The 57,671-nt window shown below is 40.5% G+C and carries 45 protein-coding genes and 1 pseudogene (1 of these 46 only partly in view); 12 read left to right on the top strand and 34 right to left on the bottom strand.

Annotated elements, in window-relative coordinates; translation table 11 throughout:
• From FC85_RS09295 to xylA, 7 genes are all read right to left on the bottom strand, one after another.
• Window positions 1-121, bottom strand: the beginning of a protein-coding gene (locus FC85_RS09295) for a hypothetical protein (protein ID WP_057865253.1). It extends 344 nt beyond the left edge of the window; only the first 121 of its 465 coding nucleotides appear in the window; its start codon is at window positions 119-121; the stop codon falls past the left edge of the window.
• Window positions 122-258: 137 nt separating this feature from the next.
• Window positions 259-1,296 carry an acyltransferase family protein gene (locus FC85_RS09290; protein WP_225427600.1) on the bottom strand — a complete coding sequence of 346 codons (1,038 nt, stop codon included), beginning with the start codon at window positions 1,294-1,296 and terminating at the stop codon, window positions 259-261.
• Window positions 1,283-2,104 (bottom strand): COG4705 family protein, encoded by an 822-nt coding sequence (locus FC85_RS09285; RefSeq protein ID WP_225427599.1) that lies wholly within the window; start codon window positions 2,102-2,104, stop codon window positions 1,283-1,285. The genes FC85_RS09290 and FC85_RS09285 overlap by 14 nt, the downstream gene beginning before the upstream one ends.
• 225 nt (window positions 2,105-2,329) lie before the next feature.
• Complete coding sequence (locus FC85_RS09280; RefSeq protein WP_057865250.1) at window positions 2,330-2,788, bottom strand: hypothetical protein; 459 nt, start codon at window positions 2,786-2,788, stop codon at window positions 2,330-2,332.
• A gap of 245 nt (window positions 2,789-3,033) precedes the next feature.
• The gene (locus tag FC85_RS09275; RefSeq protein WP_057865249.1) at window positions 3,034-4,251 is read right to left on the bottom strand and encodes an MFS transporter; all 1,218 of its coding nucleotides are present in this window, start codon (window positions 4,249-4,251) and stop codon (window positions 3,034-3,036) included.
• Window positions 4,252-4,745: 494 nt separating this feature from the next.
• On the bottom strand, window positions 4,746-6,272 hold the full coding sequence (xylB, locus tag FC85_RS09270) for a xylulokinase (protein WP_057865248.1): 1,527 nt from the start codon (window positions 6,270-6,272) through the stop codon (window positions 4,746-4,748).
• Window positions 6,273-6,396: 124 nt separating this feature from the next.
• Entirely contained in the window at window positions 6,397-7,734 is a 1,338-nt protein-coding gene (xylA, locus tag FC85_RS09265) for a xylose isomerase (RefSeq protein ID WP_057865247.1), read from the bottom strand.
• Window positions 7,735-7,988: 254 nt separating this feature from the next.
• On the opposite strand from xylA, the gene FC85_RS09260 reads away from it, so the two are divergent.
• The 4 genes from FC85_RS09260 (at window position 7,989) to FC85_RS09245 (ending at window position 12,732) form a co-directional block, all read left to right on the top strand.
• The gene (locus FC85_RS09260) at window positions 7,989-8,429 is read left to right on the top strand and encodes an Lrp/AsnC family transcriptional regulator (protein ID WP_057865246.1); all 441 of its coding nucleotides are present in this window, start codon (window positions 7,989-7,991) and stop codon (window positions 8,427-8,429) included.
• 548 nt (window positions 8,430-8,977) lie between these two features.
• Window positions 8,978-10,375 (top strand): amino acid permease, encoded by a 1,398-nt coding sequence (locus tag FC85_RS09255; RefSeq protein ID WP_057865245.1) that lies wholly within the window; start codon window positions 8,978-8,980, stop codon window positions 10,373-10,375.
• Window positions 10,376-10,569: 194 nt separating this feature from the next.
• On the top strand, window positions 10,570-11,766 hold the full coding sequence (locus tag FC85_RS09250) for an MFS transporter (RefSeq protein ID WP_057865244.1): 1,197 nt from the start codon (window positions 10,570-10,572) through the stop codon (window positions 11,764-11,766).
• 186 nt (window positions 11,767-11,952) lie between these two features.
• Window positions 11,953-12,732, top strand: coding sequence for a sulfite exporter TauE/SafE family protein (locus tag FC85_RS09245; RefSeq protein WP_057865243.1), 780 nt, complete (start codon window positions 11,953-11,955; stop codon window positions 12,730-12,732).
• Between the two features lie 220 nt (window positions 12,733-12,952).
• Here FC85_RS09245 and FC85_RS09240 read toward each other — a convergent pair whose 3' ends face one another.
• The 6 genes from FC85_RS09240 to FC85_RS09215 all read right to left on the bottom strand — a co-directional run bounded on the left by FC85_RS09240 (window position 12,953) and on the right by FC85_RS09215 (window position 21,501).
• Window positions 12,953-13,294 (bottom strand): hypothetical protein, encoded by a 342-nt coding sequence (locus tag FC85_RS09240; protein WP_057865242.1) that lies wholly within the window; start codon window positions 13,292-13,294, stop codon window positions 12,953-12,955.
• A 410-nt stretch (window positions 13,295-13,704) separates the two neighbouring features.
• On the bottom strand, window positions 13,705-15,627 hold the full coding sequence (locus tag FC85_RS09235) for a right-handed parallel beta-helix repeat-containing protein (protein WP_057865241.1): 1,923 nt from the start codon (window positions 15,625-15,627) through the stop codon (window positions 13,705-13,707).
• Between the two features lie 291 nt (window positions 15,628-15,918).
• A complete protein-coding gene (locus FC85_RS09230) occupies window positions 15,919-16,149 on the bottom strand; it encodes a hypothetical protein (protein ID WP_057865240.1) in 231 nt (76 codons plus the stop codon).
• 243 nt (window positions 16,150-16,392) lie between these two features.
• Entirely contained in the window at window positions 16,393-18,405 is a 2,013-nt protein-coding gene (locus FC85_RS09225; RefSeq protein WP_083485077.1) for a DUF5776 domain-containing protein, read from the bottom strand.
• Window positions 18,406-18,757: 352 nt separating this feature from the next.
• Window positions 18,758-20,086, bottom strand: coding sequence for a glycoside hydrolase family 30 protein (locus FC85_RS09220; protein ID WP_057865238.1), 1,329 nt, complete (start codon window positions 20,084-20,086; stop codon window positions 18,758-18,760).
• Window positions 20,087-20,196: 110 nt separating this feature from the next.
• Window positions 20,197-21,501 carry an MFS transporter gene (locus FC85_RS09215; protein WP_057865237.1) on the bottom strand — a complete coding sequence of 435 codons (1,305 nt, stop codon included), beginning with the start codon at window positions 21,499-21,501 and terminating at the stop codon, window positions 20,197-20,199.
• Between the two features lie 653 nt (window positions 21,502-22,154).
• On the opposite strand from FC85_RS09215, the gene FC85_RS09210 reads away from it, so the two are divergent.
• Entirely contained in the window at window positions 22,155-22,502 is a 348-nt protein-coding gene (locus FC85_RS09210; RefSeq protein ID WP_057865236.1) for a hypothetical protein, read from the top strand.
• 144 nt (window positions 22,503-22,646) lie between these two features.
• Here the strand turns inward: FC85_RS09210 and FC85_RS09205 are convergent, their stop codons facing one another.
• Together FC85_RS09205 and FC85_RS09200 are read right to left on the bottom strand one after the other, a co-directional pair.
• Complete coding sequence (locus FC85_RS09205; RefSeq protein ID WP_057865235.1) at window positions 22,647-23,201, bottom strand: TetR/AcrR family transcriptional regulator; 555 nt, start codon at window positions 23,199-23,201, stop codon at window positions 22,647-22,649.
• Between the two features lie 19 nt (window positions 23,202-23,220).
• Window positions 23,221-25,155, bottom strand: coding sequence for a right-handed parallel beta-helix repeat-containing protein (locus FC85_RS09200; protein WP_057865234.1), 1,935 nt, complete (start codon window positions 25,153-25,155; stop codon window positions 23,221-23,223).
• A 293-nt stretch (window positions 25,156-25,448) separates the two neighbouring features.
• Here FC85_RS09200 and FC85_RS09195 point away from each other — a divergent pair, with 293 nt between their 5' ends.
• A complete protein-coding gene (locus FC85_RS09195; RefSeq protein WP_057865233.1) occupies window positions 25,449-26,252 on the top strand; it encodes an AraC family transcriptional regulator in 804 nt (267 codons plus the stop codon).
• A 97-nt stretch (window positions 26,253-26,349) separates the two neighbouring features.
• Here the strand turns inward: FC85_RS09195 and FC85_RS09190 are convergent, their stop codons facing one another.
• Complete coding sequence (locus FC85_RS09190; protein WP_057865232.1) at window positions 26,350-27,519, bottom strand: ROK family transcriptional regulator; 1,170 nt, start codon at window positions 27,517-27,519, stop codon at window positions 26,350-26,352.
• Window positions 27,520-27,805: 286 nt separating this feature from the next.
• A complete protein-coding gene (locus FC85_RS09185; protein ID WP_057865231.1) occupies window positions 27,806-28,267 on the bottom strand; it encodes a MarR family winged helix-turn-helix transcriptional regulator in 462 nt (153 codons plus the stop codon).
• A gap of 132 nt (window positions 28,268-28,399) precedes the next feature.
• On the opposite strand from FC85_RS09185, the gene FC85_RS09180 reads away from it, so the two are divergent.
• Window positions 28,400-29,815, top strand: a complete 1,416-nt coding sequence (locus FC85_RS09180) for an MFS transporter (RefSeq protein WP_057865230.1) — start codon at window positions 28,400-28,402, stop codon at window positions 29,813-29,815.
• 85 nt (window positions 29,816-29,900) lie between these two features.
• Here the strand turns inward: FC85_RS09180 and FC85_RS09175 are convergent, their stop codons facing one another.
• The 3 genes from FC85_RS09175 to FC85_RS09165 all read right to left on the bottom strand — a co-directional run bounded on the left by FC85_RS09175 (window position 29,901) and on the right by FC85_RS09165 (window position 35,102).
• On the bottom strand, window positions 29,901-31,088 hold the full coding sequence (locus tag FC85_RS09175) for an ROK family protein (RefSeq protein ID WP_057865229.1): 1,188 nt from the start codon (window positions 31,086-31,088) through the stop codon (window positions 29,901-29,903).
• Window positions 31,089-31,602: 514 nt separating this feature from the next.
• On the bottom strand, window positions 31,603-32,559 hold the full coding sequence (manA, locus tag FC85_RS09170) for a mannose-6-phosphate isomerase, class I (RefSeq protein ID WP_147008615.1): 957 nt from the start codon (window positions 32,557-32,559) through the stop codon (window positions 31,603-31,605).
• A gap of 17 nt (window positions 32,560-32,576) precedes the next feature.
• The gene (locus FC85_RS09165; RefSeq protein ID WP_057865228.1) at window positions 32,577-35,102 is read right to left on the bottom strand and encodes an excinuclease ABC subunit UvrA; all 2,526 of its coding nucleotides are present in this window, start codon (window positions 35,100-35,102) and stop codon (window positions 32,577-32,579) included.
• Between the two features lie 335 nt (window positions 35,103-35,437).
• On the opposite strand from FC85_RS09165, the gene FC85_RS15740 reads away from it, so the two are divergent.
• Entirely contained in the window at window positions 35,438-35,590 is a 153-nt protein-coding gene (locus FC85_RS15740) for a hypothetical protein (protein WP_157051287.1), read from the top strand.
• Window positions 35,591-35,709: 119 nt separating this feature from the next.
• A complete protein-coding gene (locus tag FC85_RS09160; RefSeq protein ID WP_057865227.1) occupies window positions 35,710-36,645 on the top strand; it encodes an L-lactate dehydrogenase in 936 nt (311 codons plus the stop codon).
• Window positions 36,646-36,832: 187 nt separating this feature from the next.
• Here FC85_RS09160 and FC85_RS09155 read toward each other — a convergent pair whose 3' ends face one another.
• From FC85_RS09155 to pyrF, 3 genes are read right to left on the bottom strand one after another with little or no spacing between them, the layout of a single operon-like run.
• Window positions 36,833-37,777, bottom strand: coding sequence for a dihydroorotate oxidase (locus tag FC85_RS09155; RefSeq protein WP_057865226.1), 945 nt, complete (start codon window positions 37,775-37,777; stop codon window positions 36,833-36,835).
• On the bottom strand, window positions 37,767-38,414 hold the full coding sequence (gene pyrE, locus FC85_RS09150; protein ID WP_057865225.1) for an orotate phosphoribosyltransferase: 648 nt from the start codon (window positions 38,412-38,414) through the stop codon (window positions 37,767-37,769). The genes FC85_RS09155 and pyrE overlap by 11 nt, the downstream gene beginning before the upstream one ends.
• Window positions 38,404-39,123, bottom strand: a complete 720-nt coding sequence (gene pyrF, locus FC85_RS09145; RefSeq protein ID WP_057865224.1) for an orotidine-5'-phosphate decarboxylase — start codon at window positions 39,121-39,123, stop codon at window positions 38,404-38,406. The genes pyrE and pyrF overlap by 11 nt, the downstream gene beginning before the upstream one ends.
• A gap of 332 nt (window positions 39,124-39,455) precedes the next feature.
• Here pyrF and FC85_RS09140 point away from each other — a divergent pair, with 332 nt between their 5' ends.
• Both FC85_RS09140 and FC85_RS09135 read left to right on the top strand, forming a co-directional pair.
• A complete protein-coding gene (locus tag FC85_RS09140) occupies window positions 39,456-40,640 on the top strand; it encodes an MFS transporter (protein ID WP_057865223.1) in 1,185 nt (394 codons plus the stop codon).
• A 152-nt stretch (window positions 40,641-40,792) separates the two neighbouring features.
• On the top strand, window positions 40,793-42,034 hold the full coding sequence (locus tag FC85_RS09135; RefSeq protein ID WP_057865222.1) for an MFS transporter: 1,242 nt from the start codon (window positions 40,793-40,795) through the stop codon (window positions 42,032-42,034).
• A 564-nt stretch (window positions 42,035-42,598) separates the two neighbouring features.
• On the opposite strand, the gene FC85_RS09125 is transcribed toward FC85_RS09135, so the two are convergent.
• The 3 genes from FC85_RS09125 to FC85_RS09115 all read right to left on the bottom strand — a co-directional run bounded on the left by FC85_RS09125 (window position 42,599) and on the right by FC85_RS09115 (window position 46,874).
• Window positions 42,599-43,462 carry an NAD(P)-dependent oxidoreductase gene (locus FC85_RS09125; RefSeq protein ID WP_057865220.1) on the bottom strand — a complete coding sequence of 288 codons (864 nt, stop codon included), beginning with the start codon at window positions 43,460-43,462 and terminating at the stop codon, window positions 42,599-42,601.
• A 624-nt stretch (window positions 43,463-44,086) separates the two neighbouring features.
• Window positions 44,087-45,244 carry a tRNA epoxyqueuosine(34) reductase QueG gene (gene queG / locus FC85_RS09120; protein WP_057865219.1) on the bottom strand — a complete coding sequence of 386 codons (1,158 nt, stop codon included), beginning with the start codon at window positions 45,242-45,244 and terminating at the stop codon, window positions 44,087-44,089.
• A gap of 238 nt (window positions 45,245-45,482) precedes the next feature.
• Window positions 45,483-46,874, bottom strand: a complete 1,392-nt coding sequence (locus FC85_RS09115) for an amino acid permease (RefSeq protein WP_057865218.1) — start codon at window positions 46,872-46,874, stop codon at window positions 45,483-45,485.
• 647 nt (window positions 46,875-47,521) lie between these two features.
• On the opposite strand from FC85_RS09115, the gene nhaC reads away from it, so the two are divergent.
• Window positions 47,522-48,937 carry a Na+/H+ antiporter NhaC gene (nhaC, locus tag FC85_RS09110; protein WP_057865217.1) on the top strand — a complete coding sequence of 472 codons (1,416 nt, stop codon included), beginning with the start codon at window positions 47,522-47,524 and terminating at the stop codon, window positions 48,935-48,937.
• Between the two features lie 601 nt (window positions 48,938-49,538).
• On the opposite strand, the gene FC85_RS09105 is transcribed toward nhaC, so the two are convergent.
• The 8 genes and pseudogenes from FC85_RS09105 to purD form a co-directional block, all read right to left on the bottom strand.
• A complete protein-coding gene (locus tag FC85_RS09105; protein WP_225427609.1) occupies window positions 49,539-50,441 on the bottom strand; it encodes a metallophosphoesterase in 903 nt (300 codons plus the stop codon).
• A gap of 218 nt (window positions 50,442-50,659) precedes the next feature.
• Window positions 50,660-51,406 (bottom strand): annotated as a pseudogene (locus FC85_RS09100) (MFS transporter); the annotation flags it as partial.
• Window positions 51,407-51,441: 35 nt separating this feature from the next.
• Entirely contained in the window at window positions 51,442-51,714 is a 273-nt protein-coding gene (locus FC85_RS15735) for a hypothetical protein (RefSeq protein ID WP_157051286.1), read from the bottom strand.
• A gap of 516 nt (window positions 51,715-52,230) precedes the next feature.
• The gene (locus tag FC85_RS09090; protein WP_057865213.1) at window positions 52,231-52,998 is read right to left on the bottom strand and encodes an ABC transporter permease; all 768 of its coding nucleotides are present in this window, start codon (window positions 52,996-52,998) and stop codon (window positions 52,231-52,233) included.
• Complete coding sequence (locus tag FC85_RS09085; protein WP_057865212.1) at window positions 52,998-53,681, bottom strand: ABC transporter ATP-binding protein; 684 nt, start codon at window positions 53,679-53,681, stop codon at window positions 52,998-53,000. Before FC85_RS09085 ends, FC85_RS09090 begins: the two co-directional genes overlap by 1 nt.
• Before the next feature lie 79 nt (window positions 53,682-53,760).
• Window positions 53,761-53,979, bottom strand: coding sequence for a thiazolylpeptide-type bacteriocin (locus FC85_RS15535; RefSeq protein WP_083485069.1), 219 nt, complete (start codon window positions 53,977-53,979; stop codon window positions 53,761-53,763).
• 110 nt (window positions 53,980-54,089) lie between these two features.
• On the bottom strand, window positions 54,090-55,565 hold the full coding sequence (gtfA, locus tag FC85_RS09080; protein WP_057865211.1) for a sucrose phosphorylase: 1,476 nt from the start codon (window positions 55,563-55,565) through the stop codon (window positions 54,090-54,092).
• Window positions 55,566-56,289: 724 nt separating this feature from the next.
• Entirely contained in the window at window positions 56,290-57,552 is a 1,263-nt protein-coding gene (gene purD, locus FC85_RS09075; RefSeq protein ID WP_057865210.1) for a phosphoribosylamine--glycine ligase, read from the bottom strand.
• Window positions 57,553-57,671: the final 119 nt, after the last annotated feature.

Here is a 57,671-nt window from a genome sequence, read left to right as displayed (position 1 = left end):
GAAGTACCGCAACGGGTGATGACTTCCGTCCCTGGTATCGGATTAGCATCCAGTCAACGAACCAAATGCCAATCATGAAAAACTGCATTAAGCAGTCCGTTATTTGCAGAAATGCTTTCATACGTGAATGCCTCCAATCAATTTTCTCTCTTGACAGTTGATTTTATAACGCTTCGCCAACTATTTCAAGAGGGTTATATAAAGTAAAGGTTTTCATTATGAAATGATAACGCTACCTTTGTCGATTGATAAAGCAATCTAGTAAGTTGGAACAAAAATTAATCTTTGGACCCTCTGCCCGACAAGCACAATAATTACAGGAAAAATCACTCCAACCGCTAATTTGACCAATGGATTATCGATGCCAATTAGCCGACAGCAGTCTAAAAGTATTTTATGACCATACATAATCGCTAAGGTATGCCTGCCAATAAGTGACAGCCCAAATTTAATTGGTAGATGTGACGTCACGTATGCACAAACCATTATTGCCAGCGTCAAGATAACCGGAACTGTTGCTAGTGCGACCCATCGAGGTAATGAACTTTGAATCAAATGCGATTTTAATGATAACCGAAAATTGAACTCACCCTCTAAATGGATAAAAATAATAATCGCCGCAGTCATTACAATTGGAATAGCGGCTTTGGCTCTTTCAATCCATCGTGGATTCACATGAAACAACAGGTATCCTAAATAGGTATAAAAAGCCGTTATCAAAACCGTATCCATACTCCACGGCATCATTGCAAAGCCATTGATATGCATCCAAGTCACCTGCTGATAACTAGCTCCCAATAGTAACCCGCTTACGACAACTGCTAATTGGATGATTCGATTCTTAGTTAATGAAATCAATATCGTAACCACACCAATTGTCAATAAGTAGGCATTTACAAACCAAAAGGTACTTGTATAAAAATTTAATGTCCGCCCACCGATAATTAAGTCTGGTAAATGGGTCATCAAAAACTGAGTCCCCTTATGATGGATGACTGTATACAAACAAATCAGCAGTATCCCTAAACTCACGTATGAAAAAAGATCCTTTTTAATCCGTCGCTCATAAAAACGATGCCAGTCGTCAACATTTGTCAGTGGTTCTAAAAAAATACCGGCAATTATGAAAAACAATGGGATATGCCACCAATATAAGAAATGAGCAACTGAGCTCCCCGGTAAAACATGCCCCAGCACAATCGCAATAATCCCATACGCCTTAGCAATATCGATCCATTCAATTCGAGGCCGGTTTAAAATGGCCACAGTCTTTTCAAGGTGTTTATTTATGAGCAATTTGTAAATCCCCTTGATTTCTTTTGCTAAGAGTAATTACCGCAATAGTAAACAACCCCAAACCAATAACTGTCATCCACTGATTCCCTAAGATTCCCTTATCAAAATTATAACCAAAGTAATCGGCAAAGCTTGCACCAACTGGGCGAGTCAAAATATAAGCAAACCAGAAAGTTGCAATTTCGATAAAACTATTTTCTTTAGGACGGAAATAAGCCCGATAAGCAAGAATCGCAAGGAAAACGGCTCCCAGTATGAGCCCGGTATTTAGAAATCCCCACCCTAGGCCAGTAGGATCAACATTATAACCACCTGTTCGAGCGGTCGCAAACCAATCTCCTGCAGCTGTTCCAAGCATAAAAGTCGCAGCAACTGTTAACCAATAAAAGGCTTCTTTTATCCTAGAAGTAATATGATGAATAGATAGGTCTTTTGTTGTCACATACCAAGCTATAAAGAAACCTAGCATTAAAACGAATAAAATCAACGTTGTTTCGGCGTAGTGTAACCCGGTTAATGATTTTAAAGTATCAGCCGAAAAAGTACCAAATACTGCTAATAATCCAACTGAATTCCAATAGAAAATTGGTTGATACTTATCAGCCCGCATTTGGAGATACAAAAATATTAAGAAAAGTGACAGAGACCACCCAACAGTAAAAAGTTCGCCTAGGCTTTGATTTTGCTGGCCAAATATCTGACTCGAAAAATCAGAAGCTGACTCACCTAACATCGTTGAGATTAACTTTGAAACCCAAAAAAGCGCTGTAATTTCAGGGACTTTATTTTCTAAAACTCGATGTTTCACTCCGATCGCCTCATTTCATTTTCAGTGATTAGAGATTATCATCTGATTCAAACGACTACACTCTGATCCACGTGAGAAAAAAATGTGAGATTCTCAGAAAAATTGATTAGTGACAAAAGCTTCAACAAAAAATCCAGTTAGAAATTTGACAGTAATCAATTTCCAGCTGGATAAATTCTTAATTTGATTAATCTTAATAGTCATCAAAAACCTGACAAACATAGCTTAAGCCTTTGTATACTCAAACCACAAACGATCTTCATACTTTTTTAACTCAACTTCAATCTCAACTCTGGCCTTATCTGTTCGCCAGCTGGCAATCATGATCAGCGTTACCACAACCAACAAGGCCGCCTCAACAATAATTAAGCCGGCATTCTGTTTCGCAAAGACAACTAAACACTCTTGCAATAACAGCATCCAAACTAAAGTGGCTTTCTTTTGCGACAACCAGTACCAGCGCTGAATCGCCTTTAATCGCTTAAGAACCATCTGCCGAGTCTCTTCTGTAATTGAGAGATCCGGACTTAAAGCTTTCTTTAAACCCGAACCATCCTTCTGCAAAATCTTGGCCAAGTAGGCCGATTCAGAACCAAACCGCTTTGTATAGCCCCGATCTGTACACCAAACGGCAGCTCCGAAAATAAGTAACATGATATCAAATACCCTGAACAATAACAGCATCTTTGTCGCCCCCTCTAATCCACACTTCCTTTTCTAGCGGTTAACATTTTTATTCTCTGATTTGAACAAATTCTATTATATTTCCTTGCCTAATACAAATAATTTGCCGAGAAATTTATATCAGGCATTAGCGACGTCCCTGGTAAATTACGGGAAAAACTTACAAACGATAACTATAAAAAAGACTCGGACCAATTTCGTCCAAGTCCACCAACATCATTCAGTTAATAGTGATCCAAACAGCACTAGCTTCCCTTTAGCTTAACGCCATCTTTTCGATAAGCAATCACAACCACTATTAAATTGATAAGCACCAAAATAGTGGTCATTAAGAAAACATACCGATAATCCAGTGCCCCCGCAACTACGGAAGCCAACATCGGCCCAATAACGGCGCCGATTGCCTGAAATGACTGGTTATAACTAAAAATCCGACTAACCGACCGAGCGGGTGCCTCCAAAGTCATTACAGTTTGCGTAATTGGTAGTAAAGCTGCATTAGCAATCCCAATCAAAAATCTTAGAACTCCCAAAATACCAACCGTTGTCACAAAAAACATCGGAAAATAAACGACTCCGGAAACAATTAGGCCCGCAAGTAAAATCTTCTCAGGACCAATATGATCCCCTAATCGCCCTAATCGTGGTGCCGTGAGTAACGTTGCAATTCCAGGAAGTGCGGCAATGACACCACTGACAAATGCAATGTTACCGTGATTATGCATTAATTCCTTTACGAATAAACTGATAATCGGGTTGATCGAAGTCGTAGCAGCCATAATCAGCATTGATGAAATAATCATGGCAACAACGACATGCTTATGAGCAATTCCAGAAAAAGCATCTTTAATACCTGTTTTGGCGGCTCTTTTGATGGGTTTAAAGTCTTCCTTAACAAAAAGCCAAGTCGATAATGAAGCTAGAAACATCATGAATCCAAAAATATAAAACGGTAACCGGAACCCAAAAATTCCAGATAGATAACCACCAATAATTGGCCCAATGAGTTGACCACCCACATTTCCAGTTGTTAATGTTCCCATTGTTCGGCCACTTTGACCTGCTGGAACCTCACTGGCAATCAAAGCATAAGCATTATTGATATAACCAGAAAACATTCCCTGGATAAAACGAATTGAAATCAGCATCCAAACATTGGTGGACAAGCCCGTCAATGTCGCACTAACGGTCATCCCAATGGCCGCACGCAACAGCATTGGTTTTCGGCCAGTTCGATCGGCCAAATTTCCCCATAATGGTGAGACAACTGCCTGACTAAGAAAAACGCTGGCAAACGCCAGACCTGAATAAAGGGTTAATTGCCATTTTGGAAAATTCCCCATTTCAGAAATAAATAATGGTAAAAAGGGCAATGACATACTTGCGCCGGCGCCAGTGGCAAAATTGCCAAACCACAACGCCCACATGTTCTTCTGCCATTGTGGTGTCTTTGATTTTGTCATGATAACATCCTTACTAATTTTTAAAGAGTCGAATCGATACAAAAATTATTATAGGCGTTATGTCAAGTGACGTCAAAAAAGGCCGAAAGGAGCTGTTTTCAAGCTATTTTATTTAGTAAATATCACAAAAATCATTATCAACAATTTTCTAACAATTAAGAATGGTTATAAACTAGCTTTTTTCTAAAGTCAAAATGGACGTATTTTTTTCTGATTCGTACCGTACACTTTCAAGGCTGTAACCCCCATCTATGATTGGTGTTACGATTTGCTTGTCAATATCTGTGAATCACCACTGCTATCTAGATTAAACGTGTAAAAGAGCGATGGCCCCCGGCCATATAAGCAAACACACCTTGCAGGTTTATATCTGCGAATCATCACTGATACCTAGATTAAACGTGCAAAAGAGCGACAGCCCCCGGCCATATAAGCAAACAATCCCAGCATTCCAAAACATGGAATGCTGGGATTGTTTGCTTATATTCTGGGAGCTAACCGTCGCTTTTTGCACTCTGCTCCTCGCGCCGATACCCCACCAAATCATGGGTAATTTCCTTTGTACTTGGATAAATCTTCTGATAAATATCATGCAGCTTTTGATACTTCGACACATTTTCCGGTTCCGGTAAAAAGACATCCTTAAATTGAACGAACACTTTTGTACATTCTGAAATATCTTTATACCATCCCATCCCAACAGCCGCTAACATTGCTGCTCCTAATCCTGGACCTTGTTCATTCTTTAATGAAACGACCTTAACATTAAAAATGTTGGCTTGAATTTGTTGCCACAGCGGACTTTTTGCACCGCCGCCAATTGAGACCACCGTATCAAATTGACTGCCCTTTTCTTCGTATTTATCCATGATATCGCGGAAAGAGAAAATGATACCTTCCAAAACCGCCCGAACAAAGTCATGGCGCTTATGAATACCATCAATTCCAATGAAGCTTCCCCGGATATCGGCATCCGCATACGGTGCCCGTTCACCAACGATATATGGGGCAAACAATAAGCCATTGGCACCCACTGTCGATTCAGCCGCGCTTTCGACCACTTCCGTAAAATCTTCATCAGCCGCAAATGTTCGTTTAAACCAGCTCAATGAAAAGCCGGCTGCTAATGTGACCCCCATTGAGTAAAAAGCATCTGGGATCGCGTGATCTTCATATTGGAGGACACCTTCATAGTTGGTTTCCTTCTGTGGCTCATACTTCAAAATAACGCCCGAAGTCCCAATACTTGAAAGCACCTTGGTTGGACTATCAATTCCGGCTCCCACAGCACCGCAGGCATTATCAGCCCCGCCACCAAAAGTAACCGTGTCAGTTGATAAGCCAGAATATTCAGAATACCACTTCGTAATATGACCCGTGTTATCAATAGAGCGAACCAACGGTGGACAAATTGTTTCCGGAATATCAAAGGCATCCAAGATTTCCTTGCTCCACTGTTGTTTCTCAACATCCAACATGACCGTTCCGGTCGCATCAGAATAATCCATCACCAATTTACCAGTCATTCTAAAACGTAAATAATCTTTAGGTAACAGCATGGTCGTTGCTTTAGCAAAAATATCCGGCTGATTCTCTTTAACCCAAAGTAATTTAGGTAATGTAAATCCTTCAAGTGGTTTATTATGGGTAATCTCAATAAATCGATGGCCCATTTTAGCCATAATTTCTTCCCGCTGCTTCGTCGAACGGGTATCATTCCAAAGCATTGCCGGTCGTAAAATATTATTATCCTTATCAAGCAAAACCAATCCATGCATTTGACCGGAATAGCTGACTCCCTTAATTTGTTCCGGCTTTAATTTATCCTTCAAAATCAATCGAACAATTGCGACCGTGGTTGCATTCACCCAATCGTTGGGATCCTGCTCAGCGTAACCGGGTTGGGGTTGGCGGAGTGGAAAGTCCATCCCCTCTTGGGCGATAATTTCACCAGATCGCGTCACTGCGGAAACTTTTACAGAACTGGTCCCCAGGTCAACGCCTAATACACATTCAGTCATCGAGGTACCTCCCTTTCGTCACAAGTTTAACTTAATAAACATTGTAATTAGCAAACGAGGCCAAGACAAGATGTTCATTTGCCCTGACCTCGTTTAATCATCTATCATCCGTTTACTTCATTCTTTATTTCAAAGTCTGAATAATATAATGGTTGATTGTGTCCTTGATTTCCTCAAGATGATCTGAATGAGTTGCATCACGCAATTCCTTCTGAGTCTTATCCAATGAGTAATCTTCAAGTTCTTTCATGGTTGCTTTACCAGCTTCGATTTCAGCACCAATACCTGAATCGTATGAGCTGTAACGGTCCTTAACAAGGTTGTCAAGCACACCGTCTTGCTTCATGGCAACGGCAACTCGCAAACCAGCGGCGAAACTGTCCATACCAACAATATGGCCGTAGAATAAGTCATCTGGTTCAAATGAAGAACGACGTGGTTTCGCATCAAAGTTCAAACCACCGCGAGGACCGATACTTCCGTTTTCAACAACTTCAGTCATAGCAGCAGTTGTTTCGTAAAGGTTTGATGGATATTCATCAATATCCCAACCGATTAACTTATCACCTTGGTTGGCATCAAGTGAACCAAGTAAACCAGCTTCACGAGCAACCCGGATTTCATGTTGGTAAGTATGACCAGCTAAGTTAGCATGGTTACCTTCCAAGTTAAGCTTGAAGTCTTTGTCCAAACCATATTCCTTCATAAAGGCAATGGTTGTTGCAGCATCGAAATCGTATTGATGAGTGGTTGGTTCCTTTGGCTTTGGTTCAAGAAGCATTTGAGCATCAAAGCCAATTTCATTAGCGTAATCTTTAGCCATATGGAATAACTTGGCAGCATGTTCTTGTTCACGCTTCATGTCAGTATTCCAGAGTGATTCGTAACCTTCACGGCCGCCCCAGAAGACATAGTTTTCAGAACCAACCCGCTTACCAATTTCCAAACTATGCTTTAATTGAGCTGCTGAGTAAGCAAAAATATCAGCATATGGAGATGTGCCGGCACCGGCAACAAAACGAGGATTAGTGAATAAGTTCGACGTATTCCAGAGAACCTTCATGCCAGAAGTCTTTTGATTTTCAACAATCTTATCAACGACTTTGTCTAAGTTCTTGTTGGTTTCACGTAATGTGTCACCTTCAGGAGCAAGGTCACGATCGTGGAAGCAAAGGAAGTCAACACCTAATTTGTCATAAAATTCAAATGCGGCATCAACCTTGGCTAAGGCTTGATCCATTGGGTCAGTGTATTTATCATAAGGCCGAATAGCAGTCCCATCACCAAATGGGTCAACTAGTCGTTGATCAAATGTGTGCCAGTATGCAACAGCAAATCGCAACCAATCACGCATTTTCTTGCCACCGATCATTTCATCGGCATTGTAGTATTGAAATCCTAAACCAGACTTTTTGTTCCCTGTACCAACGTACTTGATTTTATCTACGTCCCAGTAACTCATAAAAAGAGCCTCCAATTTTGTTTTTAGATTAGTTCGTTCACACAACCAACTTACAAGACCTATTATAAAAAGAGATCATCAAAAATGCAAGCCCTTTCAGTGATTTATTTAAATAAAGTTGTCAAAAAAGGCTGAGCCAACTCGATAATGGTTATGTTGCTGATTTAATGCGTCATTCGTCCGGTTTTAAAAAATTGTTGAGATCATAGTATAATGAAGATTAACGATTCATAATTAGAAAGAAGCGATACCTAATGGATAAACTTGATCGAAAAATCCTTAACATTATTCAACAGGACGGCCGAATTTCCATTAAAAAGATTGCTGAAAAATGTTTTATTTCAGCGCCATCGGCTTCAGTCCGCCTACAGAATTTAGAAAATCATGGCTTTATTAATAGTTACACCGCGAATGTTAATTACGAAAAATTAGGTTATCTAATCAAAGCGTTTGTCCGACTTGACGTAAGCTACAAGGAAATGCCTAAATTTGTAAAATTTATTGCAAAAGTACCTAACGTAGTGGAATGCAACTATATTACGGGAGATGCGGCGGTACAGCTCAAGGTCTTTTATAAAACGATGACTGAGCTAAACGAATTTAACGCGTCACTAAAGGACTTTGGCAATACCCATACCAACGTGGCCTTCACGACAAATATAGGCCCAAGACCGTTGAGGCTGCCGGAAAAGTAATAGAGTGTGAAAAACCGCGGTTAGCTTCCAGAATATAACCCCTTCCAGCCAATATTCCTGGTTTGGGGATATTGGCTGGAAGGGGTTATATGGCCGGAAGCTGCTTTTCTCTCGCACGTTTCAGCTAAATAACAACATCCCTGAACCCGGAACATTGGGTTAAGCACCTTATATAACCGGAGACTACTTTCCTCTCGCACATTTCAATTTTAAAAAAATACTTACTGGTCTCCAACAAACATGACACCCATAAATTTACCAATGCCAACCTGCTAAAGCCACCAAATAATAGTCACTTCATCTGCCTTTTAGCACCAAACTCGTGCCAAATTTATAAAAACACCTTTTTGAAACAACTATTTTGTTTTCATAGGCTGATCACAACTTTTGCCTTATTTTCATTAAAAATAGTTCTAAAATGCAAAATCATGTAAAAATATCTGCTCCAAATACCTGATTTTCAACACCGTCATGTTAGGATAATGTCAATTAATTAGAGGGCCTCTAATTTTTCCATAAATCATTAATACTAACAAGGAGGAGTTTGGATGCAAAAGACAAAAGTAACTGAAAACGCAGATGGGACGATGCGCTCTCTAAGCAACCGAAATGTTCAAATGATTGCGATTGGTGGAACCATCGGAACGGGGCTGTTTCTGGGATCGGGAACAACAATTAGTAAAACCGGTCCTTCCATTCTATTGGTTTATTTAGTATTAGGAATCTTTTTCTTCTTGATGATGCGGGCAATTGGCGAAATGCTATATTCGGACCCATCGCAACATACCTTTGTTTCATTTATCACGCGCTATTTAGGCCCCACGGTTGGTCATTTTACGGGTTGGACCTATTGGCTGGGATTAACCTTCTGTGGCATGGCGGAACTCTCGGCAATTTCAACTTATGTTCAGTTCTGGCTGCCAAATGTGCCGGCTTGGCTGATTCAAGTCGTCTTTTTAGGAATTTTGGCGTCGATTAACTTGATTGCTGCTAAGATGTTTGGTGAAGCTGAATTTTGGTTCGCGTTAATCAAAATTGTCGCAATCGTGGCATTAATTGTAACTGGTATTTTTATGATGACCAGCCACTCAGTAACCCCACTTGGTCACGCTTCCGTTCAAAATCTGTTCCACAACTTCAGCATGTTCCCACACGGTGGGTTGAGTTTTATTTCTGCATTTCCAATGGCTTTCTTCGCCTTTCAGGGAATCGAATTTGTCAGCATTACCATTGGTGAGGCCAAGACACCCCATCGAATCATTAAGAAAGCCGTTAACGAAACCTTACTTAAGATTTTGGTCTTCTATTTCGGTGCCATGATCGTCATTATGGGCATCATTCCTTGGACTCATTTAACACCAACAAGCAGCCCATTTGTTCAAGTATTCAAGCTTGCCGGATTACCGGCTGCCGCTGCATTCATCAACTTTGTTGTGTTAACTTCTGCTTCATCGTCACTGAACAGTTTTATCTTTTCGGCGGGTCGTCATTTCTATCAATTAGCGGATGAATTACCCGAAGACGCTTGGATGCACCAACATTTCGCCAAGATTTCCAAGAGTGGGGTTCCAGCTGCTGCCATTAAGATCTCAGCGCTGCTGCTCCTCATTACGCCACTCATGAGTTTGACCAACGCAACTGGTGCCGTCTTTACAATTGTTGCCGGCTCATCAAATGATATGTACATCATCGTTTATGCACTTGTCATGATTGCTCACCGTAAGTATCGGGAATCCAGCGATTTTCTACCAGACGGATTTAAAATGCCTTGGTATCATTTCACCAGTCCGTTGACAATTGCTTTCTTTGCGATTATCTTCGTCACTCTCTTCTTTATTCCCCAAGATATTATTGGTGCGGTTGGCGCTATTGCTTGGACCGTTATCTTTGGAGGTCTAACTTATCTGCATCAACGCAGTATGGTTTCAGAACGGTATCCATCATAATAAAGAATGGTTCACTTGATTTTCCAATATATATAATGAAATAAAAAGCTCACGAATCAGCCTGCTGGCAGCAGCTGTAATCCGTGAGCTTTTTTCAGCTATCTCAAATTTATCTTTCTATTCTTAATGCTTTTGTGATAATCTGTAAAAGGTCCGCTTTAGACCAACGATTAAATAACGAGGGGGAAAATCACGTGAGCAAGTTCAAATTACAATCGCTCATTTTTATTCTTGTTGCCTTTATGCTGGGCTGCAATGAATTTATTGTTGTCGGGATCCTGTCAGATTTATCTAAACAATTTCAGGTTCCAATCTCGATAATGGGCTACCTGGTTACCATTTTTGCGACAGTCTACGCGGTAAGTACCCCATTTGTAACGGTTCTTACCAGCCGTTACAACCGTTACAAAACATTATTATCATTAATGTTGGTCTTTTTAATCGGTAACACCCTCAGTGGGTTAGCGACCAACTACATTTTTATGGTCATTTCTCGAATTATCACAGCCACAACCGCCGGCTCCATCATTTCACTTGTCATGACATTTGCCAGCACAATTGCGCCAAGGGATAAACGTGCCAGCCTGGTCTCTTGGATCTTTGCCGGTTTCAGTATTGCATCTGTGTTTGGGGTGCCCATTGGCGTTGCGATTAGTACCAGTTATAACTGGCGCTATACGTTCTTTGACATCTCAGTCATCAGCATCGTGACATTTATTCTATTAGTATTTCTACTCCCTAAAAAGGTGAAACAAACTCAGAGTTCAATTAAAAATCAACTTACTTTATTGCTTGACCCACGAATTTATTATGGCATTGTCCTTGTCTTGTTCACGGCCGCAACCATGTATGCTTACTACACTTATATCCGACCACTGCTAACCACGACAATGGGCTTTAGCACCACTAGTCTGAATTGGCTGCTGTTTATCATTGGTATCATGAGTATTTTAAGTAACCGATTATCGGGTGCGATCGCCGAACGTCCTAACGGTTTAAATGCGATGCCAAAATTCTATGTTGCCGATATTATCTTGTTATTGATGATGCCTTTGGGATTAACCAACAAAATTTCCGGTATGGCGATTCTACTGATTCTAACGCTAATTGTCACGGTCCTAAACTCGCCGATCCAGCTTCATTTTCTTAACATTGCCGAATCTGATTACCCACAGTCACTGGTCTTGGCTTCATCCCTAAGCTCCATCTTCTTTAATTTTGGGATTTCACTCGGCTCGGCAACCGCCTCCGTAATGGTCGGAATTGTGGGCCTTGATAAGATTAGTATCGGTTCAGCTGTTTACGCAATGATTTCATTAGCATTCCTGTATCTCCTCAATAAAGCGATCAAACGTCATCAAACTGAACCAGCAACCCATATTTCGGCATAAAATAATTTATCACCAAATTACCAACATTTAAAATAGCAATTTCGACTTCCATGAGCAGCTGGGCCTAATTCCCTTTAGTGGGAATATTCGGTTCAGCTGCTTGTATTTTGCTCATAAGCCGCTTTTTGAACAACTCCAGTTGTAGTATATTAGAAGTATCTTAATTTTTGAAAGGGTGGCAAATATATGGTTTTGATATTTATTTTTCTAATGATTGCCGGATTTGCCGCTGGCTTATTGGCTTCGATCGCCGGCTTAGCATCTCTGGTCTCCTACCCAGCCCTTTTAGCAATTGGTGTCCCGCCAGTTATCGCAAATGTGACCAACACGACGGCACTAATCTTTTCCGGAATTGGTGCAACTGCTTCTTCATTAAAGGAACTTCGAGGGCACTGGAAAAAATTACTGGTTTTTGTGGCCCTCTCACTTGTAGGAAGTGTCGGCGGTAGCATTTTATTGCTGGTCGCCCCGGCCTCTTCATTTGAAAAGGTTGTGCCATTCTTTATCTTAGCTGCCGGAATTCTCCTATTCTTATCCGGTCGAAAAAAGGATGTCCATACGACAAAGCTTAAGTCAGCCCACGCAACCCCTCAACACAGATGGTGGGTCTCGTTAATCAGTTTAACCGGGATTGTGTTGGTGGGCGCCTACACCGGCTACTTTGGTGCTGCGGGTGGCGTCATCTTCCTAGCGATTCTTTCAGTCATTACCGATGATAAATTTACGGTTGTTAACGCAATGAAGAACGTGATTGCCTTTGCTGGGAATTTGATTGCGACAATTATCTTTATCTTTAAATCCCACATTGACTGGCTATACGTGGTACCACTCGGATTTGGCTTGCTGTTGGGTGGTTATACTGGCCCAATTATTGTTCGTCACGTTAATATCCATTTATTGCGCGCCTTGATTTCTTTGGCAGCGTTTGGACTGGCGGGTTATTTATTTGTCACAGCTTACTTTTAATTGAATTTTTTGCTACATAATTAAAGGGGACTGTTTCTGAATCAGCATTAATCAATGTTGACGGAAACAGTCCCCCTTTATGAGTAATTGGAACTGGTAAAATAAGTTTCACTTCAATGACTATTTTTTCTTAAGAACATAACCTAAAATGCCATTTTCGGTTATTTGAACGAATTATTAGCGTATGTAATTCTCTAAACCAAAGATTACGCCTACCACTTTACTCTTGTTCAATCCATCTAATCGACACTGGAAGTGAACTAACGTGTGGTAATTCGTTAAAATCACGAAGATCAACAAAAATAACCGCCGAGGATGTTTGTTCCTGTGATTCGTTCACAACAATTTTTGTCAGGTTCTCCTGCCCCGCAATTTCTACGAGGCCGATATAATTGCCTCCGCACGGAATTGCTTCCATACTATCGGTCGGAATCACAATGGACAGTCCCTGAATCTGTGCTCGAATTAACCGTCCCTTTGTCTGATACTTGTAACCTAATAGTTCATTTGCTTCCGTAATTTTACCAACACCAACTAATTCCCTTACCTGATCAATAATCATATTATGATTCCTCTTTTCATTAATTTAATTTTAATGGCGTGACAGAAATTCAAAATCCTTGAATCTTTGTGCCAATAAATCGCTTAATTACCCCTCAATTCATCAAAACGAGATTCTTTTTAATTTCAATTGTATGGTTGATTGAATCACCCTCTTCAATAAAGCGCTTTCATTAGATCATAAAAGAAACGGGAAACCAGACTAAAAATAGTCGATTCCCCGTTCCCCTATTATTAATGAATTCATCTTCAGTTAGATACATGAATCTGCCTGCCATCACACTCCCGCAGTGTGATGGCATTGGCGTTTAATAATTAAACTTAAAAGTATTCTAGCAGTAACCATCCTTTTTTGCAAGGGAAAAATTATCTTAGTATGGGGTTTATCTAACTATCAAATTCATTTGACAACTACCAAATCTTGATTTGATTTTGACCGCCCTTTAATGACTGAATCGGTCCAGCAGCAATATCGTCATTACTGTTCTGATTCAGCAAATCAGTATTCACCGTTAATTTAGAACCATCCGGCTGTTCAAAATCAGCATCCACAATTCGCACGTGGGGCAAAGTAGCCGTTGTTTTAATCGGATTTTTAAAGTCGTCAAACGTTTCTGGTAGTGTCATTCTTAAATAAAGCGATTCTCCTCGTTCTTCAACGGCAAACTTTGTATCAAATGACGCTTCTGATAAATAATTTTTTTCATCCGCAAAGTTCTTGGCACCGTTAAAGTACGCATTGTTATCAATATAGACTGGCGTTTTCTTAGCCTCGTATCCTTCAAGATCAGTTGGTGCCTGCGTTTGAACATCATCAATATAAGCTTGTAACGATTGCGGATGCCCATCATACATATCAGTTCCACAATTTTTAACTGTTTTTCGGCTAATGAAAATATTATTAAAGTAACGATCATCACCACCATAGACCGCCGTCATCCCTTTAACGGTTGTACTATGTGGCAAGTGATAAGGTGTCGAGCGGTTTCGCACATCATCAACCAACATGTCGCCAGCAATAATATTATTAACATATGCACCACCATCGGAAAGATGTCTTAATGCATATTTAGAAGCAAAAATATTATTTTCAATCAAGAATGGACCGTGTGAGACTTCGACAAAGAAATCCATCCCATTTTGATAGTAAATATTCTGATGAACCCGTGTTCCTTGAGCTTGCCAATCAAGCCAGGTTCCTAATGAACAGCGATAAATTCGATTGTGTCGAATTTGGGTATCAATGGCAGCATGTAATTTAATCCCAGCAATTTCCCAGCCTTCAAATTCATGGCGGGTCGCGATATCATGAATCTCATTGTCATAGATCTGACTAAATGCACAGCCCATGTGACCGACAATTCCCGTTTGCCCACAATTGTAAATATGGTTGCGACGAATAATGTGACTGCCGATACGATCTTTATCCCAGCCGTTATGTTCACCGGCAAAAACCGTTTCAATTTGATACGTATATCCCGGTTTATCATAGCGGCGATAATAATAACTGTCACCGGTTGAAAGTTCTTTGCCCAGACTGATGCCACTACATTTTGAATCATGAATCAAATTATCTTCAATAATCCATCCCTTACTCCAATGTGGTCCGATTAGTCCCTGTTGGTTACCAGTAGGCGGTGCCCATTGCGTTGCCGTTTGAGCCATCTCAAAATTCCGAACAGTAATATAATCAATCCCGGTTCGTTCAGGAAAGAAACAACACGGTCGGACATTAATTTCAATCAATGCGTTATTAGGATCAATTCCCTGAAAATTAGCAGAGATAATTGTTTGCTGCGCTTGAGGTTCTGCGTACCAAACCAACTTCGTATCCTCTGAATAGAAATCCGGTAGCTGTTCGTGCGTGAAAAAGTTTTCAACCGTCTTTCGTTGCTCGGGATTCTTTAATGCCTCTAATGACTGTGATTCAAACATAGCCTTGCCATCAACATATACGGATCCCAAATGACTAGTATGATCAATTGAAGTTAACCAATCACCCCACACGGCTGTTGCGAATGGATTAAAATCCCCAAAAATATGATTGTCAATGGTTGCTTTCCAAATATTACCGTCAACTTGCTGCCAATGTTTGACAACTTCTGAGCCTTTAATAATCACCCGTTCATCCGGTGCCGCCTGATAGACGAGCCGTCGACGATCACTAAGTCCCGGATTAAGCGGTTTAACCCACTCGCGGTAAGTGCCTTCATGAACCGTCACCGTATCACCGGCAATAGCGGTATCTGCTGCTTTTTGAATTGTTAAAAACGGACGATTTTTACTACCATCATTCTGATCGTTACCTGTTTTAGAAACATGATATTCTGTCATGATAATTATTCCTTCCAAATTTAATTTCAGTAATTCTGTTTTTCATAAGCGTGTTAAGCGTTTACAAAAGTTTGAGTAAATAATGATATCAACCAACTTACAATAACCATTTTATTAAAAGTCTCATCATAAATATAGATGATTTACTGTCTACTAATGGACAATATTTGTTTCAAACGTTCATTATCGAATATAAAAAAAAAGGAAGGTTGATTATTACCGAGTAGAAAAAAGTGGGACGAAAGGCAACTTTCCGCAGCTTTTCGTCCCACACCCTTCCTTTTTCTTATGTTAATATTTTAAGTGGTCTTCTTTCCGAACCCAACTAATCGAAACAGGCAAAGAACTCACATGAGGTAATTCTTCGAAATGTTTAAGATCAACAAAGATAATTCTTGGCACACTTTGGTCAGCTGAATCATTAACAACAATCTTTGTCAGCTTTTCTTGCCCTGCAATTTTCACTATTCCTTTATAATTACCGCCAGTAGGAACTTGCTGCAAATCATCAGAAGGAATCACGATCGATAGGCCTTGTCTTTGAGCACAAATTAATCGCCCTTGGTTTGATACTTGGCTCCTGAAAGTTCAGTGACTTCAGTGACTTTAGTTATTTTACCAACTCCAATAAGTTTCTTCGCTTGATCAATTATCATTTTATTTCTCCTCTTTTCTGTGAATCATTATTCTATGTACAGAAAAGATTCTAAACCCTACTAATCAATTTAGAATCCTTTGAGTGCTACTTTTAATTTTTATATCAACCTAAATCTGAGCTTTAACATATTGGCGGTTGCCTGTTACATAGTGACCATTAGTTAATTGATACTTAGTCGTGGTACCAATCTTAACAATCTTTTTAACGGTTACAACGGTTCCTTTTTTCAGATGCTTAACCGCATTCTTCTTAACAGCCTTAGTCGATCGGTATTCCCAAGTTCCCTTGGCATTGATGACTTTTAACGTGTTAACTTTCTTAGTCAAATACAGTTTGGTTGTATAACCTTTTTTAGCCGTGATATAGCTACCATCACTTAATCGGTATCTTAAAGCACCATTGGTTGATTTAGTTGTACCAACTACTTTAAAGACTGGGGCCTTGGTAATGGTCTTTTGGGCATACCCTTTAATTCGATTGGCCTTGGTAAACTGCGGACTGCTGTATCGATACAAGGCTTTTTTGGCCACAACTTTAAATGGCGCTACTTTCTTGCTTGTCGATGCTTCGGTGCTAGTCGTACTGGATGATGAGCTTTCATTGGTATTTGTCGAGCTTGATGTTGTGGATGACGAAGATGAGCTCACCACTGTTGAACTGGACGAACTCGAACTACTGCTTGATGAAGACGGTGTAGTAACCGTCGAGCCACCGCCGCTTGTCACTGGATTATACGTGACGGTAACCTCAATCGGATCGGCACCGAAGTTTCCTGTTAAGCTGTTTTGACCAGCCGTCACGCCTTGAAGTGTGTAACCACTAATTGCTTTATTCGTTTTACCAGTCACATCAAAATTAGTTCCGATAACACCGGAGATCGTATCATCTGGTGCAAGCTGCTTACCATTCTGATCAACGTAATGAATGGTTACCTTACCTTGTTGTGCCGTGTCGCCAACATCAATAGTCTCAACTTGAATCTTATTATCACTATGCAGCGAGCCACCGTTAGCAATCAACAACATTCCATTAGAAAGTGTTACTAACTGGCGATTATACGCTGTCCCGGTTTTGCTCTTATAACGAGTCGCATGACTAATAGCATTATTAGTAGTAATCACAGACTTATCTTTAAATACCGCAACATCGTTGTTACCATCATTGTATGCAATTTCACCGTTATGCAAAGTAACAATATATGGATTGTTTCCAGACGCAATATTCGTTCCTTTATTATTAGCATCCCATTTTTCAATATTATCGGTAATCTTTACTCTCGCGCCTCCAGTTGATTCAAAAGTCATCGCATATTGACCATTACCAATTGACGCAACGGTTGGCATTCCAGGTCGATTTCTCGTATCGTTGTTCGTTGCACCATCAACCACCGTATTACCCCAGTTTGTACCATCAACCGTTGCTCGATGAACTAACGTTTGAGACCTAGAAATTGTATTATCCGTCTCATCTGAGTAAAAGCAAAGCAGCTTATTATTTGAAACAGTTAGAAATGGTTCCCAGATTGGGTCATCTCCTATTTGATCAGCAGGATTTTGTCCACCAGTAGCGATTGTGCTTTCATAGTTCCATGATTGACCTGCATCAGTGCTTTTATCTAATTCTAATTCTACGTTGCTTAAGTCGTTAGGGGTTGCACACCCTGCTAGAACAACAGTTCCTTTTGGCATATCTCCTACTTTTTGAGGAAGTTCATAAAGTTGAGGACAATTTGTTTTCCCCCAACCTTGCCTATGAGTTTCACTGACATTGCTTAACCATTTCCATGTTTGACCGTGATCATCACTTTCGTAGATTGGAAATACCGGATGCTTGCCGCTTTGACTCTGTTTCTTAGTAATAACTTGTTCAAAGGTTATAAGCAACTTTCCGTTATTTTTAGGATCCGTCTGGTGTTTTAATTCAATAACTCTTGGAGAGAGTACACCATAGCTTTTATCATTAAGAAAGCCGCTTCCATCGTTATTAGTCTTAGAATCCAGCACCGTTACGGGTGAAATTGGTGTAGGTTTAGTTTCTGCAGCTTTGCTAGTAACTGAGAATGTGAATAAAAGCGCCGTGGTTGCCACAGCCGTTTTTAATAGTTTAGAAAATTTAATCATCACAATATAATCCTTTCTCAAAAACAAAGTAATATCTTGATAGTGCGAATGAATAGTTTAATTCTAACGATTTATTATTTTATTAATAACTTGTTCAAATCTACTTGGAGTTGTTTTGAACCCAAGAAATTAAAAGTAGGGTCCATATGTTGGCGCCTTCATTCTTTCCAAAAAGAAAAGGGAAATAGACCATTATTGATAGTCGAATTCCCCAATTCCCCGTAAGTTAGTTATGCAATATATTCTGTTAGAATAAACGATGACACACCTTTTCACAAATGGGATCAACCAGTCAATCGAATGGGGGAGGTGTCAGAAACCTAATATTGGTTATTCCCATTTTGTTACTTGATTAGTCAAACACAAACGTATTAAATGAATGAGCCTTAACACTAGCCTTGTAAGTTTGACCCTTGGCAGTAACCGTGATGTCTCTGCCATGATTCATGCTGTTTGACATGACAACAACAACACTACCATCTGGATTTTCATAGGCAGTTGATTCACCATACAGATGACCTGTATAGTCGACCAAGTGAGCACCATGCTGAATATAGTGAGCATAATGGCGCATGACATAATATTCTGGGTTCTTAGTTGCGATTCCTTTATCAGCATCAACAGAGATCATGCTATTTTGTAACCAGCCCCAAGTACTTGAGCCGCCTTGTAAGACAGAGTTCCAGTACATATAGCCGTTCACACCATTTTCAATATAATGACGGAACAAGTTAAAGACATATTCTGCATAAGTCCAAGTATTGTCACCGTTACCACATTCACTCTCAGATTGAAGGTAGCCTAACTCTGGGAATGAGTGAACCGTCCGTTGAAGGATTGACTTACCAGCCCATTGATAGGTAACACCCTTTACATACTTGTAAGCATCTGGGTCTGAAAGAACTGTTTCAGCAATAACTGGATAATCAGTTGTTTCATCTTTAGTCATTTCAGTATCTTCAAGTGGTGAGTTGACTGTGCCAAGCCAGATTTGAGTATCCTTTAAGCCAGACTTTTCAACTGTTGGTCCGAGATAGTTCTTGATGAAATCACGTAATTCTTCACCCGTCCAGTAACATGATGGGAATTTCTGATCACGTTGTGGTTCGTTTTGTGGGAAGATCCAGCTAATGTGAACGCCTTCCTTTTCATATGCTTCACAGAACTTAACAAAGTAGTCGGCATATGCTTGTTGAACCTTTGGATCATGCTTCAAGATTCCGTAGTTATAAACCGGATGACTCTTCATCCATGTTGGTGGACTCCAAGGAGAAATTGAAAAGACAATATCAGGATTACGTTTTTGAGCTGCTTTTACATAAGGCAACAAGTATTTCTTGTCTCTTTCAATTGAGAAATCTGCTAAATCATAATCATCAGTTGTTTCATCTGCACTGTACCAATTTAAGGCATAGTCACTGGCTCCCACTGGAATTCGGCAGATATTATAATTCATACCCTTAGGTGTAAATAAATCATCTAAGATTTCGTTTCGTTTTTCTTCTGAAAGATTTTGTAATGCGACCGCGCCCAACTCATTAAATGTTTGGCCAAAGCCCCAAATTTCTTGGTGCTTTTCAGTTCCTACCTCAAGACTGTTGAAGGCCTTTTCAGTAGTTGTCGACAATTCAACTTCATGTAATTTTTGATCTTGAGTTGTCTCGATTTGCTTTGCACTCATTAAATTTTCACCTCTGCGTTATTTTTTGCCTTCACATTTTAGTTAGTTCCAATTCCTGCGGCAGTGAAAGCAATAACAGCCCTCAGGAACGGTTAGTACCCATTTGAAATTTATTTTGCTTCTTCTTGTTGCGCTTTAACATCCCGATGCTCGTTAACAAAGAGGATTAAAACACCACCGATAAGTGCAAGTGCGGCACAAACCGGGAAGATTCCAAAGTAACTACCATGAGCTGCAGTAACGATTGAAGCAGCAACAATCGGTCCAAGAATTTGTGACCCGGTATTTGCTAAGTTCAAAATCCCTAAATCTTTAGCAGCAGTTTGTGGGTTAGGCAATACTTCAAGGTTAAGCGCCTGGTCAACAGCGAAGAAGATTCCCATTCCTAAACCAGCTAACAAGCCATAAACAATCATTGACCATGATGCGTTTGTAAATGCTGGGAAGATAACCCCTACTGCAACCAGTAAAGCAGCGATAAATACTGGTACTTTACGACTATGCATCTTATCAGAAACAGGACCTGCGGAAATTGACATCACGATCGCCGTAACCATCAGGATCATTGAAATGATTGAAACATATTTTTGTTGACCGGCAGTATTTAACTTGATGTAATCACTCAAAATGTACAATTGGTAACCCATGATTGCAGTCGTAGCAGTGTTAATCATCATCTTACCAAAGAGAGCAAGATAGAAGTCCTTGGCATTGTGCAGTGGAAAAATAAAGTTTTGTAAGAACATGTTGAACGTGAAGCTCTTCTTAGGCATTCCCTTACTTGAAGGCTCACGAACAATTAATGCAGCGACTGGGCCTGATAGTAATGTTAAGAAGCCCATTACCAAGATACCAGTTCCGACATTACCCAAGAATTGGGCACCAACAACTTGACCACCATACTGACCAATCACGTAACCGAACGCGTAAATTGAAGAAATTGTCCCACGATGCTTTGGTGCAACTTGGTCTTGCAGGAAGGCAAGCAACGGTGCAACAATGGCGTTTAGAAAGATCTGATAGCAGCTCCACGATATAACCATCATTGGAACGGTTCCCGACATATTGAACCATGCCAGTGTGATTAAACTACCAACTGATCCAATTAAAATCCAAGGTGTTCGACGACCCCATTTGGAACGAGTCAAGTCTGAAAAACCACCGATAACGATGTTTGCAAGTGTTGCAACGATCATTGCAGCTGAAGCTAGTAAAGCAACAACTTGGGCTTTCTGTGAAGGAATAACCTGTTCAACCTTCGCAGGAAGTAAAACGGCATTAACACCTAGATATGGTCCTAACCAAAGTAGTGCACCAATTCCTGTAGCAATCCCGATTTTGATCGGTGCCTTTGGCTGTTGACTGTCTAAAACAGTGTCTTGCCAAGCGGGCGTATTTCCTGAATTTTGTGACATTATATTCACCTTTTCTATTTAAATTAGTAAGCAAAGCTAATTAATCCGCTTACATTTTTCAATACTGAAAACTAAAACAATAGCTAATCCATAATACAAAATGAAATTCAATAATTCGCAATCAATGTTGATTCATGATTCAATCTAGGGCCTAATTCCAAAAGCTTTGTTGAACCTAGTAACCATCTCCTCTGTTGAAACTAAGTACATCGCTAATTCATTCAACTACTTTCAATTATTAGCTAATTCTATTTGAACGGCCGAACACAACTTAGCAAAATATGTTAACTATCATGATAGTTGGTTCCCTATATCAACCAACAACAATATTGTAATCGCTTTCCATCTTTTAGAAAAGAACACATTCACTGTTTTGTGTAGCGTTTTGATTATTTAGTTAAAAATTGATCAATTATCCAGCAAACGATGAAGGTTACGGCCATCAATATAATGTGACACTTATGGCTTCCAAGATAACGGTTACATCAATAAATGTGATATTGTCAACGTTTACATCAATCTTTCCTCTTGTAATCAGTCATAAAATGATTATTATGATAGTTGATCCAGTGAAAGAACAAACTTAATTATTTTGAGTTCCCTCACCGACATCAATTGTTGACATTTTGATCGCAATAAAGGAGCGAATTAATATGACAAAAACAATTATGGATTGGAAATCATCATTGAACTCACCGGAAGCATTTAACAGCTTTATCACCAACTATTTTAACAGTCATAAAGAACTGATTGGTCATTACGAGAATTCTTCGTATTATGAGTTTTACACCGTTCACCTAGACGATCTCAACCAATTAACCGTCACGTTCACAACTGGGGTTAATCAGACCAACGCTGCTGTGACACCCAGCCCATACAAGGACATTGAAAAAATCTCAGTTGAGCAATTCAGACAATTAATTCTTAATAAAAAGTTTGCTGAAAAAAACGCATCCCTTGCTGACGCATTTAAGATTATTGCAGGTGTTCCAGCAAAATAGCCGTCATTTGTTAATTTAATTAAACAAAATATCGTACTAAACAAGTCCCAGTCACGTTAGGCTGATAAGTAGCATGTCCCTTGATATGAAATTTATCCCTATCCAACTGGGATTTGTCTTGTCCATTAAAACAATGTCTCTAAATTAAGCACTCAGTTTTCTCAACGAGCGCTCCAATTCAACTAGTGCTTCTTTGTCAAACTTAAACTGATCCGTTAGAATTCCGATAAGAAATCCCATCGTAACAGAACACAAGAATTGCGCATGAAGATAACTCGCTTGCTTTTGGCCTGCCAAAGCTGCTTTGACAATTCTTTCAACTTGCCTGGTGTAATCAGAAGAACGCTCAGTAACCAGCAACAGTTTCCAGATTCCTTGATTTGCATCTAACAAATTAGTCATTTGTTGAACGACCTGATTACTGTTGTCATTCTTAAATTCAGCAATTAGTGTCATCAACTGCCCCACCTGAGATAAGCTCAGATCAACTAATAACTCTTCAACTTGAGCCACATTATCAAAATAACGGTAAAAGGTTGTCCGGGCAATCGGAATTGACTGGCAAAGCTGCCGAATCGTGATTAATTCCAAAGGCGTTCGCGCATATAAATCAATAAATCCCTGACAAATCTTTTTCTGAGTGGTATTTACCTGCGGATAATCTTTCGAATTATCACCTGCTGTGTAAATTATCTGCATTTAAATCATCCCTCACTTTCTAAAACTCAAAGACAACCTGTTCGTTATGACCAGACTTTAATTCTGTAAATGGGCCAGCCAATCTCGTATCACCATCGATTTTCTTATTAAAAAAGTCATGATTCAATCGAATAGGTGTCCCGTCAGGATTGTCAAATTTAGCACCTGCTAGCCGAACTTCTCCAAGTGAACTCGTTTCCTGAATTGGTGTTTCAAACTGGATCAAATCAACAGGCAAGTCAATCGTTAAAATAACCTGATTTTTGACCCGTTTCAGAGCTAACTTGGTCTGCCACTTTTCTTCAATCAAATTTGTTTCTTCCATATTAAAGACTGTGGCACCACCGAAATATGCATTGTAATTAATATAGGCCGGTTGTCTAACCGTCTCAAAGAGTTCCACATCTCCTGGCAGCCGCTGCTCCACTTGCGAAACAAACTGTTTCATAGAAGTTAAACTGCCGTTATAGATATGGGTACCAACACTCGCTCCTTTGGCCTGGCGAATAAAAAGATTGTTAAAGTACCGATCATCTCCACCGTAAACACAAGCATATCCTTTGATTTGGGTACTATGTGGCACATGATAGGGAGTTGTTCGATTTAAAACACTTTGAATGGCACTGGTACCGGCAATTAAGTTGTTAACAAACGCCTCGCCTTGGGAAAATTCATTAATTGCTTCATCGGATAGCAATAAATTATCATCAACCAAGAATGGGCCGTGATTAACTTCAAACAACAAATCGCGCAAATTATCTGCTAAAACATTTTTAGTGATTCGCGTTCCCTGGGCCTGCCAATCAAGCCAAATCCCAAGGGAACAATTTTCAATCAAATTGTGTTCGATGACCGTATCAATGGGGGCGTGCAATTTTAAAGCGGCAATCTCCCAGCCACCAAATTCATAGCGGGTACCAATCCGATAGATATGATTGTTGGCAATTCGGCTAAAAATACCGCCCAGATAGCCAATGATGCCAGCCTGACCGCAGTCATGAATTTGGTTATGATCAATCACATGTGACCCAACGTGCTGTTTGTCCCACCCACTTTGAATGGCATGAAACATGGTTTCGATTTGATACTGATAGCCAGGTTTATCATGTAATCTGGCAAATTGATTTTGATCTTGTTTGGCCATTGGCACTGAGCCAAGACTGATAGCACTACACTTTGCATCATGTAGGTTATTATTTCTAATGACCCAGCCTTTCGACCAGTTAACACCAATCATGCCTTCCTGTCCTGCCGTTGGCGGCGCCCAATTTGTGGCCGCCTGAGCCATTTCAAACCCCTCAACACAGATATAGTTAATTCCGGTTTGATCAGGATAAAAACAATATTTTCGGACATTAATTTCCGTTAACCGCTGATTAGGGTTAACCTGATGAAAATTGGCAAAAATAATTGTCTCATCAGTGTTCACTTCAGCAAACCACCGATACGTTGTCCACTGGGGGTCGACATTGTGGACTTTCTTTTGCGTCACGTACTCATACCCATCATTTCTGGGATAGCCATTAGCCATCTCATCATAAGATGCCGCTTCAAACAGTGCGCGGCCATCCAAGTAAACCGCCCCTGCATGACGCCCATTAGGCTGTTCAAGCCAGTCGCCGTTTAGCTTAAAATCAAACGGATTAAAACTACCAAAAGCCGAGTTACTAACGACGTGTTTCCAAATGCCATTGCCGACAGACTCCCAATTGGTTACTTTTTCCGAACCCTTAATGATCACCCGTTCATCTTTTGCAGCCTGATAGGTAATCATTTGTTGTGGGCTTTTCCCAGCATGTTGCGGATTAACCCACTCCCGGTATGTTCCCTGATGAATAACGACTTTATCTCCTGCTTGAGCAACTTGGGCAGCTCGGTTGATTGTCAAAAACGGTGATTTGAGCTGACCACTATTACGATCGTCACCCTGCTTAGAAACGATATAGACCGTCATTAGTCACACGCTCCTTTCAAATGAATTGTTGTGTGTAAGTTGGTTGTTAATTAATCAACCAAGCAAAAATTGATAATACCGGCATCACTCGATAAATCGCTTTCATAATCTTGCATGCCAATATCCATATCTTTACTTAAATACCGTACCCACATAGTACAGCGCTTACAGTAAGTTTGATAGATTGCTATTTGTGGTCAAATGGACAATAATTGTCGTAGTAAATGAGAATCAATTAATTAGGTTTTAGTTGTCAATTTGTTTTATTGTTTTAAGAAGGGGGAACTCGTTCAATGGTTTTATTTCAGCATTTTGGCCTTGAAACAATGCCGATTTTTAAACACTTTGATCTGACCGATTTTAATTACCCACTCCATCTGCACAGAGCTTTTGAAATCCTTTATGTTCGCAGGGGCCAACTCCAAATTCAAATCGAAGATAATACGTATCACGTCAATAACCGGCAATTCGTAATCGTTTTTCCTAATCAAATCCATGGTTTTGATATGTCACCCAATACAACCATTACGATTGTCCTGTTTTCACCTGAAATCGTTGGTGCTTTTAATGAGCAATACCAAGACTCAATCCCAGAAAATCCAGTTATTTTTGATAACGACCCCTTAAATTTTGACCATACGTCCAATATCTTCGGTATCAAAAGTCTCCTTTACGGGATGTGTAATAAGGTTGTTGAACAGGCATCGTTTGTTCCCCGGAAAACGTCCGCCAGTTTAAATATTGTCCATACAATCATTGACTATATTAATAATCATTACACAAAGGAATGCACATTAAAAGAGATTGCCGAAGCAATTGGGTATGACTACGTCTACTTATCTAAACTATTCCAAAAGGTAATGGGGATTCCTTATACTAAATATTTGAACCGATTCAGAATTTCGAAAGCCCGTCAAATGCTCAAAGATACGGATAACTCAATCACTCAAATTGCCTATGGCGTTGGTTACACTAATTTACGGACATTTAACCGAAACTTTAAAGAGTTGAATAAAATCAGTCCGGCGCAATACCGAAGTTCATCAACCTCAACCCGATATGAAAAAAGTATTAAGGAGAACTATATTTCAGGTTAGCACTATTGGGAAATCACAAAAAGGCTGTCTTTAGAATATCAGTGGTTAATCATTACCACTCTATTCCAAAAACAGCCTTTTATACTCTTTTTAAAAATTATGATTCAGCAACTTGAAACGATAAATCATAATTTTCCATCTTCAACACTTGATGGGTAATCTCTGAACAGCATCCCAACAGCGTCGCATAACCCGAATGAGGCGTCAGACTAACTGGTGTCTGCATCCCCAGCAATTCATTATAATGTAAAATTGAATTTAATAAATCGGGAATTGCTTCAATCAAGGGTGAGTTCAAATAAATCTCTTCCGGAGCAAAACTAATTGCAACGTTATAAATCACCTTGGCAATTGATGAACTGAAATTATCAAGTTCCTCTTGAACAATTTGATTGCCTTTGGTATTCATTTGAACCAGGTCATCCCGGTTCAAATTAGTTCGATTGGTTCGCTGCTCAACCTGTTCAATAATCGCATCTTCTGAACAGAAATCTTCTACTTTACTATATCGCTTAGTATCAACATTATTAGTAAACATCAACGAGCGGCCAATTTCGCCCGCTTCACCATTTCGGCCACGATAGAGCTGCTTGTTCAAAATGATCCCGGCACCAATTCCTTTATGAATGCTAACAGCTAAAATATTATTTTTATCACGAGCTGAATTAAAGTCCCGCTCATAAATTGCCGAAAGGTTTGCCTCATTTTCTAAAATTACCGGCACATGGTAGACAGCCGAATACCGATCGGCTAAATCAATGTCTTTCATATCAATAAAAGGTGAATTAGTAATATGGTTATTCAGAACAATCCCGTGAATCGAAAAGCCGATTCCCAGCAAGCCATGACGGGTATCGTCATTGTGGATCGATCTTTCAATCTGCTCATCAATCATTTTAACAATCTCATGAATATCCCGATTGCCTAACTCAATTCGTTGATAAAAGAAAACTTTGCCATTAATATAATTTCCCATCACATGAAGATGACGAAAACCTAAGTCAAAACTAATCGTGTACCCATAATGCTCGTTAATTTTTACCAACACCGGCTTACGGCCGCCAACACTGGTTGATTCTCCGGAACCGACTTCTTTTAAATACCCTTTTTCATCCAGTTCGTTGTATAGGGCTGAAACCGTTGACTTATTTAAGTTAAGTTGGCGGGAAATCTCGATTCGTGAAATGGTCTGATTATTAAAGATCTGCTGCAGAACCATGTTGAGATTTTGCTGATGCAAATGCTCCCTCCCCGTGATGTTTTCCATAAAGTTATCCTCCTGTTTAATTATGATTAACTTGTGTCGTTAATCCATTGTTTAAAATGTCTATCTAGTATATTACATTCAATTATAGATCAACCCAATCAATCATGGATCATCTTTATGATTTGAATTCAAAAAGCAAAATGAAAACGTTTGCGACAAATAAAAGTATAAGCTAAACGGTCTAAAAAAGAAAGTTCATTAGAAAAACCAACCTCAAACAATTACCTCTTATCAAGCAATTACTGTTAGCTGATTAAATCATAACCGATCTTTTTAGCCGGCTAACTTAGTACTTATCATGCTGTTCCGCGTTATTAAACGTCTTCAAAAACTGCCGAATAGTTTCTAATTCAGACTCCGAAAATTGGTTTAAATGACTTTTTAGCATCTTATTTTTCATCTGCAACAGCTGATCATGGGTCTTGGCAACATCTTCACCAAGTCGGGTTAACCGATAATGTTTGCTTCTGGCATCTGCCGCGTCTTGGTAAGCAACCAACATTTTTCGGCGTTCCAAAACGGCCAATCGTTTGGATAGGGTTCCCCTTAAAATGCCTAAATCTTCAGCGATTTCCTTTGCTAGGGAATTCGGGTACCGTTCTAAATAAGATAAAATATGAAAATGAATTGTGGATAACCCCAATGCTGACGGTTGCCGAGTTTCAATCCACTGTTTTTCTTTGTCTGTATCATTATCAAGCATCAACAGATGATGATACAAACTAACAATTTCGTCTTTATTTACCAACGGCACTGCCTCCCAAACGATCAAAAGTTTGTAATCAATGAACGGCCGTGCTATGATTACAGCCGTCTAGTTTCCACGGAAACTATATTTGCTACTACAAAGTACATCAAAAAATTAAAGGGGTCAAGGGAAATGGAAGAAACCAAAGTTACATTTCAAACCAAAATAGCCATTCTCGCAACGGGTTTGCTATCTTTTCTGGGGATTTTGGTCGAAACATCGCTAAACGTGACGTTTCCAACAATGATTAAGCAATTTTCAACTTCTCTCAGTACTGTTCAGTGGTTAACGTCGGGATACTTACTGATGGTGACCATTGTCATGAGTACTACAGCTTTTCTGATTAAACGGTTTAACACGCGAACACTATTTCGAGTCGCTGTGTTATCAACATTAATCGGAACAATCTTAGCTGCTATCGCGCCAACGTTCACTATTTTAATGTTGGGCCGAGTTCTTCAAGCAGTCGCAACCGGGTTAACGACACCACTTATGTTTCACGTTATTTTATCGCTGGTCCCAGGAAGCCGGCTTGGTGTCTATGTCGGGATTGCCAGTATGATCACATCGTTTGCGCCAGCATTAGGTCCAACATATGGCGGGCTTCTTAATTATTACCTAAATTGGCGAATGATTTTCGTTATGACAATCCCATTGATTATTCTGATTTTGATTCTTGGTGAATTCAGTATTCGCTTAAAAGCTTCGAGAAAAAGCGGTGCCTTTGATATTACCGGGTTGATTCTGCTTTCATTAGTCTTTTTTGGACTCATTGAAGCCTTTGATCAGGCAGGTAATTATGGTTTTGCCAGCCTTAATTTTGTTGTCGCGCTTGTCATCACTTTGGTCCTGTTTATGGGACTAGCCTATCACATTCGCCATGGCAAACATCAAATCCTAAATTTTCGGATTCTCACTAATCCCATTATCTCATTCAGAGCCATTAATTTCTTTCTTTTGCAATTTATTAATATTGGCATTTCGTTTGTGATCCCGGTTTTTGCCCAAAATTACTTAGGTGCAGATTCCATGATCTCCGGCTTAATTTTGCTTCCGGGATCATTAGTTGGTGCGCTGGTTGCGCCAATCGCGGGGTCAATTTACGATAAGCACGGTGCACAACTACCACTCTACATTGCTAATGGCTCCATGGTCATCGGATCACTGCTTTTTTGGTGGTTTACTCATTCACTCAGCTTATTAACTGTGACACTTCTTTATACATTTCTACGATTTGGATTTAACTTCGGCTTTGGCAATATCATGTCGGATGCCAGTCTCCAAGTCGGAATGGCCGAAAAAGCAGACCTCAACTCCCTATTTAACACCCTCCAACAATATGCTGGGTCAATTGGTACAGGAATCTTATCCGCAATTATTTCGGTCAGTCAGCTGCACATGGCAACTCGCCAAACCGGCCTCGCAACTGCCAATGGTGCCCAAAACGACTTCTTACTTTTAAGTATTTTTGGCTTAATTGGTTTGATCACAACAGCAGTCGTCGTCCGCCTTGAGCGCAATCAAAAATCCATTCCAAAGAGTAATTAAAGATCAATTAAACATTTCATTACATCCATAAACAGCAGCTAACGGCTAAGAGGCGAGATATCGCCATTAGCCGCTAGCTGCTGTTTTACTTTAATTTCGAAGCACGATTTGATGAAGATCGAAACGTCAATTCATATCCATCCATCCCTAACACTTGGTGGGTAATTGCGGAACAGCATCCCAATGTGATAGCATCACGTGTCCGAATTGTGAGCAAAATCGGTGTTTGCATACCTAATTGACGAATGTCCTTAGTCACGATCTTAAATAATGACGGGCTCGCACTGAGTATCGGTGATGTTAAATAAATTTTCTCCGGTGCGACAACACTTGCGACATTGAAAACAATACTTGCCATAGAACCGGCAAACTTCCCAAGCGCGTCACAAACAATAGGATTTCCCGCCTGCCTCATCGCAGCCAGGCGATCAACATCCAGCTGATCTTTATGAAGCTGATTCTCAATGTCGGCAATTACCGCCCGCTCCGAGCAAATATCATCGACTCTAAACCGTTGATTTTTATTTAAACAATTATTGTAAATAATGGTCTGACCGATTTCACCCGCAGCACCACCATATCCCTGGTATAGCTGGTTGTTTAAAATAATTCCTGCGCCAAACCCCTTATCTACCGTGATAGCCAACAAATTACGTGACTGATTATAGCGGTTAAAATCGCGATGATAAATCGCTAGTAAATTGGCCTCATTTTCCACATGAACCGGCACCCCATATTTCTCCGCGTACCTCGAAACTAATTCAATACCTGCCATGTTCATAAAAGGCGAACTTATAATTCGGTTATCCGAAACAATCCCGTGAACCGCAAACCCGATGCCTAAAAGGCCGTGATCGGTTTGGTCACGCTTGAGGGATGATTCAACTTCCGCATCAATGATTTTGACAACTTTATAAATGTCACGATTCACCATTTTAATTTCCCTGGTAAAAAGCACATCACCATTAAGATAATTCGCCATAACGTGCAACTTTTCCAGTCCCAAAACGAAATTAAGCGTATAACCATAATGGGCATTGAAAGCTACCAGAACCGGCTTTCGACCACGGACACTGGTTGATTTGCCACGACCAAGTTCTTCAACATACCCTTTGTCGCTTAGTTCATTATATAACGTTGAAACAGTTGACTTGTACAACTTAAGATGACGTGAAATTTCAATTCTCGAGATCATTTTATGATTGAATATTTGCTGCAGGACTAATCGCAGGTTTCGTTCGTGTAACTGCTCTCGGCCTTTGTTACCTTCCATTAGAATCACGCTCCTTAGTAATACCCCAATTGCATGACCATGCTAAAAGATCGTTATAATCAGCAAATCTTCCCAATCACTTCTATATTGATCTATCTGAATCCTTGAACTTTGAAACTAAGATGAGATGTCCGCCTTAAAAATATTATATCACTATAATATTTTATATATTATTACAAATACCAAAAGATGAATCCAGCTATTCCTGTTGCATCAAAATAGTCATATTTACGATATCATTTGCGCACGAGCCACGGAATTAACGACTGATTTGGCCTGATTTATCAGAAACCAAATTTTTGGTTAAAGAGAGGCTGGGACAAAATTACTTTTGTCCCAGCCTCTCTTTGTGTAATCACGATTATTACCGAGTGGAAAACGTGCGCCAAAAGGCAACTTCCTGCCGCGTAACCGAATTATCCAAACATTCAAGCCCGGAATATTCGGATAATCCGGTTACGCTCTGGAAGTTAACCGCCTTTCGTCTCACTCTCTTAATTTCTAATACGATAATTTACTTTGCCCAACTCTCAATGAGTGTCATTTGGCCATTCAACTCATAGTCTTGAATCTGGTTCGGTAAAATATAAGACATTCCCTTAGTTAGGCGATACTGTCGCTGATTGACCGTTAGGCTGCCCTGCCCAGCAACAACCGTTTGAATCAAATATCGGTGCTCCTGAGTTAGAACAGCCGCACCGTTAACGACCACCTTTTCGACAGCAAAATAAGTTGCATTCACTAATTGCGTCATCGTCGCGTGAGCAATCCTGGTCACCTCTTGTTTAATCTGTGGATCACGATGCGGCACATTAGTTACCGCTAAGGCATCCTTAACCTGAAGTTCACGCTTTTTACCCGTTGCTGGATCCACTCGATCAAAATCATAGAATCGAAATGTCAGATCTGAGCTTTGTTGGGTTTCAAGTGCCACAATACCAGTTCCCAGTGCATGCAGCGTGCCTGATGGGACATAATAAAAGTCACCTGCTTTAACCGGCACTGTGCGGAGAATCCTATCGATATGGCCGCTTGTCACAGCGTCTCGTAATTCCTGTTCGGTTTTTGCCGTATGCCCATAATACAGCTTAGCATCCGAAGTCGCTGATAAAATATACCAGCTTTCGGTCTTACCGTATTTCTCACCATGTAGCTTGGCGTATTGATCATCCGGATGAACCTGAATCGATAAATCACGATTAGCATCCAAGATTTTGACCAACAATGGAAATGCTTCATCAACCGGATGACCGCCAAACAGCTCAGGATGATTTTGCCAAACACTCCCCAGTGTCTGACCGGCAAATTGACCATTCGTCACGGTGCTGGGGCCATGGGGATGAGCTGAAACGATCCACGCCTCACCCGTTCGTTCGCTCGGCAACTTAAAGCCATACTCCCGTAATTTAGTGCCACCCCACATTTTTTCATGTAAAGCTGCCTTTAGAAATAAAGGTGCTGCTGCCACCATTGTTAAAACCTCCATCATCATTTGTTATAAAGCAAAAATTGTTTTTGTAAGTATTTCGTTGTTAAACTCGTCGGTTGTTTAATCAGATCAGTTGGCCGTCCCTGAGCAACAATTCGGCCGCCTTGGTCACCACCACGCGGTCCCATATCGATTAAATAATCAGCGTTGGCCATTAAATCCAGGTCGTGAGTAATCATTAATACAGTTGCGCCCTGATCGATAAGTTGTGAGAAGACCTTTAATAGAACCCGGACATCAAGCGGATGCAAGCCAACCGTTGGTTCATCAAAAATAAAAAGTGCGTTATTTTGACTGCGTTTCATGTGCGACGTCAACTTTAATCGTTGTGCTTCTCCTCCGGAAAGGGTTGGTGTGGCTTCACCTAAATGCAGATACCCCAGCCCCATTTGCTGCAAAACAATTAAGGTTTGTTGAATCGACTCGTTGTCTTTAAACAAACCAATGGCGTGATCGACATCGATATCCAAAACGTCCGCAATTGATAAGCCGTGCCACTTAACTTGGAGCACCTTGTCGTTAAATCGTTTTCCCTTACATGTTGGACAGGTTTCAACCATATCCGGTAAATATTGGATATCCAGAGAAATTTCACCAGTTCCGCCGCAGGTTGGACAGCCACCCTGCTTATTATTATAAGAGAAGTAACTGGCAGTATATCCTAACTTTTTAGCTGCAGGAAGCATGGCAAACAACTTTCTCAAGTGATCCATAATATTGGTATATGTCGCAACAGTCGATCTGGCATTTTTCCCAACCGGAGTCGCATCAACACTGACAATGTGTTTTAAACGTGAAGGCTCAAAATGGGCAATATATTTAGGCATCGACAGCTTTTTGAATTTTGCCTTAAAGGCATCCAACAACCCATCCAACACCAATGTTGTTTTACCGGCACCAGAGAATCCGGTAACGGCAATTAATCGGTTAATTGGAAATTCAGCAGTTACGTCATTTAAATTAAATCGATGGTTAATCGTAAGTTGTGCACGCCCTTTAGCAAATACATCTTTACCGGCAACCTGCCGGGTTAGCAATTCACCCTTTCCCGTTAAGAACGGACTGATTAACGATTGGGGATCCTGCTTAATCTGTGTCGGCGTTCCTTGAGCGATAATTTGACCGCCATTGGTACCAGAGCCGGGACCAATTTCAATAACCCAGTCAGCCGCATTAATAATTGATGTTTCATGGTCAACCACAACCAGTGAGTTTCCCTGGGCAACCAATTGATGAAAAATTTTGATTAAGCCGGAAACATTGTCGGGATGCAACCCAACTGAAGGCTCATCCAAGACGTATAACACACCCGTTGTCTGCGTCCGCAGGGTTCGTCCTAATTGAATTCGTTGTAATTCACCAGTAGATAAAGTTGCCCCAGCTCGGTCCATCGTTAAATAATCAAGCCCTAAGTCGAGCAATGGCTGGACCTGATTTAACAATTCTGTGGTTAAATTGTTGGCCAATTTCTGCATATCTGCAGGCAGCCACTGCTTAATTGCTTCGACAAATTGTGGCAGTCGACCAATGGGCATCTGACTTGCTTCGGCGATATTTTTCCCGGCAACTAACTGGGTGAGCCGATCGGGATTAAGCCGGGTCCCATGACAAACTGGACAAGTAAAGAAGCGATAGAATCGGTTAAGCCGTTTCAACGCCACGTCACTCTTAGTTGTTTTCATACTATCCTCAACCGCGTTGTAAGCATTCTCGTACAATGCATTATCCATATGAAAAACCCGGCCATTCTTGCTTGGGATATCGATGGCGTAATGTTTTTGACCACCATGAAGGACCATATTCCGTTCCTGATCCGTCAACTGATTGTATGGCACATCAATCCGCACACCGGCCGCTTGAGCAACAATCGGCATAAAATTTCGACCGGGTGTCCGCCACGCTGCCACGGCGCCATCCCGAATTGTTTTCGTTTCATCACCAATCAGTCTATCGCCGTCAAGCTGCTTGGTAATCCCCAGACCCTGACAGTTTTTGCAGGCACCATCGGAGTTAAAGGCAAAGTCCTCAGCACTGAAAGCATAAAATTTGGCACCGCAAGTCGGACATGTGATCAATCCCATTTCATCGCCAACTTTATCCATCGCTTCGGCAATCTTAATTGTCGGTGGTACTTGGTGGCCGTTGGGACATTTTGGTGATCCCAAACGTGAATAGATTAACCGTAAAACGTTAAAAATTTCGGTCATTGTGCCGACCGTCGAACGGGCACCAGGAACCGTCGGCCGCTGACGTAGCGCCAAAGCTGAAGGAATGTGCTTAACTGATTGGACATCCGCCCTGCCAACCTGACTGATTCGGCGCCGAGTGTATGTTGCTAAAGCATCCAAATAACGTCGAGCTCCCTCAGAGTAAAGAATTCCCATTGCCAACGAAGATTTTCCAGAACCTGATAATCCCGAAATCGCGACAAATTTGTGTAACGGAATATTGACTGAGATGTTTTTCAAATTGTTGACGTTTCCGCCAATCACTTCGATATGTTCAGGTTGCGAATTTTGTCCCATGAAAAGCCTCCAAAAATTAAACATCTTTAATTAATTTACCAACATCTTTTATTATAGAACAACCCTAAATTTAGTGTGATCGAAGATGTCTTTGTGAGAATAATAGATAGATTTTTAAAGAAATTTCATTTAATGGTTCGTAAGCAACGAGTTATGAATAGCAGCTTACATGATCTTTTGTATCACCTAAATTAAAATATGTTCCAAGAATATTATTGACATTTTTTAATTAAATGAGTATATTGGTAATAATTAATCTAGAGAAAAAGCAATGCGTAGAAGAGTATTAATTAACTGATTTTACAGGAAGCCCCTTAACTGAGAATGTGGCACTAATGTTAATTAAAAAAGTAATCTACAAGCTGTTGTTACGACAATCATTGATCGAAGTAACGACTGGGAATGCGCCCATTACAGCAATGAAGTATGTCTGCCTAATTAACGGCAGTTGGTACTTTACTGAGAGTCAGTTGTTTTACGACAGCTGAAAAATAGGTGGTAACGCGTTAAGGACGTCCTAACTTGTGAAAACAAGTAGGACGTCCTTTTTCTAGATCAACCGGATTTTAGAGTTAATTATTCTTGATAACAAGGAAGGATGTTTTAAATGACACGAAAAATTGGAATTATTGGAATGGGCCATGTTGGTTCAACTGCCGCTCACTATATCGTTGCCTGCGGTTTCGCAGATGATTTAGTATTAATTGATAAGAATGAAAAAAAGGTTAATGCCGATGCGACTGACTTTGAAGATGCCATGTCAAATCTGCCTTACCACACTAATATCACAGTTAACGATTACGCGGCGTTAAAGGATGCTGACGTCATCATCTCAGCCCTTGGAAACATTAAACTTCAGGATAATAAAAATGATGACCGCTTTGCTGAACTTCCCTTTACCAGTGCAGCCGTTAAATCCGTTGGTAAAAAAATCAAAGACTCTGGTTTTAATGGAATTATCGTTGATATTTCAAATCCAGTTGACGTTATTACTTCAATTTATCAAGAGATTACCGGTCTGCCCAAAGACCATGTTTTGGGAACCGGTACCTTACTTGATTCATCACGAATGAAACGAGCAGTTGCTAAGGAGCTTAGCATCGATCCCCGTTCAGTTTATGGCTATAACTTAGGTGAACATGGTAATTCTCAATTCACAGCATGGTCAACGGTTCGAGTATTAGGCAAACCAATTACAGAAATTGCCAAACAACGCGGGCTTGACCTGAATAAACTTGATAAGGCAGCCCGTGAAGGCGGCTTCAATGTGTTCCATGGTAAAAAGTATACCAACTACGGGGTTGCAACCGCCGCAGTTCACTTAGCCAATACAATTATGACAGATGCCCGAACCGAAATGGCCGTTTCCAACTATCGTGAAGAATTAAACACTTACCTTTCCTACCCGGCAATTGTTGGTCGCGATGGGATTATTGAACGACTCAATCTTCAATTGACTGACGAAGAAAAGGAAAAGCTCCAGACCTCCGCCAACTTCATTAAGACCAAATTTAAAGAATCGATGGCCAAAGAAAACGCATAATTTTCATTTGACATTTTCTTCGATAATAATTGTGAAGACATTAGAAGAAGCAGAACAAAATGTATGTTCCAGTCTCTGCAGCTAATTTTTATCCATTATTTAATCATTAAGTTAGCAAATGTCTCAATACAATTAACGAAAGGAGCTCAGAAACGTGATTTATTCACGATTCTAAGCTCCTTTTGTTTTAAAGTGTTTTTAATTTTCCTCGGAAATCAGCAACAGATTGATAACCCTTCTTATCCATAATTTCCTTTAATTCCCTGGAAATTCGATCAAAAATCTTTGTCCCTTCAAAGCCAAACTGGGTGCCAATCTGAACTAAGTTGGCACCACACAAAATATGTTCAAAAACGTCCTGACCGGAACGAATCCCGCCGGTTCCAATAATCGAAATATCTGGTCGTAATCGTAGTCGAAGTGCACGAACGTTAGCTAAAGCAGTCGGCTTAATATATTGGCCACCAATCCCACCGAAACCACCTTTCGGCTTAATAACCGCTGACTCGGTCTCTGGATTCACAATCAATCCGTTACCGACTGAGTTAATCGCATTTACGTAGGTAATTGGAAACCCATTTAGGACTTCCGCAATTCGATCAAATTGATGCATATCAAAGTACGGTGGTAACTTAATGCCAAGTTGTTTTTTGAAAAATTTGAATGTATCAGTCAAGATCTCGCGGACAGCTTCAAAATCATAAGCGATTTGTGACTCACCCTTAATATTTGGGCAGGAAAGATTTAATTCAGTCAGGCCATCAAATGAACTGGCCTGAATTTTCTTTAACATTTCCAAGTTTTGATCAACTGATAAACCGGCAATTGATAAAATCACCTGCTTCCCCGCCTTATTTTGGTTAGCCTCAGCAAACTTCAAATAATAGTCAAAGCCATGATTAGGTAACCCCATTGAATTAATGCACCCAAGAGCTGTCGCTTTCATCCGTGGACTCTCATTGCCTTTTCGTGGCTCTGGCGTGGCACTCTTGGTGACACAACCGCCAGCTTGAGAATCTAGAATCTTGTCCAGCTCATCAGTTGTTGCACAACGAATTCCAGCAGCGTTTAACAGCACATTATCAAATTGGTAATCACCAATATTAGCTTTTAAAGAAATGTTATTTGGCATTTGCTTCCTCCCGTTTAGTCCAGTCCCATGGGGCTTTGTGCCAGGTTGACAGACGTGAATATTGTTCCTCACTAAATTTGTTTTCGCGATGACCCTGTTCAATTAGTTTCGCGTAGCTAAGCAGTGGGTGTAACGTTGTGTGGGCATCGGCAAAATTCTTGTCAGCATCAGGCAGACCGTAAGTGAAGACTGACGCAACACCAATCACGTTAACGCCTTGTTTTCGAACCGCTTTAACCGCACCAAGGACGCTACCGCCCGTGGAAATTAAATCATCAATCAAAACCACTTTGTCAGCCTTCGTAATGCGGCCTTCAATTTGTTTGCCGGCACCATGATCCTTAGGCTTGGCCCGAACATAGATTAATGGCAGGTTTAGCCGCTCTGCCACCCATGCAGCGTGAGGAATTCCGGCTGTCGCAACACCACCAATCACCGTGGCGTCTGGATAATTTTCTTTGATTAATTCTGCCAACCCATCCGCGATCATGTCTCTGAGTTCTGGAATTGATATGGTCAAACGAAAATCAGTGTAAATAGGAGATAAAATCCCACTAGCATAACGAAATGGTTTTTCAAGGTTAATACTTACAATTCGATTATCGATTAATGATTGAATAATTTTATCAGTTTTCATTGTTCCACTCCTCTAACATTTTATGATAGGCGGCAACCGGATCATCTGCTTTAATAATTGGCCGGCCAACAACCAGTGCCGAACTGCCATATTGAGCAGCTTGGCTTGGCGTTGCTGTTCGTGATTGATCATCCTTGGGAAAGTTTGCTGGTCGAATTCCCGGCGTAACGTATAAGAAATCATCGCCCACCTGCTGTTTCAATGATGTGACTTCCAACGGTGACGTGATAACGCCATCAGCTCCGGATCGTTTTGCAAGCTTAGCCAGCGACACAACCTGATCAACCATATCCAAGCGACAATTTTGCTCGTTTTTTAAAGCTTCATCTGTAATCGAGGTCAATTCTGTAACGGCTAACAATTTCGGTGTTGGAACGCCAGCCTCTTCACTGCCAAGTTCCAAGCCTTCTTTGGCAGCCGCAATCATTTCTGAACCACCCAGTGCGTGCACGGTGGTATATGTGACGCCCATCCGACCAATCTGCATCATGCCCATTTTAACGGTGTTGGGAATATCCTGTAACTTCAAGTCCAAGAAAACTTTGAATCCCTTTTCTAATAAACTGTGAACAATTTCCGGCCCTTCACCATAAAACAATTCCATGCCAATTTTAACTGTCATACCTTCATCGGTTGGAAATTGGTCGATGATCTTGAACAGTCCCTCTCGGTTTGCGACATCCAGTGATACAATTAGTGGTCCTCTCATGATTACCCTCCATTATTTTTTACATAAAAAGAGCCCGCAACAATGCAGATCAAGCCATCTCTGGACTGACTCTATCTGCAAATTCACGGACTCTTTGATTAATATGTCGTCCGCTTTTGGCCTCTCTGAACCAAATTAAAGCTTTGTTATTTGTTAATTACTTTATCACTTGATCGGCACTTGTTCAAGATAATTTTCTTGGGAACCACATTTCAACCCAATCATACTAACGAAGATCACCCATAGACACAGCCCTTCTGGTATTCCAAATTATGTTCAACTATGATAGAAGATAATCATTTTTTCAATAAGGAGGCGGCTGGCTTACGACAATTCATTCAAAACGAGCGTATTTTTCCCTTGCCCTCAGTCCATTTGCCTCCCAATTAGGTTCAGCAATTTACATTCTGGGACTCAACTGGTTAATTGTTCAAGCCCCCGGCAATACCAAACTACTGGGATGGATTGAAGGACTTGGTGGCTTTGCCTTTTTATTAGGCGACTTTTTGGTGGGTTCCCTGGTCGATCAGCATAATCGTAAAACCGTCTTGATCGGCACTGACGTTATTTCCGGATTGGCTTGTCTCATCGGGAGTTTTTTACTCAACAGTCAGCATCCCCAAGTTTGGCTGCTAATCCTGATAACTGCCATATTAAACTTGATGCTGGCCATTAATTTTCCGGCAGCCAAAGCGATCGCACCCGAAATTATCCCCGCCCAATTTCTACAAAGATTCAACGCAATTGCCAATACCCTGTTTAATTTCGCCAATGTTTTTGCGCCACTAATTGGTGGTAGCTTGTTGGCGATCAAAAGCATTGATTTTAATGAATTTCTGATCATTAACGCCTGCTCTTATCTCGCAGCAATTCTACTAAACGGACTAATTCCCTATCACTATGAAACCAAATCAAATAATCAACCTAATCAATCTGCCTTCAAGAGCACATTGCTTGGGTTGCAATATATCAAAAAACATCCCATTTTGATGATCAACATGCTGGCAATGGGTATCTTTAATTTTTGTTACGCCGGTTTTATGTTGACGGCGCCATACGTTGGTCACCATTTCTTTGGTGGTCAATCTAATCATTACAGCCTATTTTTAACGATTGCCGCGTTGGGAGGCTTATTGGGTGGTCTCTGGTTAACCCTTCAAAAACGTCAAATCACGGCCAAAACCATTTATCGTGAACAACTATTTTACGGTCTGATTTTAATGATCTGCGGTTTATTTTTATCGCTTCCCAGTTGGCTGCTGATTGCGTTAACCTTTGGGATCGTTCAAGCCAGATTTTTTGGTGGGATTACCACATTCATCCAGCAGGAAACCGACTTGCCTTATCTCGGCCGGATTTTTGGCGTAACCTTTTTGTTCTTTGACGGCGTCCAGCCACTCGGAGACTTCATCTTTGGGCCATTCATCAGTATTTGGCACCAATGGACATACGTAATCTTAGGCAGCATCATTTCACTATCGTTTTTATTACTTCTCCATTTGAATCGACGTGTCTAAACAAATTAACAATCAATTGCTACCAATAATAACAGACGCCAATTAAAATGGTTAATCCTCGAGACGGCCTTGCAAACAACATCAATTAATGCCATAATGTTCTCAGCAAAAAATAAAGGATGTCAGCGAGCATTCATTTTGGAGGATACGACATGGAAAATACAAGTTTAACGCGCAGTCATACTTTTTCGAAGAATCAGAAATGGATTATTGCTTCTACCAGTTCTGGCTTCGCTCTTGAAAATATGGATGTGCTTTTTTTATCGTTTGCAATGAGTTCAATGATTAGTCAGTTACACTTAAGCGGTGGTGCTGCCGGATTGATCGGCTCAATTACAAACTTAGGGATGTTGTTTGGCGGCATTTTATTCGGCTTAATCGGCGATCGCTTTGGTCGAGTAAAAACATTCTCATATACGATATTTATCTTCGCGTTTGCAACCGCTGCAATGGCATTTGCCAACAACATTACCTTGATTTATGGCTTACGGTTTCTAGCCGGAATTGGTGCCGGCGGTGAATATGGCGTTGGCATTTCGCTGATTGCCGAATCATTCCACAAAAACCAAATCGGTAAGATGACGTCGGTTGCTGCCATCGGTGGTCAAATTGGTGCCATTCTGGCAGCCATTGCCGCTGCTTTTATCATTCCACAACTTGGCTGGCATGCACTCTTCCTGCTTGGGTTGGTTCCAGTGGTTTTAACTTATTTCATCCGTCGGCATCTCCATGAAACAACCGAATTTGTCGAAGCCAAGAAAGAAGAAAAACGCTCTACAACCAGTGCCGTTTTCAAATTCATGTTTAGTTCACCAAAATTAGCTTATCAAAGTTTTGCTTTAATGATCATGACAACCGTTCAAATTGCCGGATACTTCGGTTTAATGAACTGGTTACCCATTATCGTGCAAAAGCAACTTGGACTCAACGTTTCAGGATCATCATTATGGATGATTTCAACAATTATCGGAATGAGCCTTGGCATGATCACATTTGGTTCAATCCTTGATTTCTTTGGCCCACGGCGGGCATTCGGTATTTTCCTACTTGCTTCAGCCGCAATGGTCTTCACCATTACCTTAGCTCATAATACAATCTCATTGTTGATCATTGGTGCGATTGTTGGTTTCTTCTCAAATGGGATGTTTGGCGGATACGGTGCCGTTATCAGTCGCCTTTATCCTACTGAAATTCGCTCAACTGCCAATAACGTCATCGTTAATATCGGTCGGGCTGTTGGTGGATTCTCATCAGTTGTTATCGGCATTCTAATGGATCACTACTCAATCACAGTGGTTATGGCATTCTTATCAATTCTCTACGTCATCAGTTTCATTACAATGATTACATTACCCGGAATGAAAAAATTGACATTACATGCTAACGAAGAATAGGTATGCGGATTGGAAATATTCCGAAGTATATAAATTTTTTCGATGTTTTTTAACTATGTAACACTGCCGCTTACGATTTTTCTCAACTGGGAAACACCGATTTTATTTTTGCTAAAACGTGCAAAAGTAAAGCAGCGCCCGGCCATATAAGTCGTTTTCCCTTATTTCTAAACTGGGAAACACCGATTTTATTCTTGCTAAAACGTGCAAAAGTAAAGCAGCCTCCAGCCATATAAGTCGTTTCCTCTTATTTCTAAACTGGGAAACACCGATTTTATTCTTGCTAAAACGTGCAAAAGTAAAGCACTCTCCGGCCATATAAGTCGTTTTCCCTTATTTCTAAACTGGGAAACACCGATGCTATTCTTTCTAAAACGCGCAAAAGCAAAGCAGCCTCCGGCCATATAAGTCGTTTTCCCTTATTTCTAAACTGGGAAACACCGATGCTATTCTTTCTAAAACGTGCAAAAGTAAAGCAGCCTCCGGCCATATAAGACACTTAACCCCCTATTCCGAAAACCGGAATAGGGGGTTAAGTGTCTTATATTCTGGAGCCTAACCGCTTTATTTTGCACTCTTATATTTTGCCAACGCCGTATTCTTATTCGTGATATCGATAAATCGGGCTTCACCCTCAACCGCATCCACGGCATCTCTCAAGCGATCACGGGAACCCTTAGCCAGTGGTAGTTTAATTAAATCTTTAGTTGCTGTAAGTAATTCCTCTTCATCAGCTACCGATCCCTTTAATGGTCTTGGATTAGTTGTATCCAGCGCCCGGTTAACCACTGCCTTCAATGGCCCCATTCGCATTAGTTCCAATACGGTATCATAATCAATGTCATACGCATCAGCCAAGTCCAAGGTCTCACGGATTCCGGCCTCAGCTGCCATGATACCAACGTTTGTGATGAGCTTTAATTTAGCACCGTTACCTAATGCACCTAAGTATTTAACGGTTCCAAACACCTTCAAGATCGGTAGTACGTTGTCAAAAGTTGCTTTGTCCCCACTACCAATTAAAACCAGTGATGCCTCGCGCGCATACCGAACACCACCAATAATCGGCACATCCAGTAAGTGCGTGTCCTTAGGAAGTGCGCGGTTAACCGCAAAGATCTTTTCAGGATCAAGCGTTGACGTAACGATTAAAGTACTTCCCGGCTGTAGGAAATTAACGATTCCGGGCTGATGATCATCACCAACATGTAACGCCAATACATCATCGGACATAACGGCCGTGATCACCACTTTTGAAGCTTTGACTGCCTCGGATAATGAAGTTGCCACATGAATGTCCGGCTGATCAATCTTTGCCAGCTTTTTGGGATCCCGATCCCAGACCGTCACATCATAACCTGCATCTGGTAAGTGGGTAATCATCTCAGAACCCATATCACCAATTCCAATAAACGTCACTTTTGTCATTGTTATCTCCCCTTTTAAATACGACCCAAGTGTGGATTCGATTATCATTCCTCATTATTATGTTAGTTTAACTATCAGATATCTCGCAATTGCGCACCAATCGGAACACACGGATCTTACATTTCCACTTCAGCATACCGAGAAAAGAGGCCTTAGGCAAACACTTTGCCCTAAGACCTCACTAACAATTATCCTAAATAACTAGGTAGTGTCTGCAGACAACAGACGTTAAATTTTTTTCACCGTGTTCGATTTGATAGGCTAAAAACAAAAGCTTGCGATCACGATAGAAAAATACCGTTATGAATTAAGTGATGAACAATGGTTTCTAATCGAGTTACTATTCCTCGCCTATTGCACTGGCCGACCACCGCGTCATGATTCTCACCATCATAAACAATGAAGGATTCCTCAATTTTGCGATGGGCAATGTCAGTAATGTTAATTACTTGTCTGATAATAGAATTTAGAATGACGGGAATTTGTTGTTCAGTAAAGCCGATGTAAAGGGTTAGTTCCACCTACCACTGGTAGATGGTAGTTGGATAAAATAGTAATTTCCCTTTCGGCTTTTATTCAAATTATTACCATTTTCTTGTTGACCAAATAGTTTGAGGACACACCCTAACTATTTTTTTGCCGCTGAACTGCATTAATTGCCACTTGGTAATCATGTAAAATCAATGCATCAGATTTTTCAGTCCGCTCTTTCTGATATGCAGATTGTAAATCCCCCAATATCTCTTCATCACCAGGCTTCGCCAATCTTCCCAGCGCATATGCGGCAGTTGCCCGAATCACCGGTCGAACATCTCCATCCATCACCTCTCGCAATTTAGGGATGGCTGAACGATCATTTAAGTTTGCTAAAGCAATGATGGCATTCCGCTGTAATGGTTTCTTGCCACGCCATGAGCCGGCCATTTGGCCAAATCCAGCCTTGAAATCGTGATTGGAAAGACTTAGTATCGGCAACAATTCCGGTCGGACCTTATCAGGATCAGGTGTCATTTCTTTGTGCAAATGAAAATCTTTTCCTTGGTTAAACGGACAAACCAACTGGCAGATATCACAGCCATAAATAACGTTTCGAGTCTTCTTACGCGCAAAGTCGCTCATTAGCCCCTTTGTTTGCGTCTGATACGACAAACACCGCTGGGCATTCATTTTACCATTGCCCAACAATGCCCGAACCGGACAAGCATCAATACAACGAGTACAATCGCCACACTGACATGGAATTGGCGTATCCGCCTCAAATTCAAGATTAGTGATCATTTCTCCCAAATAAACGAATGAGCCATATTCTTTAGTAATCAACAATCCATTCTTACCAATAAACCCGAGCCCAGCACGATTGGCTACCGCAACATCAACCAGCTCGCCAGTGTCAACCATTGGTTTGAATCTGGCAGTCTCGTCAAGGCCTTTGAGTTGTTTAATTAGGGAAGTCATTTTTTCTCGTAAAATTTGATGATAGTCAATTCCCCAAGAAGCTCTCGCAAATTGCCCCCGTTTTAAATTTGTTCGAACTGGTGATTCTTTCATTCGACTCGGGTAAGCCAGTGCAATAGCAATAATTGACTTTGGATGATCAAAAGTCAAAGCAGGATTTAGCCGCTCATCAAGATTGGGATGTTCAAAACCGCTTGTGTGTCCCGCAGCCTTTTGAGCTTCAAGGCCGGCACGCAAGTATTCAAAATTATCGGCAGTTGTAAATCCAATTTTATCAATCCCGATTTGTTGACTTAGTTCGATCACTTGTTGCTTTGAGATCGACATTTGATCATCCCCTCGAAAGTTTAGAATCGGCAAATGCTTATCAATTTGATAAACATTGATTCATTTAGTCACCATTTGTTATTCCCAATCCCATTCTTCTTGAATATTATCACAATCGTGGCTGTTGAACTAGCCAAAAAATCCTCTAAACCAACGAATAGATACTCACTCGCCAATTTAGAGGGATTATTTGAAATTAGATAAAGTTCAAGCCATTATTTTTGACTCGGGATTAACATTAACTCTGTGTGTTTGGCACCAATTTTCGCTGATGCAGATAAGTGACACCGCCAAATACCAATGTCCAAACAATTGCGCCAACGGCCCCAATGACATCTTCTGGTATGAAGAATAAGCTGACAAAGATAACCGCGAAGAACGCGATGGTTAATGGACTGGTGACGCTGTACCATGGCATCTTAAAGCCGTCTGGTAAGAAATCACTTGATGCCCGATATTTTCTGTGAGCCAGCATCGACAAGGTATAAACAATAATGTACATATCACTGGAAACCCCTGTTACAATCGTGAAGACTGACGTAATCGCAGTGGTTAAACTCATCAATGGTGTAACCAAAACCAACGCTGCTGAGAAAATAATTGCGGCTGCAGGAACGCCGTTTTTGGAAATTTTGGCGAACGTTTTGTGCATCCAACTATTTTCTGGGACTTCGGTTGCCAACTGGTAGAAATGCCGGCCGGCTGAGAAAATACAACTATTTAGTGAAGAAGCTGCCGAGGTCAATACCACAAAGTTAATTACCGCAGCCGCTGCAGGAAAACCAGCTAACTTAAACACTTGAACAAACGGGCTACTATCAGCCGTTAATGATGTCCAAGGGATAATACCCATGATGACAATCAATGCGCCAATATAGAATAGTAAGATTCGAATTAACGTTTCGTTAACCGCTTTTTTAATTACAGTGTGTGGTGATTTAGCTTCGCCAATTGTGATGCTGACAAATTCAATTCCCTGAAAGGCAAAGAAAACCATTGGGAATGCCGAGACAAAGTTAAAGACACCGTGTGGGAACAGTGTATAATTGTGAAAAACATTTGTAATCGTTGCGTGGCCCAATGGCGTAACCGAATGGCTGAACATCATGAACACACCTGTTACAATCATGGCAACGATCGCAATAATTTTAATCATTGCAAACCAGAATTCAGCTTCCCCGAACAACCGGGCAGCAATTAAATTAACACTTGCCAAGACTCCCAAAAAGATCAGTTCAACAACCCACGATGGAAAATTCGGAAACCAGAATTTAACATATGTGGCCGTCGCAGTCAATTCTGCCATACAAACAAAGACTAAGCCAATCCAATAAGTCCAGCCGCTAAAATGACCAACTGTCGGACCTAAATATCGAGAAATGAACGAAACAAACGTGTGTTGGGAAGGATCGGAATAAAACATCTCACCGATTGCCCGCATCATAAAGAAGAAGAACAAGCCCAATGTTAGGTAAACCAACATTACGGACGGGCCGGTTTTACTAATTGTACTTCCGGATCCCAAAAATAGTCCTGTTCCGATTGTGCCACCAATGGCAATCATCTGAACATGCCTGTTACTTAAGGCTCGCATGGTACCATCTTGGTTCTTGGTAATAGTTGATTTCATAAGCATCCTCCTACAAAATAAGGGCAAATAAGACAGTTACTAATTAAATTCTAATTGGAATGTCATTATTCTACCACACATTTTCAATTCGTGTTAGATATTTTTACATATGAAATCGTTTTTATATAATTTTATTTAATTATGTGAGTCTTTTATGAACGAAATGTCAGGTTTAATAACATATTCGTTTTAGAAAAATATCCTTTCCGGTTAAATGAAATCTCAGTTAATTAATTACCAACTTTACTTGCTTTTTCTCACCCATCGTTCTATACTCCTAATTAATAATTTAAAGTCGAATTACATGAAGTAGTTCCTTATCTGGGTGTCAGGAAGTTGGTGGTCGCTGCGAACCAATCAGGATAAGGGAGACGAAATACCGTAATACTCTCGACAATGGTCAATAACTAGAATCCATTATCTTCTAGTGAGCGGTGTATTTTTTGAATACACAAGTTGGGTGGTACCACGGTAAAGAGTCTAATCGTCCCTATTGCATATGAACATGCAATAGGGACGATTTTTTATTTACCAGAGAAAGGGATGTTGAACATGGAACGATCAACTAATGGGGGCTTAGCGCGATATTGATAGCCACTCTTTATGAAAACAATTAGTCACGAAAAAACAAAAAGAGGTTAATCAATATGACGAAAAGTAAATTATCTTTAAGTGAAGCAATTATTGTTCTAATTATCATCTTAGCAATTATGGGTTCTGGTGTAATCGGCCTGGGCTTGTCACCACAAGTTCCAGTTTTACTAGCCATTACCGTCACCATTTTTTGGGCAAAGCTGCGCGGATTTAACTGGCATGAAATCAATGGCGGCATTAAGGACGGTATCGATAAAGGAATCATTCCAATTGTTATTTTTATTTTAATTGGAGCAATGATCAGTACCTGGATTGCTGCCGGGACAATTCCAACTTTAATGGTCATTGGCTTTAAGGCAATCAGCGCACAATGGTTCCTACCAACAGTCTTTCTGGTTTGTTCCCTAGTTGGCGCCGCGGTTGGAAGTTGCTTCACAGTCGTTTCAACCGTCGGAATTGCTTTCTTCGGCATCGGCGTAACCATGAACTTTAACCCAGCCCTCGTTGCCGGCGCCATCATTGCCGGAGGAACTTTCGGCGATAAATTGTCACCATTATCCGAGACTAATAACTTAGCGGCCGCCGTCGTTGATACGGATCTATTTGATCATATGAAAACCATTTTATGGTCGACATTACCAGCTGCAGCCATTTCAACAGTGGCATTTGCCGTTCTGGGAATGGGTCACAATCACGCTGACATGGCAAAAATCAACACCACGGTCGCTGCATTGAATAATGACTTTCACATTTCAATTATTGCATTAATTCCGATCGCCCTGGTATTCATCTGTGCCGCCTTTAAAATGGCAGCCATCCCCACCATGCTGCTCAACATTTTTGTTTCAGCTGCCATGATGTTTATGAATAATACCGGTTTAAATATGAATAAGGCCAGCGATATCATCACAAATGGCTTCGTGGCAAAAACCAGCAATCATGAAGTCAACTTACTATTATCTCGTGGTGGCATTGTTAGTATGATGCCAACCGTTGCCCTGATTGTATTAACATTATCTCTTGGTGGTTTGCTCGTTCACTTTGGTTTAATCAGTACCGTAATGACACCAATCGCCACTAAGCTGAATAATTCAGCCAAATTGATCACGGCAGCTTTATGTGCCTGCATTGGGGTAAACATTTTCGTGGGTGAACAATTCCTATCAATTATCTTACCAGGTCGGGCTTTCAAACAAGCCTTCAATAACGGCGGCTTAGCCAGTTCAGCTCTTGGCCGGGTCCTAGAGGATGGCGGTACCGTTCTGAATTACTTGGTTCCTTGGGGTGTCGGTGGTGTCTTTATCGCCAACACGTTGGGCGTTCCAACCATGCAGTACCTGCCATTTGTCTTCTTCAGTCTTCTCTGCCCTGTCTTCTCACTCTTAAGTGGCTTTACGGGAATCGGATTACGGAAGTTAAATGCTACTGAAGATGCCAAAGGAAAAGAAACCGTGCCAGTACAAAATTAGAATGTTTCTTAATCCGGATTTGGTTTTTAAAATATAACACAACTCACCCCATATCCCTAATTAAAGTAAGGATATGGGGTGAGTTGCGTTATGGGATATTTGATTAGCTTTCCGCACCATTGCGTTTCTTGTTACTAAGATACGCAATAGGCCTCGGATTCTGACCATATTAATCCTACACATAGTATTCCACTCTAAGGAACAAATCCTGGCCACATAAAACAAGCGTGTGATAAGCAGTCCCGGCCATTTAAGCGGTCTAACCAAATATCCAAAAACAGAATATTCGTTGCTTTCGGCTACCAAGCAGAAACGTGTGACAAGCAGCAGCCCCCGGCCATATAAGCGGTCTAACCAAATATTCAAAAACAGAATATTCGTTGCTTTCGGCTACCGAGCAGAAACGTGTGACAAGCAGCAGCCCCCGGCCATATAAGCGGTCTAACCAAATATTCAAAAACAGAATATTCGGTTAGACCGCTTATATTCTGGGAGCTAACCGCTGCTTGTCACACTCTGTTTTAATAATGCCTCCTCCTATGAATTCCAGCATACCGTGCCAACACAAACGCTACATCACATAACCAGGTTTCCAGCTTTTTCATTTGTTGTCCTCCAAAATAAACATGACCCGCTTTAATTCACCCAACGCATCGCCGGCATTTTGCCATTGAAAATCATATCCCAATGAGATGTTTTGATAAGAAATCCCATGATAGCTGATTTGATTTGGCATATGAGAGTGACCACTAATCGACACACTCACATGATTCTGCTCAAAGATTTGACGATACCGTTCACTGCCTAACGGATACATAAACCGATCGTATCCGGGAATTGGCATTTGGCGGGCCAATCGCTTCGTTGGTAACATATGTGTTGCGACCAGTATCTTTTTTGAACCAATTTGCATCTGGTTAATTTGGTGCTGCCAAGCAAAAATTTGATTGGTGACCCAATTTCGATCACGTCGATAACTAATCTGGTTTCGATTAATATACATTTGATCTGGCCAAACGTGTTTAGCAATCCAGTTGGTCGCTAATTTAGGACCCAAGAATTCAGAAAAACCCTTCGCAAACGTATAATCATACCATCCATTAATCCCCGTAATAATCCAATGCGGTGTCACAATTGGATGACGCGTTAACGAGGTCGACAAATGATCCAATTGACAATAGGCTTGGCGTGATTGTCGTTGGACCTCCGCCACTGATTGCTGCCGCGGATTGGCCACATAAACATCATGATTTCCGACCAAAGTCCGGATTGGTACCGGTAACACTTTAGAAAGTGCTTGATCAAATTTCAGATTTCGAGTCAGTCCGTTTGCCGAATCGCCCATGACTACTAATTGATCAAGCTGCTGATCTTGCACCAGTTTCAGCAAAATTGCTGCAAAATCATATTTTCGATTAAAATCAGTATGAAGATCAGAGACAAACCCAACGCGCATTATGATCCTTCCTTTGATGACTAATTGTTTCCGTGCTTTTGTCTTCATATTATCTTGTCTCTTCTCATTTTACAAAAGAATCTGGCAAGTTTTAACAAAACGCTTACATATCAGCATTTTTTTAAACAACGGTCACAAATCCACACGAACAGTAATAATGCCATGAAAAAATCTGCAATCCCATTTTTAAAGAGGTCGCAGATCTTTTTAATAATCACTATTTGGCATCCATTAAATGAATCGTCAGAACATCAATTATGTCTATCTTAAATCTTGGTTAGTCGCCGCGACAGACTTGCAACGATAAACAATAATCCCGCCGCAATCAGAAACACAAATTGAACACTGATCGTATCGCTTAACCAACCAATTGTTAAAGTCGCAAGCGAATAAGTTCCCGTGTATAAAACATTTTGCAACGCATACACAACAACCAACTGATCATTTGAAACATTTTTTTGAACCAGTGTCGTTTGTGGTACATTCTTCATTGCTGAACTAACGCCAAACAACATTGCCAATAATAACGTCACTATCGGCAGGTGATTAACAGCGACCAACAGCATAATAGCACTACTGATTAATGCTCCCCAACTGATGACTCGAATCTTATGCTGTTCTAATCTTTTAGCAAGGAAATAACAACCCCAACTGCCTAAAAATGCACCAAGCATATATATGGCGTTAATATACCCCCACCACGTGGAAGAGACCTGTAACACCTGGTGGACAAAAACGAGGATAATTGCTGAAACCCACACCGTATTTGCGGCAGTTTCCAATAAATCCATCGCCGTAACCACCCGAAGCAATCGGCTATTTTTAATCACTTTCCAACCACTTGTGAACTGATCCCAACTGACTTGCTGATGAAGCGGCTGATCCACATTGGGCAATGCCAACATCAAACCAGACGCAACGGCGGCAACAGTCACGCCAAAAATTAACAATTGATCAATTTGAAAGAACGCCAGCAACGTGCTTCCGATTGCCCAACCGCCGATTCCGAGAAGTTGATACGCCCCACCTAAAAGGCTGTTTGCTTTAACTAAATAGGCATCGGAAACGTAGTCGCCGCACTAACCGGTTCCGCCAAACCATCCAGTAGTGCGATCATGATCACAACAACATCAATCAAAATCAGTCGGTTAACCGATAGCCGAATAGAAAAAACCATGACTAAGAAAAGCAATAATAGGAATTTACCAAATTGACTGACAGCCAAGACTTGGTTTAGCCGCCACCGACTCGTTATTAACGGCGTCAAAAGGCCGGAAATTACCATTGATGCTGTTAGCAAAACGGGGATAAGCGAAGTCACAAACGCATTGTGAGTTCAAGTGTAAACTGAGTTGATCACTGAAATAGTATACAGAATATCCCCAACATTAGCAGCTGACTGCCCGACAAGCAGTTTAGCAAATGAACGATTTTTTAACATTTCTAAACACATCCTTAATTAATTGAGATGGTGACCAAAGCTTAGAAATGATATGCTAAATCGCTTGTGGATTATGAATGAAAGAACCGCTTAATTGATTGATTTCCTTCACCCCCTTACATGATTAAAAGGATGCAAGATATTGAAATGGGTTGTTAACTGATCGTTTTTTGCAGAATCGTTGTGCCTGTTTCAAGTCTCCACCTGAAAGTTCTATTTCATTACTATCTAACGCACTAAGACCTGTAATTCTCTCTTCGGCACTTGCATTACAAAGTTCAATAAATTTCAATCGCATACTATTATAATTATTAAATACTGTCGATAACCAGGCGTCTTCGTTTGCTGACGCCAATTGATTTTCTAGCGGAGACCTAATTATTGTTATGGGATACATTAAAACTCATCATATGCCTCCTTCCATCTGACCAGTAGTAAACAAAATAAAGCCATAAATATAATGAATAAAAACATAAACGACTCCCAGATATTATTTCTATAAAGTATATGAAATTTGTAATTCCAAAAATAACGTAAGATTCTATTCGCGTGATATAAGGGATTAAATAGCGCAGCTTCCTGCATCCATTTAGGCATCATTGTTAGAGGAACCGTCGCATCAGACAAAAAGAACATTGGGAAAAAAAGTGTCATCATAACCATAGTATAAGTATTAACTTTTTTAACCAATAAGGCGATTATGATCCCAAGCATTAACGCGAATAAGGTAAAAAGGACGTAAACAAAGAAAAATGGAATCTTTTTCACCCCCAATGGGATATGAAAACAAACACTTGCTGATATCATAATTAGCATAAATCCAAGCATTGCAATAATAGTAGCTTTTATCAAGATTACACTGATAAAACGCACTAAACTAATAGGAGTAGCTCTAATACGTTTATAAATTCCCTTTTCCTTATCAGATATCAACTGATTTCCGACACTAAATACACTAGAAGAAAAAAGAATAAGCATTAAAAAACTTGGTATATAAACTGTAAAAAAATCAATTCCTCCATAGGTCATATTAGAATACATACTTCCAAAGATTAAAAAACTCATCAATGGCATCACAATACTAAAAAGCAAATAAAGCGGTTGCCGTATATACATCTTAAGCTCGATCACTAGTTGAACAAGTGTACTTCTTATTGCTGTCATCACCTCACCTCATTCTTTTCTATGTATATGTCTTCTAAACTTTTACCTGTCTGTTTAACAATATTGCTTACAGTATCATTCATAAGAACTTTTCCTCTTTTTAGCATCACCAACTGATCACAGTTCCTTTCAACTTCGTCCATGTAGTGTGAAGAAACGATCGTTGTTGTTCGGTGCCCCACTGAGGATATCAGTGACCAAAGATCCCGCCTAGCTATTGGATCGAGACCAGTAGTTGGTTCATCAAGTATCAGTAAATCTGGAGCATTTAATAATGCGACTGCTATATTTACACGTTGCTTCATTCCACCGGATAAATTACGATAATACTCGTTAGAAAATCTCTTTGTTTTTGTTTTTATTAATACCGAGTCTATTGATTCATGCTTTGAATAAAATGATCCAAAAAGTTCTAGTATCTCCTTAACTTTTGCATCTGGATAAAATTCGTTTTCTTGTAACACAACTCCCAACTTTCGTTTAAAATCCTTATTTGGTTTATAACTTAAAGTCCCCGATGTCGGCTTTTTTAATCCAGCTAAAATTTCTAAGAAGGTGGTTTTACCAGATCCATTATGGCCAACCAATCCAATAATTTCTCCACTTGGAATGTCAATAGAAACACCATTCAAAGCTACATTTTTTCCGTATGTTTTTGTTAAACCAGTAGTGCTAAGTTTCAATTATGGTCACTCCTTTCAAAAAGTCTGGTGAATCCAAAATTGGTCACCAGAACGACAAATAAAAAGTAAGTTTTAAAATTTAGATATGAATGTGAACACTACAACATGAAGTTGATGCACAGCATGAGCAGCTATCACAGGATGAAATTCCACTTGATGCAGCACTTTCTGACAAAGTAATTGCCTCGTCAATTTCGATTAACTCAACATTATCAAATAATTTGTCAATGGCTTTCTCGCTGTCCTGGGCCTCGTCATCAATTAATTCTTTATCTTTGGTCTTGATTCTTTCTAACATAAAGATAAGTTTAGTATAATAACAATTAAGTGAGATAACAAGCCATTATGGCCATTATTATCTCACTTAATTAAAAAACATTTTCATGAACGGCTTTCAGGAACGTCCCGTTATTCATTCAACTCGTCAGATGAACTAATCAGTTGCCAAGCCCCGGGTTGCTTGCTTTCCTCAACCGTAAATTCCTTGGATTTTAAGTTAGCATCCAATTTGGCCTGAAGGTGACCATCCTCAGACTTCCGAATCACAATAATGCGATCTTCATCCGGCTGCTTAACTTCAATTGCACCTGATAGTGAAAAAGCATCGCTGGTATTTCTGAATCTAAGCAATTTCAACAATGATTGGACAACCGGCCGCTGAATATCCTGGTCAATTTCAGCCATTGAGTAGTAATGCCGATTGATATTTCGACCTTCCTTTGTCGCTTCCAGCAACGCCAAATCATTTTTCCCGGCCAATAACCCGACATAGTAAACCATCGGAATACCGGGGGCAAACACCTGAATTGCCCGAGCCATCAAGTAGGCATGATCATTGTCTCCCAAGGCTGAATAGTAGGTTGTGTTAATTTGATAAATATCTAAATTATGATAAGCCGAACTCGAGTAAACTTTTTTAACGTTTGCCCCAACTTGATACAATTCATTCTTGGTATCGTCAATCTCATCATCCGATAAAATATCCTTGGCATCCACAACGCCAATGCCATCATGCGTATCCAGTGTTGTAAACTGCTTCATCGGACTTGTCTTTAACCAATTGGCCAATCGATCGCCCTTTCCAGTATACAAACTATATAGCGTTACCATTGGCAAAGCAAAATCATAGCTAAAATAGCCATGGTCCGTTAATTTGCGAACGATATGATAATTCTCGTGAATCTCTGGTAATAACATCGCGCCACTTGGCTTTGTAATATCATTAATTTCATTCAATAACTCCCAAATCTCCGGTTCAACAAAGAAATCGTTAGTACCGATTTTTTTAATTGCGTACGCAAACGCATCTAAACGAATAATTGATGCTCCCTGATTCATCAGAAAAAGGAGGGTTGCTTTAATAAATTCTTTGGTAACCGGCTTGGTGACATCCAGATCAATTTGATCACCGCCAAATGTATTCCATACTGGTTCAACCTCCCCATCGTCAAACGCAACCTCTTGAATTGGAGCTTGGGGCTTTCGTTTATAGATTTGATCAATATCTGCTTGAGTCGGTCGACCTTTTGGCCAAAACTGATTCCAGCGGATAAACATATCGCGATACTGCGATTGATTATGATTTTTGACAAAGTCTTTAAAATAAATCGATTTTTTCGAAAGGTGATTCACCATGAAATCAAACATTAAATAATAATTTTGCGCTAATTCATGGATATCATCCCAATTTCCAAAGCTGGGATCAACTTTGCGATAGTTAGTCGGCGCAAATCCCCGATCGGCAGATGATGGGAAAAATGGTAAGATGTGAACGCCACCAATGGCACCTTTAAATTTGGTTTCTAAGACCTGCCTTAAGTCTTTCAGGTTCTTTCCGAGACTATCCGGATACGTAATTAACATGACTTGATTCGTTGGTTTCATTTTTATCGCTCCCGCAACTGATCGAACTCAGTTTAATTGATTTATTTTTAGTCGATGTAAGCCTTTACACAAATCCATGTTACACGATTCACTTGATTATATCAATCGTTGGACAGAAAAAGGCTTCATTTTCATCACTTTTGGGTTGTTAGCTAAAACGCCTAATGATCGTCATAATATTCACTGTTGCGCGCATCATGCTTGATAGGATTGTTATTTGCACGCAAAGATATATCATGTTAGTTTAAAAGTGATCTTTAAGTCTCCAGCAAAAATGATCTAAACAAACTGAATGACTTATCCGTAATTAAGGAAGTGGTCTTAGTGTCTCAACAAAAGAAGCGGAAGAAAGAAAAAATGGCCCCATCACCTTGATGGCCGAACATGTTCGAAGAATGATGATTGGCAATATTTCAGATCAATATCATGGTTCCTCATGGGGAAATATTGTTCTTTTGATGATGGCGCTGGTGGTTGTTTACTTAATTCAAAAGCTGACAGGACGTTAATTGTTTTAAAAGCCAACTTGGAATAACTTACAACAGGAGCCTCTTGCTTTTATATACAAGGTTGGTGCATCAATAAATATAACGATTGTTAAGTTAAAAATGTGCAAATATTAGGAAGATTCTGGCCGTATAAGGCCCTTAGACGACATTCCCCCAACCAGGGAATATTGCCTAAGGGCCTTATATTCTGGAATTCAACTGCTTGATTTTGTGTTCTAAGACAATTTAATTTCCGTCGCCGATCGATAATTCAAATCTCGGAAGCCAATATCTTTTCGATAGTAGAACTGGCTCAAATCAATTTGGGCAAGCTCATCATTTACCTTCTTTTGAGCAGCCTTCAAAGTTTCCGCATGATCAACTATCGTAAAGATTCGGCCACCCGAACTGTATAACCTACCATTTTCTTCAATCACGCCAGCATAGAAAGCATTTGCCGGCAACTCTGGTAACAAGATGTGTTGCTTTGGCGAAGTCGGATAACCTGGTGCTGCTACAACAACTCCCAAGTAAAAGTCACCCTTTTGCCACTTCATATCCGGCAACTTATGGTTAATCAAATCCGTAGTAACTTGATAAAAATCGCTCTTTAATTGTGGCAGTAAAACCTGCGTCTCCGGGTCTCCTAAACGAACATTATATTCAATCACTTTCGGCCCTGCTTCGGTAAACATGCAGCCAATATAAATCACCCCAGCAAATTCCAAGCCCTCTTTAGTCAAGCCGTTCATTGTCGGATTAACAATTGCATTAATTGTTTCTTGTTGAATCGCAGCTGTAATATGGGGAACTGGCGAGTATGCCCCCATGCCACCAGTATTGGGTCCCGTTTCGCCTTCGTTAATTTTTTTGTGATCCTGTGAAATTGGGAAAATAACCCGTTGCTTGCCACCGACAAATAACATCAGCGAAAATTCCTCACCGGTCAGAAATTCTTCTACCAAAACCTCACCTGATTTATCCAAAGCTTTCTTGATTGTCGGTTTTAAATCCGCTGAATTCTTAACAATTGTGACCCCTTTACCAGCTGCTAACCCGTTTTCTTTGATTACCAACGGCAACTTTTGATCACCGGCATACCGAACCGCTTGATCATAATCACTAAACGTTTCGAAATCAGCTGTGGGGATCCCATTACGTCTCATAAAACGTTTGGCAAACGTCTTATCACTTTCCAAACATGCCGAAGCCTGACCGGGTCCGAATACCCGCAGACCGGCCTGCTCAAAATGATCAACAATTCCCATTGAAAGTGGCACTTCTGGTCCGACAAACGTTAAATCTATCTGATGTTTTTTTGCAAAATCAATTAATTTGTCAAATTCAAGCTCATCAATGGCAACACTAATAATCTGATCCTTAGCCATCCCTGGATTGCCAGGTGCACAATAAACCTGATCGACTTGTGGGCTTTTGGTAAAAGTTGCTGCAATTGCATGTTCGCGGGCACCGGATCCAATAACGAGGACGTTTGCCATAGTAAAAATCTCCTTCTAGTTGTGTTTAGTAACAATTATGTATCGGTCGGGATAGATGTCGTCATCATTATCCCGACTGGTTATTTTTTTGCTTGTTGATTGCTTTGGGCTACCTAGCT

This window comes from Lentilactobacillus diolivorans DSM 14421 (assembly GCF_001434255.1).
GTDB classification, from domain to species: Bacteria; Bacillota; Bacilli; order Lactobacillales; family Lactobacillaceae; genus Lentilactobacillus; species Lentilactobacillus diolivorans.
Note: the sequence above shows the minus strand (reverse complement) of the source record. Positions and strands in the feature narration are given on the sequence as shown.

Coding starts and splice junctions, on each gene's coding strand:
- FC85_RS09280 (WP_057865250.1), bottom strand. CDS start 2,788: ATGCTGTTATTGTTCAGGGTATTTGATATCATGTTACTTATTTTCGGA.
- FC85_RS09275 (WP_057865249.1), bottom strand. CDS start 4,251: ATGACAAAATCAAAGACACCACAATGGCAGAAGAACATGTGGGCGTTG.
- xylB (WP_057865248.1), bottom strand. CDS start 6,272: ATGACTGAATGTGTATTAGGCGTTGACCTGGGGACCAGTTCTGTAAAA.
- xylA (WP_057865247.1), bottom strand. CDS start 7,734: ATGAGTTACTGGGACGTAGATAAAATCAAGTACGTTGGTACAGGGAAC.
- FC85_RS09260 (WP_057865246.1), top strand. CDS start 7,989: ATGGATAAACTTGATCGAAAAATCCTTAACATTATTCAACAGGACGGC.
- FC85_RS09255 (WP_057865245.1), top strand. CDS start 8,978: ATGCAAAAGACAAAAGTAACTGAAAACGCAGATGGGACGATGCGCTCT.
- FC85_RS09245 (WP_057865243.1), top strand. CDS start 11,953: ATGGTTTTGATATTTATTTTTCTAATGATTGCCGGATTTGCCGCTGGC.
- FC85_RS09240 (WP_057865242.1), bottom strand. CDS start 13,294: ATGATTATTGATCAGGTAAGGGAATTAGTTGGTGTTGGTAAAATTACG.
- FC85_RS09235 (WP_057865241.1), bottom strand. CDS start 15,627: ATGACAGAATATCATGTTTCTAAAACAGGTAACGATCAGAATGATGGT.
- FC85_RS09225 (WP_083485077.1), bottom strand. CDS start 18,405: ATGATTAAATTTTCTAAACTATTAAAAACGGCTGTGGCAACCACGGCG.
- FC85_RS09220 (WP_057865238.1), bottom strand. CDS start 20,086: ATGAGTGCAAAGCAAATCGAGACAACTCAAGATCAAAAATTACATGAA.
- FC85_RS09215 (WP_057865237.1), bottom strand. CDS start 21,501: ATGTCACAAAATTCAGGAAATACGCCCGCTTGGCAAGACACTGTTTTA.
- FC85_RS09210 (WP_057865236.1), top strand. CDS start 22,155: ATGACAAAAACAATTATGGATTGGAAATCATCATTGAACTCACCGGAA.
- FC85_RS09205 (WP_057865235.1), bottom strand. CDS start 23,201: ATGCAGATAATTTACACAGCAGGTGATAATTCGAAAGATTATCCGCAG.
- FC85_RS09200 (WP_057865234.1), bottom strand. CDS start 25,155: ATGACGGTCTATATCGTTTCTAAGCAGGGTGACGATCGTAATAGTGGT.
- FC85_RS09195 (WP_057865233.1), top strand. CDS start 25,449: ATGGTTTTATTTCAGCATTTTGGCCTTGAAACAATGCCGATTTTTAAA.
- FC85_RS09190 (WP_057865232.1), bottom strand. CDS start 27,519: ATGGAAAACATCACGGGGAGGGAGCATTTGCATCAGCAAAATCTCAAC.
- FC85_RS09180 (WP_057865230.1), top strand. CDS start 28,400: ATGGAAGAAACCAAAGTTACATTTCAAACCAAAATAGCCATTCTCGCA.
- FC85_RS09175 (WP_057865229.1), bottom strand. CDS start 31,088: ATGGAAGGTAACAAAGGCCGAGAGCAGTTACACGAACGAAACCTGCGA.
- manA (WP_147008615.1), bottom strand. CDS start 32,559: ATGGTGGCAGCAGCACCTTTATTTCTAAAGGCAGCTTTACATGAAAAA.
- FC85_RS09165 (WP_057865228.1), bottom strand. CDS start 35,102: ATGGGACAAAATTCGCAACCTGAACATATCGAAGTGATTGGCGGAAAC.
- FC85_RS15740 (WP_157051287.1), top strand. CDS start 35,438: ATGTTAATTAAAAAAGTAATCTACAAGCTGTTGTTACGACAATCATTG.
- FC85_RS09160 (WP_057865227.1), top strand. CDS start 35,710: ATGACACGAAAAATTGGAATTATTGGAATGGGCCATGTTGGTTCAACT.
- FC85_RS09155 (WP_057865226.1), bottom strand. CDS start 37,777: ATGCCAAATAACATTTCTTTAAAAGCTAATATTGGTGATTACCAATTT.
- pyrE (WP_057865225.1), bottom strand. CDS start 38,414: ATGAAAACTGATAAAATTATTCAATCATTAATCGATAATCGAATTGTA.
- pyrF (WP_057865224.1), bottom strand. CDS start 39,123: ATGAGAGGACCACTAATTGTATCACTGGATGTCGCAAACCGAGAGGGA.
- FC85_RS09135 (WP_057865222.1), top strand. CDS start 40,793: ATGGAAAATACAAGTTTAACGCGCAGTCATACTTTTTCGAAGAATCAG.
- FC85_RS09125 (WP_057865220.1), bottom strand. CDS start 43,462: ATGACAAAAGTGACGTTTATTGGAATTGGTGATATGGGTTCTGAGATG.
- queG (WP_057865219.1), bottom strand. CDS start 45,244: ATGTCGATCTCAAAGCAACAAGTGATCGAACTAAGTCAACAAATCGGG.
- FC85_RS09115 (WP_057865218.1), bottom strand. CDS start 46,874: ATGAAATCAACTATTACCAAGAACCAAGATGGTACCATGCGAGCCTTA.
- nhaC (WP_057865217.1), top strand. CDS start 47,522: ATGACGAAAAGTAAATTATCTTTAAGTGAAGCAATTATTGTTCTAATT.
- FC85_RS09105 (WP_225427609.1), bottom strand. CDS start 50,441: ATGAAGACAAAAGCACGGAAACAATTAGTCATCAAAGGAAGGATCATA.
- FC85_RS09090 (WP_057865213.1), bottom strand. CDS start 52,998: ATGACAGCAATAAGAAGTACACTTGTTCAACTAGTGATCGAGCTTAAG.
- FC85_RS15535 (WP_083485069.1), bottom strand. CDS start 53,979: ATGTTAGAAAGAATCAAGACCAAAGATAAAGAATTAATTGATGACGAG.
- gtfA (WP_057865211.1), bottom strand. CDS start 55,565: ATGAAACCAACGAATCAAGTCATGTTAATTACGTATCCGGATAGTCTC.
- purD (WP_057865210.1), bottom strand. CDS start 57,552: ATGGCAAACGTCCTCGTTATTGGATCCGGTGCCCGCGAACATGCAATT.